A 57,045-nucleotide genomic window follows, 5' to 3' on the forward strand; every position below is an offset into this window, starting at 1 on the left:
ATGTCTCTCGCAGGTCAATCATGGACGAACAACTGAAGCAGGCCGCACTGGCTTATCACCTGAACCCGAAACCCGGCAAGATTTCGGTCACCCCGACCAAGCCGCTGTCGAACCAGCTCGATCTGTCGCTCGCGTATTCGCCGGGCGTCGCCGCTGCGTGCGAAGCGATCCACGCCGATCCGCTCGACGCGCAGAAGTACACGTCGCGCGGCAACCTCGTCGGCGTCATCACGAACGGTACCGCCGTGCTCGGCCTCGGCAACATCGGCCCGCTCGCCGCGAAGCCGGTGATGGAAGGCAAGGGCTGCCTCTTCAAGAAATTCGCGGGCATCGACGTGTTCGACATCGAACTGTCGGAGTCCGACCCCGACAAGCTCGTCGAGGCGATCGCGATGCTCGAGCCGACGCTCGGCGGCATCAACCTCGAGGACATCAAGGCGCCGGAATGCTTCTATATCGAGCAGAAGCTGCGCGAGCGCATGAAGATCCCCGTCTTCCACGATGACCAGCACGGCACCGCGATCATCGCGTCGGCCGCGATCCTGAACGGCCTGAAGGTCGTCGGCAAGAAGCTGTCCGAAGTGAAGCTCGTGTGCTCGGGCGCGGGCGCCGCGGCGATCGCGTGCCTGGACCTGCTGGTGAACCTCGGCCTGACGAAGTCGAACATCCTCGTCGCCGATTCGAAGGGCGTGATCTACGAAGGGCGCGGCAACCTCGATCCGTCGAAGCAGCGCTATGCGGCGACCACCGACGCACGCACGCTCGCCGACGCGATCGTCGATGCCGACGTGTTCCTCGGCTGCTCGAGCGCGGGCGTGCTGAAGCAGGACATGGTCAAGACGATGGGCGACCGCCCGCTGATCCTGGCGCTCGCGAACCCGGAACCGGAAATCCGCCCGGAAGACGCGAAGGCCGTGCGCCCGGACGCGATCGTCGCGACCGGCCGTTCGGACTACCCGAACCAGGTCAACAACGTGCTGTGCTTCCCGTTCATCTTCCGCGGCGCGCTCGACGTCGGCGCGACGACGATCACGGAAGAAATGAAGCTCGCGTGCGTGCGCGCGATCGCCGAGCTGGCCCAGGAAACCGACCAGAGCGAGGAAGTCGCGAAGGCGTATGAAGGCCACTCGCTCGAATTCGGGCCGGACTACCTGATTCCGAAGCCGTTCGACCCGCGCCTGATCATCAAGATCGCGCCGGCCGTCGCACAGGCCGCGATGGATTCGGGCGTCGCGACGCGTCCGATCCAGGACATGGATGCCTACCGCGAGCAGCTCGGCGCGACCGTCTACCGCACCGGCATGGTGATGCGCCCGGTGTTCGCGACCGCGAAGCAGAAGCAGGCCCGCATCGTGTTCGCCGAGGGCGAGGACGAGCGCGTGCTGCGCGCCGCGCAGTTCGTGCTGCAGGAGAAGATCGCGAAGCCGATCATCGTCGGCCGTCCGTCGGTTGTCGACATGCGCCTGCAAAAGATCGGTTCGAAGCTGAAGGCCGGCACCGATTTCGAGATCGTCGATCCGGAAGACGATGCGCGCTACCACCGCTACTGGCAGGCGTATCAGGAGATCGGCGCGCGCGACGGCGTGACGCCGGAAGTCGCGAAGGCCGCGATGCGCAAGTTCAACACGCTGATCGGCGCGATGCTCGTGCACCAGGGCGACGCGGACGGGATGATCTGCGGGATGATCGACACGTTCCACAGCCACCTGAAGTTCATCGAGCAGGTGCTGGGCCGCGCGAAGGGCGCCGAGCACTTCGCGGCGATGAACCTGCTGATGCTGCCGGGCCGCAACCTGTTCGTGTGCGATACGTACGTGAACGAGCTGCCGAGCGCCGAACAGCTCGCCGACATGACGATCCAGGCTGCGGCCGAGATCGAGCGCTTCGGCATTGTGCCGAAGGCTGCGCTGCTGTCGAACTCGAACTTCGGCAGCGCGCCGTCGGCATCGTCGCGCCGGATGGGCGAGGCTCGCAAGCTGATCGTCGAACGTGCGCCGAACCTGGAAGTCGACGGCGAAATGCACGGCGACGCGGCGCTGTCGGAAATGATCCGCAAGCAGGCCTTCCCCGGCACGACGCTGGCGGGTGAAGCGAACCTGCTGATCATGCCGAACGTCGAAGCGGCGAACATCGCGTACAACCTGCTGAAGATGGTCGGCGGCGAAGGCGTGACGGTCGGCCCGTTCCTGCTCGGCGCGGCGAAGCCGGTCCACATCCTGACGCCGGCCGCGACCGTGCGCCGGATCATCAACATGACGGCTGTTGCCGCCGCGAACGTGAACACGAAGTAAGTCCGCGCCCGCGTGTGCCGCGCTTCGCGCGCGGCGCAATGGAAAACGCCACGGAACCTGCGTTCCGCGGCGTTTTTTTTATCGTGACGCGAACCGGCAGCGGCGCGCCGGCGGGCCTCCGGACCGCGAAGGCCCGCCGTGTGCCGTTACGCGACCTGCTGGTGCGGCTGGCCGCCGGCCGGCGCCCGCCACTGCGCGAGCAGCGTGTTCCACTTCTGGCGTACCGCGCGCAGGTTGTTCTCCTTCACGTGGCCGTAGCCGCGAATGCCGTCCGGCAGCGCCGCAAGCTCGAGGGCGAGCGGGCGGTTGGCCGCGTTCAGCTTGCCGAGCACTTCGCCGATCAGCGCTTCGTACTCGCCGATCAGCGCACGCTCGGTGCGACGCTCCTCGGTGCGGCCGAACGGGTCGAGCCCCGTGCCGCGCAGGAACTTCGCCTTCGCGAGCAGCCGGAATGCCGACATCATCCACGGGCCGTATGCCTTTTTCACGAGATGGCCGTGCGCGTCCGTCTTCGCGAACAGCGGCGGCGCGAGGTGGAACTTCAGCTTCCAGTCGCCTTCGAACTGCGCGGACAGGCGCGCGAGGAACGCCGGATCGGACTGCAGCCGCGCGACCTCGTATTCGTCCTTGTAGGCCATCAGCTTGAACAGGTTGCGCGCGACCGCTTCGGTCAGCTGTTCCTGCACCGTGTCGCCGTCTGCCAGTGCGCGCTCGGCCGCGCGCACCTTGTCGACGAATGCCGCATAGCGTGCTGCGTACGCGGCGTTCTGGTACGCGGTGAGGAATTCCACGCGCTTCGCGATCAGCGCGTCGACCGCCTTCTTCGTGTGCAGCGAAATCACCGTGGCGCCTTGCGCGGGGCGCGCGTCGCCGGCCGCGGCCTGCTTCACGCTCGCCAGGTCGTGCGCGGCGCGGCGGCCCCAGTCGAATGCCGCACGGTTCTTCTCCACCGAGACCGCATTCAGTTCGATCGCGCGGACGAGCGACGCGAGCGTGAGCGGCAGCCAGCCTTTCTGCCACGCGTAGCCGAGCACGAACGGGTTCGTGTAGATCGCGTCACCGAGCAGCGCGACCGCGAAGCGGTTCGCGTCGATGAAATCGACGGCTTCGCCGGCAGCCGCACGGATGTCGTTCTCGGCGGACAGGCCGGGGAACGCCCAGTTCGGGTTCTTGATGAACTCGGCGGTCGGCGTCTGCGCGCTGTTGACGACCACGCGCGTCGCGTCGTGCCGCATCCGCGACGTGCACTCGTCGCCGGCCGTGACGATCGCGTCGCAGCCGATCACGAGGTCGGCTTCGCCCATCGCGATCCGCGTGGCGTGGATGTCGGTCGGCGCGTGCGAGATCTGCACGTGGCTCATCACGGCGCCGCCCTTCTGCGCGAGGCCGGTCACGTCGAGCACGGTCACACCCTTGTTTTCCAGGTGCGCGGCCATCCCCAGCAGCGCGCCGATCGTGACGACGCCCGTGCCGCCGACGCCCGTGACGAGCACGCCGTACGCGCGGTCGATGTCCGGCAGCGTCGGCTCAGGGATCGGCGGCAGTGCGTTGCCGTCGACCGATACGGCCTTCGGCTTCTTCAACTGGCCGCCCTCGACCGTGACGAAGCTCGGGCAGAAGCCCTTCACGCACGAGAAGTCCTTGTTGCAGCTCGACTGGTTGATCTGGCGCTTCGTGCCGAATTCGGTTTCCAGCGGCTCGACCGACAGGCAGTTCGACTGCACCGAGCAGTCGCCGCAGCCTTCGCACACTGCTTCGTTGATCACGACGCGCTTCGCCGGGTCCGGATACGTGCCGCGTTTGCGGCGGCGGCGTTTCTCGGTCGCGCAGGTCTGGTCGTAGATCAGGATCGTCGTGCCTTCGATCTCGCGCAGCGCGCGCTGCACGTCGTCGAGCTGGTCGCGATGGTGAATCGTCACGCCCGGCGCGAGCAGCGCCTTCTGGCTGTCGTACTTCTCCGGCTCGTCGGTGACGATCACGATCTTCTTCGCGCCTTCGGACGCGAGCTGGTGCGTGATCTGCGGCACCGTCAGCACGCCGTCGACCGGCTGCCCGCCCGTCATCGCGACCGCGTCGTTGTAGAGGATCTTGTAGGTGATGTTCGCCTTCGACGAGATCGCCGCGCGCACTGCCAGCAGGCCCGAGTGGAAATAGGTGCCGTCGCCGAGGTTCGCGAACACGTGCTTCTCGTCCGTGAACGGCGCCTGGCCGATCCACGGCACGCCTTCCCCGCCCATCTGGCTGAAGGTGCTCGTGCTGCGGTCCATCCACACCGTCATGTAGTGACAGCCGATCCCCGCGATCGCGCGCGAGCCTTCCGGCACGTTGGTCGACGTGTTGTGCGGGCAGCCCGAGCAGAACCACGGCTTGCGCTCGGTCTGCACGTGCGGCTTCGCGAGCGCCATTTCCTTCGCGTTGATCACGGCGAGCCGCGCGGCGATGCGCGCGCGCACGTCGGACGGCAGCTCGAACTTCTCGAGGCGCGTCGCGATGGCTTTCGCGATGATCGCGGGCGACAGCTCGTAGTGCGCGGGCAGCAGCCAGTTGCCCATCGGCACCGACCATTCGCCGCCGGCGCCGTCCTTCTCGTCGAACTTGCCGAACACGCGCGGACGTTGCCCGTCGGGCCAGTTGTACAGCTCTTCCTTGATCGCGTATTCGAGGATCTGGCGCTTTTCCTCGACGACGAGGATTTCGTCGAGGCCGCGCGCGAACGCCTGCGCGCCCTGCGCTTCGAGCGGCCACACGCAGCCGACCTTGTAGAGGCGGATGCCGATCCGCGCGCAGGTTTCGTCGTCGAGGCCGAGGTCGGTCAGCGCCTGGCGCACGTCGAGGTAAGCCTTGCCGCCGGTCATGATCCCGAAGCGCGCGTGCGGGGAGTCGATCTCGATGCGGTCGAGCTTGTTCGCGCGCACATAGGCGAGCGCCGCGTACCACTTGTAGTCGAGCAGCCGTGCTTCCTGCACGAGCGGCGGGTCGGGCCAGCGGATGTTCAGCCCGCCTTCCGGCAGGATGAAGTCGGTCGGCAGCACGATCTCGGTGCGATGCGGGTCGATGTCGACCGACGCCGACGATTCGACGACGTCCGTCACGCACTTGAGCGCGACCCACAGGCCGGAGTAGCGGCTCATCGCCCAGCCGTGCAGGCCGAAATCGAGATACTCCTGCACGTTGGACGGGAACAGCACCGGCAGCCCGCAGGCCTTGAAGATGTGTTCGGACTGGTGCGCGAGCGTCGACGATTTCGCTGCGTGGTCGTCACCGGCGAGCACCAGCACGCCGCCGTGTTGCGACGAGCCGGCCGAGTTCGCGTGCTTGAATACGTCGCCCGTGCGGTCGACGCCCGGGCCCTTGCCGTACCACATGCCGAACACGCCGTCGTGCTTGGCGCCGGGGTACAGGTTCACTTGCTGCGAGCCCCACACGGCGGTGGCGGCGAGATCTTCGTTGAGGCCGGGCTGGAAGACGATCTGGTGGGCTGCCAGGTGCTGCTTGGCTTTCCAGAGCGACAGATCGAGGCCGCCGAGCGGTGAACCGCGATAGCCGGAGATGAAGCCGGCGGTATTGAGGCCGGCGGCGCGATCGCGTTCCTGCTGGAGCATCGGCAGGCGCACGAGGGCCTGGATCCCGCTCATGTACGCGCGACCGCGTTCCAGTGTGTATTTGTCGTCAAGCGTGACGGACTTCAGCGCGGCTTCCAGCGATGCGCGTTGGCCTGCGTCTAGCGGGGCATTCATTAACTGTCTCCTCCACCCAGTTTGGGATCACCAAAACTCGACTGCCTCGGGCATCTTGTGGACGCGTCGGCAGTGGCCGGCATATTGGCCGGTTTCAAGCGATGGTAGCACTGGGGCAAACCCGCCGCCCATCGGACAAAATGCGGCGGCGCGCCGGTGAAAAAGGGCATGACCATGCGTTACATCATGTAAATGCATGTAAAGCAGCCCCCATTTGCGGGCAAATGCCGTTAATCTTGTCGGCCTGCCGGAGGTGCCCGGCCGCGTGGGTTCGTTTCGACGCAATCGGGGAGGCGCCGGCAGTTTTACAGGAGGTGCAATGAACACACGTCATATCCAGAGTTTCCTGATCGTGTCCGCCGCGTTTTTCTCGATGACCGGCCCGGTGCACGCGCGAGGCGCGAGCGCACTGGCGGCAGCCGGCGCGCAGATGCAACGGATCGTGCCGGCCCAGGACGCCGTCGCGCAGCCGTCGGCCGAGCGGGCCGTCGAGTCGAAGGCGAACGCGCGTTGATCCGGTCGCGCGGCCTTGCGGGCCGCGCCGGAATGCAAAAAGGGCGGGAATCGGAGGATTCCCGCCCTTTTTTTGCGCCGCTGGATCGTGCGGGCTGCCGGGTTACCCCGGGGCAGCCGTCCGCCGGATGCGTCAGGCCTTGTCCTGCACGACCCCGCGGCGGATCTGGTCGAGTTCGATCGATTCGAACAGCGCCTTGAAGTTGCCTTCGCCGAAGCCCTGGTTGCCCTTGCGCTGGATGATCTCGAAGAAGATCGGCCCGATCTGGTTCTCGGTGAAGATCTGCAGCAGCAGGTCGTCGCGCGCGCCGTCGATCAGGATCTTGCGCTTCTTCAGTTCTTCCAGTGATTCGCCATGATTCGGCACGCGGCGGTCGACCAGTTCGTAATACGTGTCGATCGTGTCGAGCAACTTCACATCCTTGCTGCGCAGGCCATCGACCGCCTGGTAGATGTCGGAGGCGCCGAGCGCGATGTGCTGGATGCCTTCGCCGTGGTACGCATCGAGGTATTCCTGGATCTGGCCGGCCGTATCCGAGCCTTCCTCGTTGATCGGGATGCGGATCTTGCCGCACGGCGACGTCATCGCCTTCGACTTCACGCCCGTCACCTTGCCTTCGATGTCGAAGTAGCGCACTTCGCGGAAATTGAACAGGCGCTCGTAGAACTCGGCCCATTCCTGCATGCGGCCGCGATGCACGTTGTGCGTCAGGTGGTCGATATAGGTGAGGCCGTGGCCGACCGGGTTCGGGTTCGCGCCGGCGATCGGCTCGAAGTCGACGTCATAGATGCTGATGTCGCCGATTGCGCCCGGTTGCGCACCGTTCTTGCCGCGCCAGCGGTCGACGAAGTAGATCAGCGAATCGCCGATGCCCTTGATCGCCGGGATGTTCAGTTCCATCGGGCCGGTCTTGTTGTCGAAGCCCCATGCGCCGAGGTCGAGCGCGCGCTGGTACGCCTTCGCGGCATCCTGCACGCGAAACGCGATCGCGCAGATCGACGGGCCGTGCAGGCGCGCGAAGCGTTGTGCGAACGAATCCGGTTCCGCGTTGATGATGAAGTTGATGTCGCCCTGGCGGTACACCGTCACGTCCTTGTGGCGGTGGCGCGCGATCGCGGTGAAACCCATCCGTTCGAACAGTTGTCCGAGCGCTTTCGGGTCTGGTGCCGTGTATTCGATGAATTCGAAGCCGTCGGTGCCGACGGGGTTGTCCCAGTTCGGGATCTGCATGGCGTGTCTCCTGTGGGGGCGATCGGCCGGGGCGACGTGCGCAGGTCCGGCCTGGTTCGATGTCGAACGTGGCACACGCGGCGGCGTGCGCGACGAATCGGTACGTGCGACAGAGTGTAGCGGGCAGCCGCGAGCGTAAACTTGCGAACTTAATTGCCTGAACCTACGATGGCGCAATTTCCAGTCTCTGAATACTCATTGGAGGGCAGAAGATGGCGCAAGCCGAATTGGATGCCATCGACCGGCGGATTCTCGCGATTCTTCAGGAGAACGGGCGCCTGTCTAACCAGGAGATCGCCGAGCGCGTGAACCTGTCGCCGAGCCCGTGCCTGCGGCGAATTCGGCGGCTCGAGGAGATCGGCGTGATCACCGGCTATGTCGCGCTGCTGAATCCGCAGAAACTCGGGCTCGACCTGCTCGCGTACGTGAGCGTGCGGCTCGAGAAGCGCGGCGGTCTGGCGCCGGCGCGGGCCGACGAGACGTCGGCACGTGCGGGTGCGACCCATGCGGAGCTGTTTCGCGCGGCCGTGCAGACCTGGCCGGAAGTGGTCGCGTGCCACGCGATGACGGGCGATATGGATTACCTGCTGCGCGTGCAGGTCGAGGACATGGCGCATTTTTCCCGCTTCGTGCAGGAGCACTTGCTACATCACCCGTCGGTGATCGACGTGAAGACGAGCTTTTCGCTCGATTGCTTCAAGGAGACGACGGCGTTGCCGATTCGTTCGGTGCGCTAGCGCGCGGCGGGGCAGGGAGGGGCCGGGCGCGCGGCTGGCGCGGCCCGGCAGGCCGACATTACGCCGTCAGGGCGGCGGGCATCAGCGATTCGATGAACTTCGTGGTGCGGCGCGCCTGGCGCTTCATTGCGTAGTCGAACACCGCGGCCTGTTCCTGCAGCATCTCCGCGATGATCGTCGAGTGGTCGGCCGGCGGCAGCGACAGGTACGCATCGGCTTCGCCGTACGCGTACTCGATCCGCATCCCGGACTTCTTCGCGATGTGCATCATCGTCGCGTTACGCGACAGGCAGTGCATGTACAGCATCGTCACGTGCGTGTTGCGGCTGCGGATCGCCGCGCGCTCGAACAGCTTCGAGCCGACACCGCGGCCGCGTGCGCTTTCGAGCACCGACACGCCGAATTCGGCCGTGCGCTTGTCGCCGTCGGCCGGCAGGTAGGCCAGGTGGCCGACGCCGATCAGTTCGAGGTCGTGGTCGAACACGCCGAACACGGTGTCGCGGCCGAAGTCGATCGTGCGGACATAGTTCTCGATCACGTGGTCGGGCACCATCTGGCCGAAGCGCAGCAGGCGGTCCTCTTCGTCGAGCGAGAGAAAGTGGGTGAGCATCTGCTCACGGTCTTTGGAAGCCAGTTCCCTTACGAGAACCGGCGCACTACCGGCGGTGCCGACGACATCGGCGGGGCCGTTCAATTGCGTGTTCATCGTGGGTTCCTCAATGTGTGACCGTACAGCGGGTTGTGCAACGCAACAGCATTTTACCCGACCGTCAGCCCCCGGATTGGGGAAAACCCGTATTTGACCTTGTTTGTACTGGAGGATGAATTCTAAATCTGCTTAGTTAATCTCGCATCTATTTGATTTTTAACAGATTTAAAATTCATCATATGAAATGCGCGGCGGGCGGTCGCAGTGTGCCCGTCTTGCAACGCTTGCTGCTGTGCGGCAATCAGGCGGCCGTCGATAGCCCGCGCTCGATCAGGTCGATCACCTGCTCGGCGAAGTCGCGGTAGCCGAGGCGGCCGCCGGGCTTCAGCCATGTGAACGTCCAGTTGATCATCCCGAACACCATCATCGTCACGGACGTCTGGTTTTCCTTCGAGATGCGGTCCGGGTACGCGCGCGCGAGCTGCCGCGTGAACGCGGCGACGATGTCGCGCTGGCGATCGAGCACGATTTCGCGCTGTGCGTCCTCGAGGTACTTCACGTCGTTGAGCAGCGCGACGTGGCGGCTGTGCGACGTTTCGTACTCGGCGAGGAACGCGCGCACCAGCTCCGCGAACGCGTCGCGCTCGCTGAGGCCGCGCCGTTGGCTCGCCCCTTCGACCTCGGCGATGATCAGCATCAGCCGCTTCGTGTAGCGGTCGAGCAGGTCGAACAGGATCGCTTCCTTGCTCTCGTAATAGTGATAGAGGCGTGCCTTCGACGTGCCGCTCGCGGTCGCGAGATCGGACATCGACGTGCTCGGGTAGCTCGTCTGCGCGAATTTCTCGGCGGCCAGATCGAGGATCTGCTCGCGCTGGGATTCGTGGTCGGGCGCTCGGGTACGGGCCATGGTCGAATGCGGAAGATTAGCGGTGCGTGGTGGCCGTGCGGGCCGCGCGCACCTGCGTGGAAGAGAGGGCGTCGGGCGCGTCGTCCTGCAGCTCGAGCCGGCCGGCCGCCGCGAGTTCGCGGCAGCGCCACCAGGCGATCGAGTCGCTGACGAACAGCCCGCCGCGGTCGGCGTCGGCCATGATGCTGCCGACGAGGCGCCCCGCGGGCCGCCAGTCGGCTTCCGCGCGCGCGACGATCAGCGCGTCGAGGTCCGCATAGTGGCCGCTCTTGATCGTGTTGCTGACCCAGTAGCGCAACTCGGCGTTCTGGTGCTTCGCCTCCTGCCATTCGAGCGCGAGGCGGCCGATGCGCAGCACCGAGATCGGCGCGGCCATCGGGTGCTTCCGCGCCAGTTCGGCGGGCGAGAACATGCCGGTCGCACACGCCTGGTCGGTGCGCGACAGCGCCGCGCGCTGCGCCGAGACGAGGTCGGCGGCCGACAGGCGCACTTCGTTCAGGCGTTGCGGGACGTTGCGCAGGTGATAGGCGACGCGGCGCAGCAGCAGTTTGTCGCCGACGCTCGGCGCATGCCACACGACCACCTGGCCCGTATCCGTCGCGAGCTGGTCGAGGCGCGCGAACTCGCCTTCGATCTCCGCGTTCCAGTCGGGAATCTGGTCGCCGAGCACGCGCTGCCAGAAGGCGGCGCGCGTGTCGGGCGTCTCGTCGGCGCCCTTGAGCGGCCCGACCCCGAGATCGTCGAGCAATCCGACGACGCGCTCGTCGCGTCCGGCTTGCGCGAGGGCCTCGCGCAGCGACGCGGCGGCGGTGCCGCCCTGAATCACATGAATGGTACTCATCGGCCTGTCGTCAACAAAAGAAAACCGCCGGCCGGGCGGACATTGCGATGTCCAGCCGGCCGGCGGCCCCTAGTGTAAGCGAGATGTGTGACGGCGAGAAACCGTCCGGCGCCGCGACGCGACGTCGCTCAACGCTCGTCGAAGCTCACGACGACCTTGTCGCTGATCGGGTGGCACTGGCACGTGAGCACGAAGCCGTCCTTCACTTCATGCGCTTCGAGCGTGTAGTTCTTTTCCATCCGCACTTCGCCCTCGAGCACCTTCGCGCGGCAGGTGCAGCACACACCACCCTTGCACGCATACGGCAGCGCGAGGCCCGCACGCAGGCCGATATCGAGCAGGCTCACGCCTTCGTACGGCAGCCGCAGCTTGCGCTTCTTGCCGTCGAGCACGATTTCCAGGTCGGCGGCCGGCGTCTGGTCGGTGATTTCGACGACCGGCGCGCCGGCCTGCGGCAGCGGCGTGCCGAAGCGCTCGACGTGCACCTTCGCCTGCGGCACGCCGGCTGCCTTCAGCGCGGCCTCGGCCGCATCCATCATCGGCGCGGGGCCACAGATGAACGCCTCGTCGATCGCGTCGGCCGGCGTCAGCGTGTCGAGGAATTCCGCGCATTTCGCCTGGTCGAGTACGCCGTTGAACAGCGCGACGTCCTGCTGGTCGTCCGACAGCACGTGATAGAGGACGAAGCGGTTCATGTAGCGGTTCTTCAGGTCCTCGAGCTCTTCCGCGAACATGATCGCGTCGACGCTGCGGTTGCCGTAGATCAGCGTGAATGTGCTGCGCGGCTCGAGTTCGAGCGTCGTCTTCACGATCGCGAGCACCGGCGTGATCCCGGAACCGCCGGAAAACGCGACGTACTGCTTGCCGTGATCGGCGTTCAGGTGGGTGAAGAAACGGCCGTCCGGTGTCATCACGTCGATCGTGTGGCCTGGCTTGAGCGAGTCGAACGCGAAGTTCGAGAAGCGGCCGCCGCGCACGCGCTTGATGCCGATGCGCAGTTCGCCGTCGCGGTCGTAGTCCGTCGTGCCGACGCAGATCGAATACGAGCGTCGCGTTTCCTCGCCGTCGATGTGGGTCTTCAACGTGACGAACTGGCCTTGCGTGAAGCGGTACGCATCGCGCAGCTCGGGCGGCACGTCGAAGGAGACGGTTACGGCGTCGGCGGTCTCGGGCCGCACGTCGCGGATACGCAGCGGATGAAATTGCGGGGTCGCCATATCGATTAATAAGGTTTGAAGTAGTCGAAGGGTTCGCGGCAGTCGACGCAGCGATACAGCGCCTTGCAGGCCGTGGAAGCGAATTGCGCGAGACGCTCGGTGCGGGCGGAGCCGCAGCGCGGGCACGCGGGCGCCGCGACCGGCCGCGGCACGAAGCGCACGACGCTTTCCCGCGGCGCGGCCGTGCCGCACTGGCCGACCGGTGGCGCGATGCCGTACGCGCGCAGCTTGTCGCGCGCTTCCTGCGTGATCCAGTCGGTCGTCCACGCGGGCGCGAGTACCGTCTCGATCCGGTGCGGCGGGAGGTCGGCGGCCTGCAGCGCGGCGGCGATGTCCTCCGCGATTTGCGACATGGCCGGGCAGCCCGAGTAGGTCGGCGTGATCACGACCTCGAGCTGGCCGTCGTCCGCGCGGCGGACGTCGCGCAGGATGCCGAGCTCGCGGATCGACACGACCGGAATCTCGGGATCGGGCACGGCTTCGAGCACGTCCCATGCACGGGCGAGCAGCGGATCGTCGCGGTGCACGGTGGGCGCGACATGAGCGGGGGCGGTCTGGACGGACATCGTCGGGCTCCGTGGCGTCGGGGTTACCAGGTCGCGCCGGGGTGCTGGCGTGCGAGGCTTTGCATTTCGGCGAGCAGGTAGCCCATGTGTTCCGAGTGCTCGCCCTGCTTGCCGGTCGTCACATGCTGCACGGGGGCCGGCAGCGTGAGTGTCGCTTCCGCGAGCGCGTCGTCCACGTCAGCGTGCCATGCCGCTTCGAGCGAGGCCGGTGCGGGGGCGATGCCCTCGGCTGCGACTGCGTCGTCGATCGCATCGGCGGCGAAGAATTCGCGCGTATACGGCGTCAGGTAGTCGAGCGCGTCCTGCGCGCGACGGTGCGATTCGTCGGTGCCGTCGCCGAGGCGGACGAGCCACTCGCGTGCGTGCTGCACGTGATAGCGGGTTTCCTTTACCGACTTCGCGGCGATCGCGGCGAGCTGCGTGTCGGTCGACGTTTCGAGCGCGGTCCACACGTGCAGCATCAGTACCGAGTACAGGAAGTTGCGCACGATCGTCACCGCGTAGTCCTTGTCGGCGTGCGCGGTGCCGGCGACCGGGCCGTAGTGCGGCAGCTCGGCGAGCGTGAAGTTCGCGAACTCGCGCTCGGTGCGGAAGTAAGCGTAGTCGTCCTCGGTCTTCGTTGCGCCGGTGAGCTGGCGCTCGAGTTCGGCCGCGTGCGTATACAGCATGCGTGCCTGGCCGATGAGGTCGAGGCTCATGTTGGTGAGTGCGATGTCTTCCTCGAGGATCGGGCCGTGGCCGCACCATTCGGCGTTGCGCTGACCGAGGATCAGCGTGTTGTCCGCGAGGCGCAGCACGTAGGAGAGGTGTTCGGGCGTGATCGTCATGGCGCGGGCGTTACATGTGGTTGACTTCGTCGGGCAGCGTGTAGAACGTCGGGTGACGGTAGATCTTGTCGCCCGCCGGCTCGAACAGCTCGGCCTTCTCGTTCGGATCCGACGCGGTAATCGCCGACGACGGCACCACCCAGATGCTCACGCCTTCCTGGCGGCGCGTGTAGACGTCGCGCGCCATGCGCAGCGCCATCGACGCGTCGGCGGCGTGCAGGCTGCCGCAATGCTTGTGGTCGAGCCCCTGCTTGCTGCGCACGAACACTTCCCAGATCGGCCATTCCTTGCTCATCACTTTCTCCTGAATCCTGAATTCGATGGTGTGCCGCCGCTCAGGCGGCGTGCTGTTCGGCGCGCGCGCGGCGCATTGCTTCGTGGGTGAGTGCGGCTTCGCGCACCCATGCGCCGTCCTCGTGCGCTTTCACGCGGGTCGCGAGGCGTTCCTTGTTGCACGGGCCGTCGCCGTTGACCACGCGCCAGAATTCGTCCCAGTCGATCGTGCCGTAGTCGTGATGGCCGCGCGCCTCGTTCCACTTCAGGTCGGGGTCGGGCAGGGTCACGCCGAGGACTTTCGCCTGGTCGACCGTCGCGTCGACGAACTTCTGCCGCAGGTCGTCGTTCGTGATCCGCTTGATGCCCCATTTCGCGGACTGATTGCTGTGGACCGAATCGGCGTCGCTCGGGCCGAACATCATCAGCACCGGCCACCACCAGCGGTTCACGGCCTGCTGGACCATCGCGCGTTGCGCGTCGGTGCCCTTCATCATCGACAGCAGCGCGTCGAAGCCCTGGCGCTGGTGGAACGATTCTTCCTTGCACACGCGGATCATCGCGCGCGCGTACGGGCCGTACGTGCAGCGGCACAGCGGGATCTGGTTCATGATCGCCGCACCGTCGACGAGCCAGCCGATCACGCCGACGTCGGCCCAGGTCGGCGTCGGGTAGTTGAAGATGCTCGAATATTTCGCCTTGCCGGCGTGCAGTGCGTCGATCAGCGAATCGCGCGATACGCCGAGCGTTTCGGCCGCGCTATAAAGATAGAGGCCGTGGCCGGCTTCGTCCTGGACCTTCGCGAGCAGGATCGCCTTGCGCTTCAGGCTCGGCGCGCGCGAGATCCAGTTGCCTTCGGGCAGCATGCCGACGACTTCCGAGTGCGCGTGCTGCGAGATCTGGCGAACCAGCGTCTTGCGATAGGCGTCGGGCATCCAGTCCTGCGGTTCGATCTTGCCGTCGGCGGCCATGACCGCATCGAACCGCGCCTGCTCGGGCGACTCGGCTGCGGCGTCGAGCGGCGCGACGTTGCCGGGGATGTCGAGGGATTGCGTGTACATGGCGAGATTCTCGTCCGGTTGAATGTGTGCGAAGTATAAACCAACCGACCGGTCGGTTAATAAATTTCTTGTGGATTTGCGGCACGATTCGGGTAAACGAGGGACGTCAGGGCGCGATCAGGTGGCATCGTGCTGGTCTGGCGCGTGGGGTTCGCGTCTTCTACGGCACAATGCCCGCTTTCCGACGAGGATTTTGCCGATGTCATTCCGAAGCAGTATCGCCGCGGTCGTGCTGGGTGCGGCCGTCTTTGTCTCGCCGCTCGTGGCGTCGGCCTCGGCCGCGCCGGCTGGATGGGTGGCCGCGTGGGCGACCGCGCTGCAGCCGATTCCCGACCTTGCCGCACCGCCGCCGCTTTATCGTGCGCCCGACGTGGCCGGACGGGCCGTGCGCCAGATCGTGTATCCGACGGTGTCGGGTCGTGCCGCACGGATCCGCGTCAGCAATGCGTACGGTCGTGCGCCCCTGGTCGTCGAGGCGGCGAGCTTCGCGCGCGCCGGGGACGGGGCGGCGCTTGCGGGCGCGGCAGTGCCGGTCCGGTTCGGCGGCATGGCGTCCGTGACGCTGGCACCGGGCCAGGAACTCGAAAGCGATCCGGTGGCGATCGACGTGGCGGTCGGGCGGCCGTATGCGATCAGCCTCCAGATGGGGCCGAACCAACGGATGACGGTCTGGCACCGCGTGTCGAACCAGTTCAATTACGTGTCTGCACCGGGGGGGCACGTGAGTGATCCGGGCGCCGCCGCGTTTCGCGCCCGTTTTACCCAATATGCATGGGTGACCGAGCTCGCGGTCGAGGCCGGCTCCGCGCGTGCCAGCGTAGCGGCGATCGGCGATTCGATCACTGACGGGCTGCGCTCGAGCGTGAACCGGAACCACCGCTGGCCGGACGCGCTGGCGCGTCGGCTGAGCGCCTCCGGCGTGGAGTCGATCGGCGTCGCGAATCTTGGTATCAGCGGGAACCGGCTGCTCAGCGATTCGGCGTGCTACGGCACGTCGCTGGCATCGCGATTCGAACGCGATGCGCTGTCGCGCGCGGGTGTGAAGGCGGCGATCGTGCTGATCGGGATCAACGACATCAACTTTGCGGCGATGCCGCCGCGCGCGGGGCTCGATTGCGACCACCCGCATACGCAGGTCACGGCTGCATCTTTGATCGACGGCTACCGCCGGCTGATCGAAGCGGCGCACCGTCAGGGGGTGAAGGTCTTCGGCGCGACGCTGACGCCGGCTGGGCTGCCGGCGGGGCGCGAGGCGATCCGGCTCGAGGTGAACCGGTGGATCCGGAGCGGTAGCGGGTTCGACGGCGTGGTCGACTTCGATGCCGTGCTGCGCGATCCGGCGCGCCCGAGCGTGCTGCAGCGTCGATACGATAGCGGGGACGGCATTCATCCGAGCGACGCCGGCTACACGGCGATGGCCGATGCGGTGTCGATCGAGCAACTGCAGGCAGTGGTGGGCGGCAAGTGACGCGCCTCTATATATAGAGGGAAGTGTTGCTGGCGACCGGGAGGTCAGCAGCATCACGCGGCCCGTCGAGCCCCGAGCCCCCGTGCGCGGCAGCGCACGGGGGCTTTTTCAAAATATTTTCACAAAGGGGCTTGCGTGGTTGGGGGCGGGTGCTTAGAATCACGCCTCTTTCGCGCTAACGGAAACGCGGCGCGGAAGAGGGAAGCAGGGTCGGTGGTGTGCGGCAGTCTGGCGCGTACAACTGGCCCGGAAGTTGAGCCCCGCAGTCGCAACGCTGATGTTAAAAAGTTGTTGACGAGCTGCGAAACACGGTTCATAATCTCGCTTCTCTGCTGCTGAAAACGCAGCGCTGCCGGGAAACACGAAGTTCCTTGCAGAATGCTCTTTAAAAATTAACAGCCGATAAGTGTGGGCGCTTGATGGAAGCGAGCTGATCCTCGGGTCAGATGGCAAAAGTATCAAGAGTCTCACACTAAAGTAAGTCAGGTTTATGAAGTGATTCATATTCCTGTCAGCTTTGAGTGAGCGACCGGTTCGAAAGAACCGAAAACAGTAACAGGTTTAAACTGAAGAGTTTGATCCTGGCTCAGATTGAACGCTGGCGGCATGCCTTACACATGCAAGTCGAACGGCAGCACGGGTGCTTGCACCTGGTGGCGAGTGGCGAACGGGTGAGTAATACATCGGAACATGTCCTGTAGTGGGGGATAGCCCGGCGAAAGCCGGATTAATACCGCATACGATCTACGGATGAAAGCGGGGGACCTTCGGGCCTCGCGCTATAGGGTTGGCCGATGGCTGATTAGCTAGTTGGTGGGGTAAAGGCCTACCAAGGCGACGATCAGTAGCTGGTCTGAGAGGACGACCAGCCACACTGGGACTGAGACACGGCCCAGACTCCTACGGGAGGCAGCAGTGGGGAATTTTGGACAATGGGCGAAAGCCTGATCCAGCAATGCCGCGTGTGTGAAGAAGGCCTTCGGGTTGTAAAGCACTTTTGTCCGGAAAGAAATCCTTGGCTCTAATACAGTCGGGGGATGACGGTACCGGAAGAATAAGCACCGGCTAACTACGTGCCAGCAGCCGCGGTAATACGTAGGGTGCAAGCGTTAATCGGAATTACTGGGCGTAAAGCGTGCGCAGGCGGTTTGCTAAGACCGATGTGAAATCCCCGGGCTCAACCTGGGAACTGCATTGGTGACTGGCAGGCTAGAGTATGGCAGAGGGGGGTAGAATTCCACGTGTAGCAGTGAAATGCGTAGAGATGTGGAGGAATACCGATGGCGAAGGCAGCCCCCTGGGCCAATACTGACGCTCATGCACGAAAGCGTGGGGAGCAAACAGGATTAGATACCCTGGTAGTCCACGCCCTAAACGATGTCAACTAGTTGTTGGGGATTCATTTCCTTAGTAACGTAGCTAACGCGTGAAGTTGACCGCCTGGGGAGTACGGTCGCAAGATTAAAACTCAAAGGAATTGACGGGGACCCGCACAAGCGGTGGATGATGTGGATTAATTCGATGCAACGCGAAAAACCTTACCTACCCTTGACATGGTCGGAATCCTGCTGAGAGGCGGGAGTGCTCGAAAGAGAACCGGCGCACAGGTGCTGCATGGCTGTCGTCAGCTCGTGTCGTGAGATGTTGGGTTAAGTCCCGCAACGAGCGCAACCCTTGTCCTTAGTTGCTACGCAAGAGCACTCTAAGGAGACTGCCGGTGACAAACCGGAGGAAGGTGGGGATGACGTCAAGTCCTCATGGCCCTTATGGGTAGGGCTTCACACGTCATACAATGGTCGGAACAGAGGGTTGCCAACCCGCGAGGGGGAGCTAATCCCAGAAAACCGATCGTAGTCCGGATTGCACTCTGCAACTCGAGTGCATGAAGCTGGAATCGCTAGTAATCGCGGATCAGCATGCCGCGGTGAATACGTTCCCGGGTCTTGTACACACCGCCCGTCACACCATGGGAGTGGGTTTTACCAGAAGTGGCTAGTCTAACCGCAAGGAGGACGGTCACCACGGTAGGATTCATGACTGGGGTGAAGTCGTAACAAGGTAGCCGTATCGGAAGGTGCGGCTGGATCACCTCCTTTCCAGAGCTATCTCGCGAAGTTGAGCGCTCACGCTTATCGGCTGTAAATTTAAAGACAGACTCAGGGGTCTGTAGCTCAGTCGGTTAGAGCACCGTCTTGATAAGGCGGGGGTCGTTGGTTCGAATCCAACCAGACCCACCATTGTCTGGCGGTAACACCTGAGGCAATCTGTACTCATGGGGGCATAGCTCAGCTGGGAGAGCACCTGCTTTGCAAGCAGGGGGTCGTCGGTTCGATCCCGTCTGCCTCCACCAATCTTCAATGGGAAGCGTTTGGATCACACGAAAGTGACGTGTGAGACGAGCATTTGCCATTGGCGATTGAGCCAGTCAGAGTGATATGAGTAAAACCATATCGGCTGTCGTTCTTTAACAATCTGGAAGAAGTAAGTAATTTGGATAGCGGAAGCGTCTTGAGATGGACGTGGAAGTTATCCGGGTTGTGATTGTATCGATGTATCTCAAGATGATTCGAACTCTATGTTTGACTCAATTGGAATACGGCACAACGCGAGAACTCAACCTGTAACGAGACAGACTCGTTATAGGGTCAAGCGAACAAGTGCATGTGGTGGATGCCTTGGCGATCACAGGCGATGAAGGACGCGGTAGCCTGCGAAAAGCTACGGGGAGCTGGCAAACGAGCTTTGATCCGTAGATGTCCGAATGGGGAAACCCGGCCCTTTTGGGTCATCCTAGACTGAATACATAGGTCTAGTGAAGCGAACGCGGTGAACTGAAACATCTAAGTAACCGCAGGAAAAGAAATCAACCGAGATTCCCAAAGTAGTGGCGAGCGAAATGGGATGAGCCTTGCACTCTTTATTTGTATTGTTAGCCGAACGCTCTGGAAAGTGCGGCCATAGCAGGTGATAGCCCTGTAGGCGAAAACAGTATGAAAGAACTAGGTGTGCGACAAGTAGGGCGGGACACGTGAAATCCTGTCTGAAGATGGGGGGACCATCCTCCAAGGCTAAATACTCGTGATCGACCGATAGTGAACCAGTACCGTGAGGGAAAGGCGAAAAGAACCCCGGGAGGGGAGTGAAATAGATCCTGAAACCGCATGCATACAAACAGTCGGAGCCTCGAAAGGGGTGACGGCGTACCTTTTGTATAATGGGTCAGCGACTTACGTTCAGTAGCAAGCTTAACCGTATAGGGCAGGCGTAGCGAAAGCGAGTCCGAATAGGGCGTTCAGTTGCTGGGCGTAGACCCGAAACCAAGTGATCTATCCATGGCCAGGATGAAGGTGCGGTAACACGTACTGGAGGTCCGAACCCACTAACGTTGAAAAGTTAGGGGATGAGCTGTGGATAGGGGTGAAAGGCTAAACAAACTTGGAAATAGCTGGTTCTCTCCGAAAACTATTTAGGTAGTGCCTCGTGTCTCACCTTCGGGGGTAGAGCACTGTCATGGTTGGGGGGTCTATTGCAGATTACCCCGCCATAGCAAACTCCGAATACCGAAGAGTGCAATCACGGGAGACAGACATCGGGTGCTAACGTCCGGTGTCAAGAGGGAAACAACCCAGACCGCCAGCTAAGGTCCCCAAATATAGCTAAGTGGGAAACGAAGTGGGAAGGCTAAAACAGTCAGGAGGTTGGCTTAGAAGCAGCCACCCTTTAAAGAAAGCGTAATAGCTCACTGATCGAGTCGTCCTGCGCGGAAGATGTAACGGGGCTAAGCTATATACCGAAGCTGCGGATGCGTGCTTAGCACGCATGGTAGGAGAGCGTTCCGTAAGCCTGCGAAGGTGCGTTGAAAAGCGTGCTGGAGGTATCGGAAGTGCGAATGCTGACATGAGTAGCGATAAAGGGGGTGAAAGGCCCCCTCGCCGTAAGCCCAAGGTTTCCTACGCAACGTTCATCGGCGTAGGGTGAGTCGGCCCCTAAGGCGAGGCAGAAATGCGTAGCTGATGGGAAGCAGGTCAATATTCCTGCACCATTGTTAGATGCGATGGGGGGACGGATCGCGGAAGGTTGTCCGGGTGTTGGAAGTCCCGGTCGCTGCATTGGAGAAGGCGCTTAGGCAAATCCGGGCGCGTAATTCAAGGGTGTGGCGCGAGCTCCTTAGGGAGCGAAGCAATTGGAAGTGGTTCCAAGAAAAGCCTCTAAGCTTCAGTCTAACGATGACCGTACCGCAAACCGACACAGGTGGGCGAGATGAGTATTCTAAGGCGCTTGAGAGAACTCGGGAGAAGGAACTCGGCAAATTGGTACCGTAACTTCGGGATAAGGTACGCCCTTGTAGCTTGATGCGCCTGCGCGCAAAGGGTGAAGGGGTTGCAATAAACTGGTGGCTGCGACTGTTTAATAAAAACACAGCACTCTGCAAACACGAAAGTGGACGTATAGGGTGTGACGCCTGCCCGGTGCCGGAAGATTAAATGATGGGGTGCAAGCTCTTGATTGAAGTCCCGGTAAACGGCGGCCGTAACTATAACGGTCCTAAGGTAGCGAAATTCCTTGTCGGGTAAGTTCCGACCTGCACGAATGGCGTAACGATGGCCACACTGTCTCCTCCCGAGACTCAGCGAAGTTGAAGTGTTTGTGATGATGCAATCTACCCGCGGCTAGACGGAAAGACCCCATGAACCTTTACTGTAGCTTTGCATTGGACTTTGAACCGATCTGTGTAGGATAGGTGGGAGGCTATGAAACCGGAACGCTAGTTTCGGTGGAGCCGTCCTTGAAATACCACCCTGGTTTGTTTGAGGTTCTAACCTTGGCCCGTGATCCGGGTCGGGGACAGTGCATGGTAGGCAGTTTGACTGGGGCGGTCTCCTCCCAAAGCGTAACGGAGGAGTACGAAGGTACGCTAGGTACGGTCGGAAATCGTGCTGATAGTGCAATGGCATAAGCGTGCTTAACTGCGAGACCGACAAGTCGAGCAGGTGCGAAAGCAGGTCATAGTGATCCGGTGGTTCTGTATGGAAGGGCCATCGCTCAACGGATAAAAGGTACTCTGGGGATAACAGGCTGATACCGCCCAAGAGTTCATATCGACGGCGGTGTTTGGCACCTCGATGTCGGCTCATCTCATCCTGGGGCTGTAGCCGGTCCCAAGGGTATGGCTGTTCGCCATTTAAAGAGGTACGTGAGCTGGGTTTAAAACGTCGTGAGACAGTTTGGTCCCTATCTGCCGTGGGCGTTGGATATTTGAAGGGGGCTGCTCCTAGTACGAGAGGACCGGAGTGGACGAACCTCTGGTGTACCGGTTGTCACGCCAGTGGCATCGCCGGGTAGCTATGTTCGGAAGAGATAACCGCTGAAAGCATCTAAGCGGGAAACTCGCCTTAAGATGAGATATCCCTGGGGACTAGATCCCCTTGAAGGGTCGTTCGAGACCAGGACGTTGATAGGTCAGGTGTGTAAGCGCAGTAATGCGTTCAGCTAACTGATACTAATTGCCCGTAAGGCTTGATCCTATAACAAGTCTGTTTCGACAGTCGTTAGCGCTTCAGCGCTTTACGAATGTCGAACGTCGAGTGTGAAGCACTCGACGTACTGCGGTTGAACTACCGCGTATGTGTGAGATACAACCTCACAACCCAACGAAATTACTGCTTCTTCCCAGATTGGTTCTGTTGGCCACGCCAGCAGAACAACCCTCTTTGCCTGATGACCATAGCGAGTCGGTCCCACCCCTTCCCATCCCGAACAGGACCGTGAAACGACTCTACGCCGATGATAGTGCGGATTCCCGTGTGAAAGTAGGTAATCGTCAGGCTCCCTAAGCCAGAAACCCCCGCCCGAAAGGCGGGGGTTTTTGCATTTGAGCGGCGGAAATGCACGGCGATCGGGATAGACGGCCTGGCTGGAGCTGAAACGACGAATGCGCTGATTTAGGCGCCTCCCGTTCTCGAGCAATCGTAAGCGCTTCCCCAGCACCGTCTGTCCATGAAGGTTCATAGGCGGCAATCTGGTTCCCACCAGAATGTAGTGGGAACCAGAAAAAATGGAAATCAAGGCGCAGGGCCGCCGACGAGGCTCCAAGAATTACACGAATGAGTTTCGCACGCAGGTCGTAGCGGAAACACGAGACCCGACACGTTCACTGGCGGAAGTTGCACGCGCGCATGGGTTGAACGCGCATCTCGTGTCGAAGTGGCGTCGGGATCAGGAGCAAGAGGCGACGTCCGCATCCGCGCCAGCTGAATTATTCCTGCCTGTTCAGATGGCATCACCGCCGATACCGGAACCGGTCAGATCATCCGGGATGGTCATCGAATGTCGTGGCGTACGCGTGTGTTTCGAAGGCAAGCCGGAGTCTGATGTCCTGCGGCTTGTCCTGACGAGCTTGCTGGATGTGAGTTCGTGATGCTGGGCCTCCCCGCTGGGACGCGGGCGTGGCTGGCTGCTGGTGTGACCGATATGCGTTCCGGCTTCAATAGCCTGACCGCGAAGGTGCAGACCGTGCTTGAGCGGGACCCGTTCAGCGGACACGTGTTTGTGTTCCGCGGCCGACGCGGCGATCTGGTCAAGGTGCTGTGGTGGAGCGGTGTCAGCGTCGGATAGATACTCCCCACTTTCGTCGAAGTAATTTTCCCCAGTTTTTTATCTGATGGCGCCGCGGTAGCGGCGCCGTCCTGTCGATCGCCGACCATATCGCCCTGGAGATCCGTCGTGGGGGTGTCGGTGGTCGAGCTGGAGGAAGTGATGACGATTCTGGAATTGCATCGGCAAGGGCTGAGTATTTCGGCCATCGCTACTCGACTGGGTATGGACCGCAAGACCGTTCGTAAATACATCAGGAATGGCGTTCAGGCGCCGCGTTACGGTCCGCGCGCACCGCGACCGTGCGTGGTCGATCCGTTCGTCCACTACGTCACCGAACGTGTGCGCGAGTTTCCCGACCTGAGCGTCGAGCGACTGCTGCGCGAGATTCGGGCCATGGGGTACACCGGTGGCCGCACGGCACTGGGCGACCTGGTTCGGGAGGTCCGGCCGCCCCGCCAACGTGGCTTCGAGGTGCGCTTCGAGACGCCTGCCGGGCATCAAGCGCAGGTGGATTTCGCCCACTTCAATGTCGAGTTCGGCGACGCGCCTGGCCAGCGACGCTCGATCTGGCTATTCTCGATCGTGCTTGGGCACAGCCGCTATCTCTGGGGACGTTTCGTCGAGCATCAGGACCTGCAGACCGTCCTGCGCTGCCACATGGATGCGTTCGAGCACCTCGGCGGCGCTCCGCGCGAGATTCTGTACGACCGGATGAAGGCGGCCGTGCTGGGCGAAGTCGAGAAGCACATCGTCTACAACGCGAAGCTGGTCGCGTTTGCGCAGCACTACGGCTTCGCGCCGCGCGCCTGCAAGGCATATCGCGCCAAGACCAAGGGCAAGGTCGAGCGGCCGTACCGCTATATCCGGCAGGACTTCTTCCTGGCGCGTCGTTTCCAGAATCTCGCCGACTTGAACCGACAGTTGCGCGAGTGGCTCGACACGGTGGCCAATGTGCGCGTGCACGGCACGACGCACCGCGTCGTCGCCCAGCACTTCGGTGAGGAGCGTCCCGCACTGCAGGCGTTGCCGGCCGGCACCTTCAACGGCGTGATCCGGCTCGAGCGTCGCGTGAGTCACGAAGGCCTCGTCTCGGTCGGCGGCAACTACTACAGCGTGCCCGATCGAACACGCAAGCGCACGCTCGACGTCCACAGTCTGGCCCACGAGATCCGCATCTACGAAGACGGTGAACTGCTGGCGGTTCATCCCGTGCTCGAAGGCCGGCGACGAACCTCGCTGTTGCCCGGCCATCGGCGCGCAAATCAGCGCAAGCAGCCAGCACGACACCCATCACCATCGGTAACGGTAGCCGTAGCTCGCCGGCCTCTGTCGTTCTATGACCAGGTCGCAAGACGCCTCGCAGATGCTGGGAGGACCGCATGAGCGGCATGCCTGCCTCGACACTGGAACGCATCCGGCGCTATCTCGTCGGCTTGCGCATGCCGCGCGCGCTCGAAACGCTGGACGCCACCCTGAATCGCTTCGAGCAAGGCGACAGCTCGATGCTGGAAGTGTTGGAAACGCTGCTGGGCGAGGAGTTCACGACGCGCGAGACCCGCCGCATCCGGATGGCGCTGCAGACCGCGCGGCTCGGCACGATCAAGACGCTGGCCGGTTACGACTTCAGCTTCCAGCCGAGCCTCGACCGAGATCGCATCATGACGCTTGCGCAACTTGAGTTCATCGAACGACGGCAGACCGTGCACTTCCTTGGGCCGCCCGGCACGGGCAAATCGCACCTGTCCATTGCGCTGGGCGTGGAAGCCGTGCGCGCCGGCAAGAGCGTCTACTTCGGCTCGCTGGCCGAGATCGTGAACTCGATGGCCAAGGCCGAGCGGGAGGGCAACCTGGCGCAGCGCGTGCGCTTCCTTGCACGCAACAGCCTGCTCATCGTCGACGAGATCGGTTACCTGCCGATCGGCTCCAACGGCGGCAATCTGTTCTTCCAGCTCGTCAACGCCTGCTACGAGCGCTGCGCGATCATCCTGACGTCCAATCGCAGCTTCGGCGAATGGGGCGAAGTGTTCGGCGACAGCGTGGTCGCCGCGGCGCTGCTCGACCGGCTGCTGCACCACGCGATCGTCGTGCAGATTGAAGGCACATCGTACCGCCTACGAGAACACGCCGATCTGCTGCCCGACCATCTGCGCAACCGACCATCTTCCCTGAATCACCCGTCCGCTGAACCGGTTCGTCGGCGCCCGGGCCGTCCGCGAAGGAGCTCATCCGATCACATCGCCGGCTGATCACCGTCCGAACAGGGTGGGGAATTTTACTTCGACACTTCTGGGGAAATTACGTCCGACGTTGACAAGCGGCGACGGCATGTGTCTGCTGATGAAACGGCTTGAACGCGGCCGCTTTGTCTGGCCGCGTGCGGATGGGGGCGTCGTCAGCTTGAGCCAGGCGCAGTTGTCCATGTTACTGGAAGGCATCGACTGGCGGCAGCCGGTGCGCACGGCGGCGCCGACCTCAGCGTTGTAAACCCGCCCACCGGCGCGTAGACTGCGGGCATGACGACGGCGAACGCGTACCCGGACGACATCGAAGTGCTCAAGGCTCTACTGCTCGAGCGCGATGCCCGCATCGGGCATTTGGAAGACGTGGTCGAACCGCACAAGGCGGCGACGGCAACCGACAAGGCGGAGATCGAGCATCTCAAGCTGCTGACCGCAAAGCTGCGCCGCATGCAGTTCGGCCGCCGCTCGGAGAAACTGGACCGCCAGATCGAACAGCTCGAGTTGCGTCTGGAAGAACTCGAGGCCGACGAAGGCGCAGCCCCCATCGAGATTCCCAGGACGCCTCGCACGGCACCGGAACAGGTACAACGCAAGCCGTTGCCGGATCACCTGCCGCGCGAGATCTAGATCCATTGGCCCGAATCACGTGAAACCTGCACGGCGTGCGGTGCGCCGATGAAGCAGCTTGGCGAGGACGTCGCCGAACAACTCGAGTATGTGCCGGCGAGCTTCCGGGTCATCCGCCATGTGCGGCCGAAGCTGGCATGTTCATGCTGCGATCACATCGCCCAGGCTGCTGCGCCAAGCCGTCCCATCGAGCGAGGCATAGCTGGCCCGGGACTGCTGGCTCACGTGCTGGTCGCGAAGTTCGCGGATCACCTGCCGCTCTACCGGCAGTCGGTGATCTATGCGCGGGAAGGTGTCGAGCTGGATCGCTCACTGCTGGCGAAGTGGGTTGGTCGCACTGCGGCGCTGCTGCAACCGCTCGTCGACGCACTGCGTCGCCACGTCATGGCAGCGACGAAGCTCCATGCCGACGATACGCCAGTGCCGGTGCTTGCGCCAGGGAACGGCAAGACCAAAACCGGACGCGTGTGGGTGTATGTGCGTGACGATCGGGCGTCCAGCGATGCCACTCCGCCGGCCGTCTGGTTTGCCTATACTCCGGACCGCAAAGGCATCCATCCGCAGCAGCATCTCGAATCGTTCAATGGCACGTTGCAGGCTGACGCCTACGGCGGCTACCAAGCGATTGACGAAACGGGACGCGTTGCCGAAGCAGCATGCTGGGCCCATGCACGGCGGCAGTTCTACGAATTGCATGCGGCTCGCCCAAATGCATTGAACACCGAGGCGCTGGAACGTATCGGCGCGCTCTACAAGGTCGAAGAGCAGATCCGTAGCAAACCGACCGATGAGCGGCGAGCGCACCGACAAGCACGCGCCAGGCCCTTGCTCGATCAACTCCATGCGTGGCTGAGCGCCACACTGGAGACGCTTTCGCGCAAATCCGACACGAGCCGGGCAATCCTCTATGCGCTGAACCGTTGGGAAGCGCACACGCGCTACTGTGACGACGGGCGTCTGGAAATCGATAACCTACCGGTCGAGCGCGCGTTGCGCGGTGTGGCCATCGGGCGTCGGAACTATCTGTTCGCCGGTGCGGACTCAGGTGGCGAGCGTGCTGCCGCGATCTACAGCTTGATCGGCACGGCCAAGCTCAACGGCTTCGATCCTGAGGCGTATCTGCGCGCCGTGCTCGCGCGCATTGCAGACCATCCGATCAACCAGGTCGAAAACCTGCTGCCCTGGAACATGACCACCCCGGCGTCGTAAGGCGATAATGCTGCTGACTTCCCGTTCCCCGGAGATCAGATGGCGAAATCATTCCAGCGCTTTACCTTGCACGTGCAGCTTCAACACATTGAGCCGCCCATCTGGCGCCGGATCGAGGTTGAAGGAACCGAGTCGCTGCGCAAGCTGCACCATATCCTGCAGGCGGCCTTCGGCTGGGAAGACTCCCACCTGCACGACTTCCTGATCGATGGCATGACCTACGCCATGTTCGAGGTCGATGACGTGCTGGACTTCGCTGATCCGGGCACGACCGCAGATGACCGCAAGGTTCGCCTGCAGAAGGTCCTGAAACCTGGCTCTCGCTTCCTCTACCGGTACGACTTCGGGGATGGGTGGGATCACGCCATCGTCGTTGAGAAAGTGGAAATCGTTGAAAGCGAACCGTGGGGCGCGGCACAAGTCATTGATGGTGCTCGCGCGTGCCCGCCGGAGGATGTGGGCGGCCCGCATGGCTACGAAGCGTTCCTGAACGCGCTATGCAACGATCCAAATAGCGAAGAAGCTGACCATTACCGAAACTGGGTCGGCCCCGGCTTCGACGCCGAACTGTTCGATCTGCGTGCTGCCAATGCCACGCTGCTACGTATGGCATCCAATCGTTGGGGAAACCGGTAACTCATGCCGTCAAGATGGTATCGGCTCCACGCTTACGAGCAATCTGCCGCGCTGCGCCACTGATCGAGCTGGCCACGCGCTGATAGCTGGTGCAGGTTGGAACCCACATTCAAGCATCCACCCACCGCTGTTCATGACGACGGCGATCAGGTCGAGTAGCGACTCCATCACGTGCCTGACTACCTCTCGGTTCAGATTTGAGCGTTGTGGTGGCCTGGGGTGGCATCGCCAACCGCCGATTGCCGATTATCGGGCGTCGTTCATCGGCGTATCGAGCTCATCCTCGCGCAAAAATCACCATTGCAACTCCGTGCTTATCGAGCATGTTTCGCGGCCTCCGTCACCACATGAGCCGTCAGCTCGACCCGGGCACCGGATCACGTCTATTGAACGTTCTGGCGTGTCCTTGTCGCGAGCGTTGAACCATTGTTGCCCATCGAGCGCGTGAAGTCGAACCGCACTCGTGATGCCATCGCGTAGTCATCCCGAGTTGTTTGTATCTCAATTCGCTGCATCTTCGCTCAAGTTGGCTCGCGCACAGAAACGGGGGCGTGTAGCCTGCCGGATGGAACGGTTCGGTGTGTGGCGTGCACCGGACGTCCGCGAGCCAATCAACTGGATACCCTCAGAATTCGTGCTGTTCCATTTGATGAGCGCCGGCTATGGACGTTCAGCTGCGCGAGGCTGGCGTCGTAAGGGCAAGCGGGATGTCGCGGGTATGCCGCGGTTTCGCTGCGATAGGCCGACCAGATACTGAGGTTGGTCGGCTTCAGTCGGTCATATGCGGCGAGCACTGAGGCTGCCGCCGGACGCCCTGGCGTGTGGCGGCAGCCGTGGCCTGCTGCCGGATCTTGGTGATCGTGCTCGAGCGACACCAGGTGGCGACGGATCGGCGGCATGCGCGGTCAAAGCCATGAAGGCCATCCGAAGAGCGAGCAGGCGCATAAGGATCCGAACCGGAGGCGGGCAGTTGACCCGCGAGGGTATCGCGTCTGTCGCTGAGGTCGGCAAAGGCCCGTGGCGCGCCCATGACCCCCGTCGTCAGCCTCGAGCAGATGGTCCGATGCAGTTACTGGAAAGCGCCCGAAAGCTCAGTCACCTGTATCGCCTGCTAGCCGAGCCAGACAACCCATGAATTCGGAAGCGACGCCACAAAAGAACAGCAAGGATGGATCAATAAAGCCGCCCGGCACGAAATTTGCGGAAATTTTCGTTTACCCGCTTGGCAGGGCGCGCGAGAGGTCGTATGATGGCGGTCTTTCGTTTTCAGCGTAGATGCAGATCGACGTTGAGGGCGGAGTCTGACGAAGATGTGGCATTGATCGGTAGCGCCCACGCTTGCCTTAGCCGGGCAGGGGCGGGAGGTCGATGGTCAAGCGGGCGTCAGGAAGAGAGTGAAAATAATCTTCCGGATGTGCTTGACAGAAGTGCGATGCACCCCCATAATCGTCAGTTCTCTACGGAGGGGTGCCCGAGTGGCTAAAGGGGGCAGACTGTAAATCTGTTGGCTTACGCCTACGTTGGTTCGAATCCAACCTCCTCCACCAAGATATCAGCGCAGTGAGCGGTAAGGAATCGTTTGTGGCCCGTGCGGGTGTAGCTCAATGGTAGAGCAGAAGCCTTCCAAGCTTACGACGAGGGTTCGATTCCCTTCACCCGCTCCAGACCGCGAAGTTGAAGCTTAAAGCGCCCATGTGGCTCAGTGGTAGAGCACTCCCTTGGTAAGGGAGAGGTCGGCAGTTCGATCCTGCCCATGGGCACCAGCAGTAAAAAGTCAGTGTCTTGTTTGCGCGCGGCGCAACCTGTGAAATTCCTTTTGGGAGTTGAAAATGGCCAAGGAAAAGTTTGAGCGGACCAAGCCGCACGTGAACGTTGGTACGATTGGTCACGTTGACCACGGCAAGACGACGCTGACGGCAGCGATCACGACGGTTCTGACGAAGAAGTTCGGCGGCGAAGCGAAGGCATACGACCAGATCGACGCGGCACCGGAAGAAAAGGCGCGCGGCATCACGATCAACACGGCACACGTCGAGTACGAAACGGCTAACCGCCACTACGCACACGTCGACTGCCCGGGCCACGCTGACTATGTGAAGAACATGATCACGGGCGCAGCGCAGATGGACGGCGCGATCCTGGTTTGCTCGGCAGCAGACGGCCCGATGCCGCAAACGCGTGAGCACATCCTGCTGGCGCGTCAGGTTGGCGTTCCGTACATCATCGTGTTCCTGAACAAGTGCGACATGGTGGACGACGCTGAACTGCTCGAGCTGGTCGAGATGGAAGTTCGCGAACTCCTGTCGAAGTACGACTTCCCGGGCGACGACACGCCGATCGTGAAGGGTTCGGCCAAGCTGGCGCTGGAAGGCGACACGGGCGAGCTGGGCGAAGTGGCGATCATGAACCTGGCCGACGCGCTGGACACGTACATCCCGACGCCGGAGCGTGCAGTTGACGGCGCGTTCCTGATGCCGGTGGAAGACGTGTTCTCGATCTCGGGCCGTGGTACGGTTGTGACGGGTCGTGTCGAGCGCGGCATCGTGAAGGTCGGCGAAGAAATCGAAATCGTCGGTATCAAGCCGACGGTGAAGACGACCTGCACGGGCGTTGAAATGTTCCGCAAGCTGCTGGACCAAGGTCAAGCAGGCGACAACGTTGGTATCCTGCTGCGCGGCACGAAGCGTGAAGACGTGGAGCGTGGCCAGGTTCTGGCGAAGCCGGGTTCGATCACGCCGCACACGCACTTCACGGCTGAAGTGTACGTGCTGAGCAAGGACGAAGGCGGCCGTCACACGCCGTTCTTCAACAACTACCGTCCGCAGTTCTACTTCCGTACGACGGACGTGACGGGCTCGATCGAGCTGCCGAAGGACAAGGAAATGGTGATGCCGGGCGACAACGTGTCGATCACGGTGAAGCTGATTGCTCCGATCGCGATGGAAGAAGGTCTGCGCTTCGCAATCCGCGAAGGCGGCCGTACGGTCGGCGCCGGCGTCGTCGCCAAGATCATCGAGTAAGCCAGTTATTCGTTGATCGACAGTTTTGGGGCTGGTAGCAGCCAGCCCCAACATGGTTTAGGGGTATAGCTCAACTGGCAGAGCGTCGGTCTCCAAAACCGAAGGTTGGGGGTTCGATTCCCTCTGCCCCTGCCAAAAAATAGCCACGTGTCCTACGTGGCATTTGTTTTAAGGTGTTATGGCGAATCCATCCGTCGAAACTGTAAATACCTCCGGCGATAAGCTGATGCTGGCCCTGGGCGTATTGCTGGTGTTGGCCGGATTCGTGGGCTTCTTCTGGCTGGCCAATCAGCAGTGGTATGTCCGCGGTGCCGCATTGGCGGTAGGTATCATCGCCGGCGTGGCCGTCGGGCTGATGTCCGCACCTGGCAAGAGCCTCATCGCATTTGCCAAGGATTCGTACAAGGAAGTCCGGAAGGTCGTATGGCCCACCCGCAAGGAAGCAACGCAAACCACACTCGTCGTGTTCGGTTTCGTGCTCGTGATGGCGATTTTCCTCTGGTTGAGTGATAAGTCGATCGAATGGGTGATTTTCTCGGCGATTCTGGGTTGGAAATGATATGAGCGATACTCCGGCATCCCCGAGCGGAAAACGTTGGTACGTCGTGCACGCCTACTCCGGTATGGAGAAGAGCGTGCAACGTGCGCTTCAGGAGCGCATCGAACGCGCTGGCATGCAGGACAAATTCGGTCAGATCCTGGTTCCGACCGAAGAAGTGGTTGAAGTCAAAGGCGGCCACAAGGCTGTGACCGAGCGTCGTTTCTTCCCCGGCTACGTGCTGGTGGAAATGGAAATGACGGACGAAACGTGGCACCTCGTGAAGAACACCGCGAAGGTCACCGGCTTCGTCGGCGGTGCGCGCAACCGCCCGACCCCGATTTCCCCGAAGGAAGTCGAGAAGATCATGTCGCAGATGCAGGAAGGCGTCGAAAAGCCGCGCCCGAAGACCCTGTTCGAAGTCGGCGAGATGGTGCGTGTCAAGGAAGGCCCGTTCACGGACTTCAATGGCACCGTCGAAGAAGTCAACTACGAAAAATCGCGCGTGCGTGTGTCGGTCACCATCTTTGGCCGATCCACCCCGGTCGAACTCGAGTTCGGTCAGGTCGAAAAAGTTTGATCCCGATTCGGTGGGCAGCCTCGGCTGCCCACCTTCGCGCTTACGGCCCGCGTCATGGCCGTTGAGGAGCGTCAGTAGCCAGTGGCGAAAGCGCGTTATTACTCACCGAACGCCTTCTCCGGCGTTCCAATGAGGTTCACAAATGGCAAAGAAGATTATCGGCTTTATCAAGCTGCAGATCCCTGCAGGTAAAGCCAACCCGTCGCCGCCGGTCGGTCCGGCACTGGGCCAGCGCGGCCTGAACATCATGGAGTTCTGCAAGGCGTTCAACGCGCAGACTCAAGGCATGGAGCCGGGTCTGCCGGTGCCGGTGGTCATTACGGCATTTGCTGACAAGAGCTTCACGTTCGTGATGAAGACGCCGCCGGCGACCGTCCTGATCAAGAAGGCGGCGAAGGTGGACAAGGGCTCGAGCAAGCCGCATACCGACAAGGTCGGTTCGATCACGCGCGCTCAAGCTGAAGAAATCGCGAAGACCAAGATGCCGGACCTTACGGCAGCTGATCTGGACGCAGCCGTTCGCACCATCGCTGGTAGCGCACGCTCGATGGGCATCACTGTGGAGGGCGTGTAAATGGCTAAGATCTCCAAGCGCCGTCAGGCATTTGCTGCCAAGGTTGATCGTCAGAAGCTGTACGCGATCGAAGACGCACTGAGCCTCGTGAAGGAATGCGCAAGCGCGAAGTTCGACGAGTCGATCGACGTCGCAGTCCAGCTCGGCATCGATGCGAAGAAGTCGGACCAGGTCGTTCGTGGTTCGGTCGTTCTGCCGGCAGGCACGGGCAAGTCGGTTCGCGTTGCCGTGTTCGCGCAAGGCGAGAAGGCTGAGCAAGCGCGTGCAGCAGGCGCCGAAATCGTCGGTATGGAAGACCTGGCAGAGCAGATCAAGGCTGGCCAGATGGACTTCGACATCGTGATCGCTTCGCCGGACACGATGCGTATCGTCGGTACGCTCGGTCAGATCCTCGGCCCGCGCGGCCTGATGCCGAACCCGAAGGTCGGTACGGTCACGCCGGACGTCGCAACTGCCGTCAAGAACGCGAAGGCTGGTCAGGTGCAATTCCGTGTCGACAAGGCCGGTATCATCCACGCGACCATCGGCCGTGCATCGTTCGAGCCGACCGCACTGCGTTCGAACCTGTCGGCGCTGATCGAAGCGCTGCAGAAGGCAAAGCCGGCAACGAGCAAGGGCGTCTACCTGCGCAAGATCGCACTGTCGAGCACGATGGGCGTCGGCGTGCGTGTCGACCAGGCTACGCTGGCAGCACAGTAAGCAAGTATTCGGGCCGCTTCGTTCGCGAAGTGGCCCTCATGGGCTTTGGGCGGTTGTTCGTGCAGCAGGGCGGGCAACCGGTTATCAAAGACCGTTGGTGGGGCGCAGCAGTCAGGTGATCCCTTAATTCAAGCCAACGCAGATGGCGAACCCGAAAAAGTTTTGCAGTGGTGAAGCCGCAGGCCGTGAAGCGATTCCCGGCGTGAGGTGGAAATACTCCTAACGAGGTCGGACGCCGTTGTTGAACGAGGTACGTGAGGTTTCGTGCCGAACGTATCGTTTCTGGAGGCTAACCGTGCCGCTTAATAGAGAAGACAAGCAAGCCGTCGTCGCTGAGGTTTCCGCGCAAGTCGCGAAGGCCCAGACCGTTGTGCTGGCTGAGTATCGTGGAATTGCGGTTGGCGATCTGACCAAGCTGCGCGCGCAAGCGCGTGAGCAACAGGTTTACCTGCGCGTGTTGAAGAACACGCTGGCGCGTCGCGCCGTTGAAGGTACGCCGTTTGCTCCGCTGGCAGAGCAGATGACTGGCCCGTTGATCTACGGCATCTCGGAAGATGCAATTGCTGCTGCTAAGGTCGTCAACGACTTCAGCAAGAGCAATGACAAGTTGGTCATCAAGGCTGGTTCGTTCGATGGCAAGGTGATGGACAAGGCTGGCGTGCAAGCGCTGGCAAGCATCCCGAGCCGCGAAGAACTGCTCTCGAAGCTGCTGTTCGTTATGCAATCGCCTGTTTCGGGCTTCGCGCGCGCTCTGGCCGCGCTGGCCGAGAAGAAGCAAGCGGAAGCTGCGTAATCGAACGTGCATCAGCGTCATTGATCGCTGGCTGTATCCGAATTCAATTTAGGAGTATTTCAAATGGCAATCGCAAAAGAAGACATCCTGGCAGCAGTCGAAGGGATGACCGTTCTGGAACTGAACGAACTGGTCAAGGCATTCGAAGAGAAGTTTGGCGTGTCGGCAGCTGCAGTGGCAGTCGCTGGCCCGGCAGGCGGCGGCGCTGCTGCTGCTGCAGAAGAGAAGACCGAATTCACGGTCGTTCTGGCTGAAGCAGGCAGCAACAAGGTTGCAGTCATCAAGGCAGTTCGCGAACTGACGGGCCTGGGCCTGAAGGAAGCGAAGGACGTCGTTGACGGCGCACCGAAGGCTGTCAAGGAAGGCGTCGACAAGGCTGCTGCTGAAGAAGCCAAGAAGAAGCTGGAAGAAGCAGGCGCGAAGGTCGAAGTCAAGTAAGTTTCGGCGCGCTGTGCGAAGGCTGGCGGTATTTTCACCGCCGGCCTTTTTGTGCTTTGTGGGGACGTTATTCTGGCACTCATTCGGGAGCCCGAATAATCGGCCCCAGAAGCCAAAGAAAACCGCCTGATCGTTGTCATTGATCACGAATGGCGGTTCTCTTTGTCTTCTGAAGCGACTGCAGAAGGCAAGTTTGGTCGGGTAGCGGGCAACACAGGCATCCGCTGCCGTCAGCCAGCGGTTGGTAGCGGCCAACCACCAAGCTTCTCGGCTCGTTCAAGCCGTCGGACGGCCATCGGGTCTCAGTCGGTGAACACTCGGGTTTGAAACGTCCAGGTATTCCGCCTCGATAGCACCCGCCGTGATTCGGAGATCGTATGCAATATTCCTTCACCGAGAAGAAGCGCATTCGCAAGAGTTTCGCGAAGCGCCCCATCGTTCACCAAGTTCCTTTCTTGCTGGCTACCCAGCTTGAATCATTCAGCACGTTTCTGCAAGCTGATGTGCCGGCCACGCAACGCAAGCCTGAAGGTTTGCAGGCCGCGTTCACATCGGTATTTCCCATTGTTTCGCACAACGGTTTCGCACGTCTCGAGTTCGTGAGCTATGCGTTGTCCGCGCCGGCATTCAACATCAAGGAATGCCAGCAGCGTGGCCTGACGTACTGCTCCGCGCTGCGCGCGAAGGTCCGCCTTGTCATCCTCGACAAGGAATCGCCGAACAAGCCGGTCGTCAAGGAAGTGAAAGAGCAGGAAGTGTACATGGGCGAAATTCCGCTCATGACGCCGACGGGCTCGTTCGTCATCAACGGCACCGAGCGTGTCATCGTCTCGCAGCTGCACCGTTCGCCGGGCGTGTTCTTCGAACACGACAAGGGCAAGACGCACAGCTCGGGCAAGCTGCTGTTCTCGGCGCGGATCATTCCGTACCGCGGCTCGTGGCTCGACTTCGAATTCGATCCGAAGGACATCCTGTACTTCCGCGTCGACCGTCGCCGCAAGATGCCGGTCACGATCCTGCTGAAGGCCATCGGCCTCACGCCGGAACAGATCCTCGCGAACTTCTTCGTGTTCGACAACTTCACGCTGATGGACGAAGGCGCGCAACTCGAGTTCGTGCCCGAGCGCCTGCGTGGTGAAGTCGCGCGTTTCGACATCACGGATCGTGACGGCAAGGTCATCGTCCAGAAGGACAAGCGGATCAACGCGAAGCACATTCGCGACCTCGAAGCCGCGAAGACCAAGTTCATCTCGGTGCCGGAAGACTATCTGCTCGGCCGCGTGCTGGCGAAGAACGTCGTCGACGGCGACACCGGCGAAGTAATCGCGAGCGCGAACGACGAAGTCACGGAAAGCGTGCTTGAGAAGCTGCGCGAAGCGGGCATCAAGGACATCCAGACGCTCTACACGAACGACCTGGACCAGGGCCCGTACATTTCGTCGACGCTCCGTGTCGACGAAACGACCGACAAGACGGCCGCGCGCATCGCGATCTACCGCATGATGCGTCCGGGCGAGCCGCCGACCGAAGAAGCGGTCGAGGCACTGTTCAACCGTCTGTTCTACAGCGAAGAAGCGTACGACCTGTCGAAGGTCGGCCGTATGAAGTTCAACCGCCGCGTCAGCCGTGACGAGATCACCGGCCCGATGACGCTGCAGGACGACGACATCCTCGCGACGATCAAGATCCTCGTCGAGCTGCGCAACGGCAAGGGCGAAGTGGACGACATCGACCACCTCGGCAACCGTCGCGTGCGTTGCGTCGGCGAACTGGCGGAAAACCAGTTCCGCGCAGGCCTCGTGCGTGTCGAGCGCGCGGTCAAGGAACGCCTCGGCCAGGCCGAGAGCGAAAACCTGATGCCGCACGACCTGATCAACTCGAAGCCGATTTCGTCGGCGATCCGCGAGTTCTTCGGTTCGTCGCAGCTGTCGCAGTTCATGGACCAGACCAACCCGCTGTCGGAAATCACGCACAAGCGCCGTGTTTCCGCACTGGGCCCGGGCGGTCTGACGCGCGAGCGCGCAGGCTTTGAAGTCCGCGACGTGCACCCGACCCACTATGGCCGCGTGTGCCCGATCGAAACGCCGGAAGGTCCGAACATCGGTCTGATCAACTCGCTCGCACTGTATGCGCACCTGAACGAGTACGGCTTCCTCGAGACGCCGTACCGCAAGGTCGTGGACAGCAAGGTGACCGATCAGATCGATTACCTGTCGGCGATCGAAGAAGGCCGCTACATGATCGCTCAGGCGAACGCCGCGATCGACGAGAACGGCCAGCTGATCGACGAACTCGTGTCGTCGCGTGAAGCCGGCGAAACGATGATGGTCACGCCGGACCGTATCCAGTACATGGACGTCGCGCCGTCGCAGATCGTCTCGGTGGCAGCTTCGCTGATTCCGTTCCTTGAGCACGATGACGCGAACCGTGCACTGATGGGTTCGAACATGCAGCGCCAGGCCGTGCCGTGTCTGCGTCCGGAAAAGCCGGTCGTCGGTACGGGCATCGAGCGCACCTGCGCGGTCGACTCGGGTACGACGGTTCAGGCGTTCCGCGGCGGCGTTGTCGACTATGTCGACGCAGGCCGTATCGTGATTCGTGTGAACGACGACGAAGCAGTCGCAGGTGAAGTCGGTGTCGACATCTACAACCTGATCAAGTACACGCGTTCGAACCAGAACACGAACATCAACCAGCGTCCGATCGTGAAGATGGGCGACAAGGTCTCGCGCGGCGACGTGCTGGCCGACGGCGCCTCGACGGATCTGGGCGAGCTCGCGCTCGGCCAGAACATGCTGATCGCGTTCATGCCGTGGAACGGCTACAACTTCGAAGACTCGATCCTGATCTCGGAGAAGGTCGTGGCCGACGATCGTTACACGTCGATCCACATCGAAGAGCTGAACGTCGTTGCACGCGACACGAAGCTCGGGCCGGAAGAAATCACGCGCGACATCTCGAACCTGGCGGAAGTCCAGCTCGGCCGTCTCGACGAATCGGGCATCGTGTACATCGGTGCTGAAGTCGAAGCAGGCGACGTGCTGGTCGGCAAGGTCACGCCGAAGGGCGAGACCCAGCTGACGCCGGAAGAGAAGCTGCTGCGTGCGATCTTCGGCGAGAAGGCTTCGGACGTGAAGGATACGTCGCTGCGCGTGCCGTCGGGCATGAGCGGTACCGTGATCGACGTTCAGGTGTTCACGCGCGAAGGCATCCAGCGCGACAAGCGTGCGCAACAGATCATCGACGACGAACTGAAGCGCTACCGTCTCGACCTGAACGACCAGCTCCGCATCGTGGAAGGCGACGCGTTCCAGCGTCTCGCACGCATGCTCGTGGGCAAGGTCGCGAACGGCGGTCCGAAGAAGCTCGCGAAGGGCACGAAGATCGACCAGGCTTACCTGGAAGACCTCGACCACTACCACTGGTTCGACATCCGCCTCGCGGACGACGAAGCAGCGGCGCAGCTCGAAGCGATCAAGAACTCGATCGAAGAAAAGCGTCACCAGTTCGACCTCGCGTTCGAAGAGAAGCGCAAGAAGCTCACGCAAGGCGACGAACTGCCGCCGGGCGTGCTGAAGATGGTCAAGGTGTACCTCGCGGTCAAGCGTCGCCTGCAGCCTGGCGACAAGATGGCAGGCCGTCACGGTAACAAGGGTGTCGTGTCGAAGATCGTCCCGATCGAAGACATGCCGTACATGGCCGATGGCCGTCCGGCAGACGTCGTGCTGAACCCGCTGGGCGTTCCGTCGCGGATGAACGTGGGTCAGGTTCTGGAAGTGCATCTCGGCTGGGCCGCGAAGGGCCTCGGCTGGCGTATCGGCGAAATGCTGCAGCGTCAGGCGAAGATCGAGGAACTGCGTGTGTTCCTGACGAAGATCTACAACGACTCGGGCCGCAAGGAAGACCTGGAAAGCTTCACCGACGAAGAGATCCTCGAACTCGCGAAGAACCTGCGCGAAGGCGTGCCGTTCGCCACGCCGGTGTTCGACGGTGCGACCGAGGAAGAAATGGGCAAGATGCTCGACCTCGCGTTCCCGGACGACATCGCTGAACAGCTCGGCATGAATCCGTCGAAGAACCAGGTCCGTCTGTACGACGGCCGCACGGGTGAAATGTTCGAACGTCGCGTGACGCTTGGCTACATGCACTACCTGAAGCTGCACCACTTGGTCGACGACAAGATGCACGCGCGTTCGACCGGCCCGTACTCGCTCGTCACGCAGCAGCCGCTGGGTGGTAAGGCGCAGTTCGGTGGCCAGCGTTTCGGTGAAATGGAAGTGTGGGCACTCGAAGCGTACGGCGCGTCCTATGTGCTGCAGGAAATGCTGACGGTGAAGTCGGACGACGTGACCGGCCGGACGAAGGTGTACGAAAACCTCGTCAAGGGCGATCACGTGATCGATGCAGGCATGCCGGAATCCTTCAACGTGCTCGTGAAGGAAATCCGCTCGCTCGGTATCGATATCGATCTCGACCGCAATTAATCGGACTACGGAGAGAAAGCAATGAAAGCTCTGCTCGATCTATTCAAGCAAGTCCAACAGGAAGAAGTTTTCGACGCGATCAAGATCGGTCTGGCGTCGCCTGACAAGATCCGTTCGTGGTCGTTCGGCGAAGTGAAGAAGCCGGAGACCATCAACTACCGTACGTTCAAGCCGGAACGCGATGGTCTCTTCTGCGCGAAGATCTTCGGGCCGATCAAGGACTACGAGTGCCTGTGCGGCAAGTACAAGCGTCTGAAGCACCGCGGCGTGATCTGCGAGAAGTGCGGCGTCGAAGTGACGCTGGCGAAGGTGCGTCGTGAGCGGATGGGCCACATCGAGCTGGCCTCGCCGGTCGCGCACATCTGGTTCCTGAAGTCGCTGCCGTCGCGTCTGGGCATGGTGCTCGACATGACGCTGCGCGACATCGAACGCGTGCTGTATTTCGAAGCCTACGTGGTGATCGAACCGGGCATGACGCCGCTGAAGGCGCGGCAGATCATGACCGAAGAGGATTACTACAACAAGGTCGAGGAATACGGCGACGAATTCCGTGCCGAGATGGGCGCGGAAGGCGTGCGTGAACTGCTGCGCGCGATCAACATCGACGAGCAGGTCGAGACGCTGCGCACCGAGCTGAAGAACACCGGCTCGGAAGCGAAGATCAAGAAGTACGCGAAGCGCCTGAAGGTCCTCGAGGCATTCCAGCGCTCGGGCATCAAGCCCGAGTGGATGATCCTCGAAGTGCTGCCGGTGCTGCCGCCGGAACTGCGTCCGCTCGTGCCGCTGGACGGCGGCCGTTTCGCGACGTCGGACCTGAACGACCTGTATCGCCGCGTGATCAACCGTAACAACCGGTTGAAGCGTCTGCTCGAGCTGAAGGCGCCTGAAATCATCGTCCGCAACGAAAAGCGGATGCTGCAGGAAGCCGTCGACTCGCTGCTCGACAACGGTCGTCGCGGCAAGGCGATGACGGGCGCGAACAAGCGTCCGCTGAAGTCGCTCGCCGACATGATCAAGGGCAAGGGCGGTCGTTTCCGTCAGAACTTGCTGGGCAAGCGCGTCGACTACTCGGGCCGTTCGGTCATCGTGGTCGGCCCGACGCTGAAGCTGCACCAGTGCGGTCTGCCGAAGCTGATGGCGCTCGAGCTGTTCAAGCCGTTCATCTTCAACAAGCTGGAAGTGATGGGCGTCGCGACGACCATCAAGGCTGCGAAGAAGGAAGTCGAGAACCAGACGCCGGTGGTGTGGGACATCCTCGAAGAGGTGATCCGCGAGCACCCGGTGATGCTGAACCGTGCGCCGACGCTGCACCGTCTCGGTATCCAGGCGTTCGAGCCGGTGCTGATCGAAGGCAAGGCAATTCAGCTGCACCCGCTCGTCTGCGCGGCGTTCAACGCCGACTTCGACGGTGACCAGATGGCCGTTCACGTGCCGCTGTCGCTGGAAGCGCAGATGGAAGCGCGTACGCTGATGCTGGCGTCGAACAACGTGCTGTTCCCGGCCAACGGCGATCCGTCGATCGTGCCGTCCCAGGATATCGTGCTGGGTCTGTACTACGCGACCCGCGAAGCGGTCAACGCCAAGGGCGAAGGCCTGTCGTTCACGGGCGTGTCGGAAGTGATCCGTGCGTACGAGAACAAGGAAGTCGAGCTCGCGTCGCGCGTCAACGTGCGGATCACCGAAATGGTCCACAACGAGGACAAGTCGGAAGGCGCACCGCCGTTCGTGCCGAAGATCACGCTGTACGCGACGACCGTCGGTCGCGCGATCCTGTCGGAGATCCTGCCGCACGGCCTGCCGTTCTCGGTGCTGAACAAGCCGCTGAAGAAGAAGGAAATCTCGCGCCTGATCAACACGGCGTTCCGCAAGTGCGGTCTGCGCGCGACGGTGGTGTTTGCCGACCAGCTGATGCAGTCGGGTTTCCGTCTCGCGACGCGTGCCGGCATCTCCATCTGCGTCGACGACATGCTCGTGCCGCCGCAGAAGGAAACGATCGTCGGCGACGCCGCGAAGAAGGTGAAGGAGTACGACCGTCAGTACATGTCGGGTCTCGTCACCGCGCAGGAACGCTACAACAACGTGGTCGACATCTGGTCGGCAACGTCGGAAGCGGTCGGCAAGGCGATGATGGAGCAGCTGTCGACGGAGCCGGTGACGGACCGCGACGGCAACGAGACGCGCCAGGAATCGTTCAACTCGATCTACATGATGGCCGACTCGGGCGCCCGGGGTTCGGCGGTTCAGATTCGTCAGCTGGCCGGTATGCGTGGCCTGATGGCGAAGCCGGACGGCTCGATTATCGAGACGCCGATTACCGCGAACTTCCGCGAAGGTCTGAACGTGTTGCAGTACTTCATCTCGACCCACGGTGCACGTAAGGGTCTGGCTGATACGGCACTGAAGACCGCGAACTCGGGTTACCTGACGCGTCGTCTCGTCGACGTCACGCAGGATCTGGTCGTGGTGGAAGACGATTGCGGCACGTCGAACGGCGTGGCGATGAAGGCACTCGTCGAAGGCGGTGAAGTCGTCGAAGCGCTTCGTGACCGAATCCTCGGCCGCGTTGCGGTGGCGGACGTCGTGAATCCGGAAACGCAGGAAACGGTGTACGAATCGGGCACGCTGCTCGACGAAACGGCGGTCGAGGAAATCGAGCGCCTCGGCATCGACGAAGTGCGCGTGCGCACGCCGCTGACCTGCGAAACGCGTTACGGCCTGTGCGCAGCCTGCTACGGCCGTGACCTCGGCCGCGGCTCGCTCGTGAACGTCGGCGAAGCAGTCGGCGTGATCGCGGCGCAGTCGATCGGTGAACCGGGCACGCAGCTGACGATGCGTACGTTCCACATCGGTGGTGCGGCATCGCGTGCGGCAGTGGCTTCGTCGGTCGAAGCGAAGAGCAACGGTATCGTGCGCTTCACGGCGACGATGCGCTACGTGACGAACGCGAAGGGCGAGCAGATCGTCATTTCCCGTTCGGGCGAAGCGATGATCACCGACGATTTCGGTCGCGAGCGCGAGCGTCACAAAGTGCCGTACGGCGCGACGCTGCTGCAGCTCGACGGCGCGACGATCAAGGCAGGCACGCAGCTCGCCACGTGGGATCCGCTGACGCGTCCGATCATCACCGAGTACGGTGGTACGGTGAAGTTCGAGAACGTCGAGGAAGGCGTGACCGTCGCGAAGCAGATCGACGACGTGACCGGCCTGTCGACGCTGGTCGTGATCGACGTGAAGCGTCGTGGCTCGCAAGCTTCGAAGAGCGTGCGTCCGCAGGTCAAGCTGCTCGACGCGAACGGCGAGGAAGTGAAGATTCCGGGCACGGAGCACGCAGTGCAGATCGGCTTCCAGGTCGGCGCACTGATCACCGTGAAGGATGGCCAGCAGGTGCAGGTCGGTGAAGTGCTCGCACGTATCCCGACGGAAGCGCAGAAGACGCGTGACATTACCGGCGGTCTGCCGCGGGTGGCGGAACTGTTCGAAGCGCGTTCGCCGAAGGATGCCGGCATTCTCGCGGAAGTCACCGGTACGACGTCGTTCGGCAAGGACACGAAGGGCAAGCAGCGTCTCGTCATCACGGACCTCGAGGGCAACCAGCACGAGTTCCTGATCGCGAAGGAAAAGCAGGTTCTGGTTCACGATGCTCAGGTCGTCAACAAGGGCGAAATGATCGTGGACGGTCCGGCCGATCCGCACGACATCCTGCGTCTGCAGGGTATCGAGGCGCTGTCGCGCTACATCGTTGACGAAGTGCAGGACGTGTATCGTCTGCAGGGCGTGAAGATCAACGACAAGCACATCGAGGTGATCGTTCGCCAGATGCTGCGTCGTGTGCAGATCACCGACAACGGTGATACGCGCTTCATCCCGGGTGAACAGGTCGAGCGTTCCGACATGCTGGACGAGAACGATCGCATGATCGCCGAGGACAAGCGTCCGGCTACGTACGAAAACGTGCTGCTGGGTATCACGAAGGCATCGCTGTCGACCGACTCGTTCATCTCCGCGGCATCGTTCCAGGAAACGACCCGCGTGCTGACCGAAGCGGCGATCATGGGCAAGCGCGACGATCTGCGTGGCCTGAAGGAAAACGTGATCGTCGGCCGTCTGATTCCGGCCGGTACGGGTCTCGCGTTCCACAAGGCACGCAAGGCGAAGGAATCGTCGGATCGCGAGCGTTTCGACCAGATCGCAGCGGAAGAGGCATTCGACTTCGGCACGCCGAGCGCGCCTGCCGCGGAAGAGCCGCAACAGCACCCGGCAGCCGAGTAAGCGCGGGCGGCGCGAGCCGCCCCGCCTCGCTGTCATCGAAACCGCCCGGTTTTGCCGGGCGGTTTTTTTTATCCGTCGTTCGCGCGCATGACGCGCCAGCGCATCGCCGGCCCCGGCTGCTTGCGAGCGGTGTGCCACGTCGCTTTACATCGTGATCGCTTGCGGTCCCGTCGCGGCAGGCCCGGCATGCACGCGAACGAACCCTGTCCGATTGGCCAACATTGCACGATTCGCCACGCGTCATGCGAGCGGGTTGTTAAACTTGCGGTCATCGTCCTGCCGTCCTCGTTCTCATCATTCATGTCCCGCGCCCTCGAAATCCTCGACGAAGTCTTTGGTTATTCCGCTTTTCGCGGCCAGCAGGGCGAGATCGTCGAACACGTCGCCGGCGGCGGCGATTGTCTCGTGCTGATGCCGACCGGCGGCGGCAAGTCGCTGTGCTACCAGATCCCGGCGCTGCTGCGGCGCGAAGCCGGGCAGGGCGCCGGCATCGTCGTGTCGCCGCTGATCGCGCTGATGCAGGACCAGGTCGCCGCGCTGCGCGAAGTCGGCGTGCGCGCGGCCTACCTGAATTCGACGCTGTCGGGCGCCGAGGCTGCGGCGACCGAGCGCGCGCTGCGCGAAGGCGAGATCGACCTGCTGTACGTCGCGCCCGAACGGCTGATGACGGGGCGTTTCCTCGAGTTGCTCGAGCGCGCGAAGATCGGCCTGTTCGCGATCGACGAAGCGCACTGCGTGTCGCAATGGGGGCACGATTTCCGCCCGGAATACATCCAGCTGTCGGTGCTGCACGAGCGGTTTCCGTCGGTGCCGCGCATTGCGCTGACCGCCACGGCCGACGCGATCACGCGCGACGAGATCATCCATCGCCTCGCACTCGACGACGCGCGCGTGTTCATATCGAGCTTCGATCGCCCGAACATCCGCTACCGGATCGTCGAAAAGGACAACGCGCGTTCGCAACTGCTCGACTTCATCCGCGCCGAACACACGAATGCCGACGGCACGACCGATGCGGGCGTCGTCTATTGCCTGTCGCGCCGCAAGGTGGAAGAGACGGCCGAGTGGCTGAAGGCGCAGGGCGTACGCGCGCTGCCGTATCACGCGGGGATGGAGTTCGAGGTGCGGCAAAAGCACCAGGAAATGTTCCAGCGCGAGGAAGGCATCGTGATGTGCGCGACGATCGCGTTCGGCATGGGCATCGACAAGCCGGACGTGCGCTTCGTTGCGCACCTGGATCTGCCGAAGAGCGTCGAAGGCTACTACCAGGAAACGGGCCGCGCGGGCCGCGACGGGATGCCCGCGAATGCGTGGATGGCGTACGGCCTCGGCGACGTCGTCCAGCAGCGCAAGATGATCGACGAATCCGATGCGGACGATGCGCACAAGCGCGTGCAGACGTCGAAGCTCGACGCGCTGCTCGGGCTGTGCGAGACGATCTCGTGCCGCCGCGTGCGGCTGCTGAACTACTTCGGCGAGGCGAGCCAGCCGTGCGGCAACTGCGACACGTGCCTCGAGCCGCCCGATTCGTGGGACGCGACGCGCGAGGCGCAGATGGCGCTTTCGTGCGTGTTCCGCGCGCAGCGTGCGAGCGGCTTCAATTTCGGTTCGAGCCACCTGATCGAGATCCTGCGCGGCGGGCGTACCGAGAAAGTGTTGCAGCGCGGCCACGATCAGCTCACGACGTTCGGGATCGGCGCGTCGCTGTCGGAAGCCGAGTGGCGCGCGATTTTCCGGCAGCTCGTCGCGTACGGCTACCTGGCGGTCGACCATGGCGGCTTCGGCGCGCTCATGCTGACCGAGGCCGCGAAGCCCGTGCTGAAGAACGAGGAGAAGGTCACGCTGCGCCGCTACGTGAAGCCGCAGCGCACGCGCCAGTCGTCGAGCCGCAGCGGCACGCGCGTCGATCCGACGGCCGGCATGGGCACGCGTGAGCGCGCACGGTGGGATGCGTTGCGCGCGTGGCGTGCGGAGACGGCTAAAACGGACGGCGTGCCGGCCTACGTGATCTTCCACGACGCGACGCTCGCCGAGATCGCACGCAACGCGCCGGAGACGATCGACGACCTGCGCCATATCCCCGGCATGGGCGTGCGCAAGCTGGAGCGCTTCGGCGACGAGATCATCGACGTCGTCGAGTCGGCCTGACACAGGCGTTCCGACCCTTCCGGTAAACCACGCGTCCGGCCAGCGAATCACGCAACCCGTTGACTTAGTTGGTATTTCCGGAATATGATGCTGGGTTCCGGTATTCGGTGGGCCGAGTCGCGTTCCAAGGTTCGCACCCGTTTCGCCGGTTCGGAAGTCAACTGTGCGCCGATTCTCGCTTTGCCCGAAATCGATGCGCAGATTTTGTTCAATTTCAGGAATAAACAATGCCAACCATCAACCAACTGGTTCGCAAAGGCCGTCAGTCGGAAACGACGAAGAGCAAGAGCCCGGCCCTGCAGGACTGCCCCCAGCGTCGCGGCGTGTGCACCCGTGTGTACACGACGACGCCGAAGAAGCCGAACTCGGCACTCCGTAAGGTCGCCAAGGTTCGTCTGACGAACGGCTTCGAAGTGATTTCGTACATCGGCGGTGAAGGCCACAACCTGCAGGAACACTCGGTTGTGCTGATCCGCGGCGGCCGTGTGAAGGACTTGCCGGGTGTGCGTTACCACATGGTTCGCGGCTCGCTGGATACCCAGGGCGTCAAGGACCGTAAGCAAGCGCGCTCGAAGTACGGCGCGAAGCGTGCAAAGGCTGCCAAGTAAGCAGTTTTTGATCAGGGATCGCCGCAGGGCGGTCAAGGCGGGAGTGCCGGATTGCCGGTGCTGTCGAGTAAGTGGTCACCCGGCCAAGCTGGTTAGTCGTGAAGATGTGATCGGGTTTGTTGGTGGCCGCGGAGCTGGAACCAGCTCCAACTGAACAAGTAAAGGAAGAATCATGCCGCGTCGTCGCGAAGTCCCCAAGCGGGAAGTGTTGCCGGATCCGAAGTTCGGCAACGTTGATGTAGCCAAGTTCATGAACATGCTGATGCTGTCCGGCAAGAAGTCGGTCGCAGAGCGCATCGTTTATGGCGCATTCGAACAGATCCAGACCAAGGGTGGCAAGGACCCGCTGGAAGTGTTCACGGTTGCGCTCAACAACGTCAAGCCGGTGGTCGAAGTGAAGAGCCGTCGCGTTGGTGGTGCCAACTATCAAGTTCCGGTCGAAGTGCGCCCGTCGCGTCGTATGGCATTGGCGATGCGCTGGTTGCGTGAGGCTGCGAAGAAGCGTAGCGAGAAGTCGATGGCCCTGCGCCTGGCAGGTGAGCTCTCCGAAGCGGCCGAAGGCCGTGGCGGCGCGATGAAGAAGCGCGACGAAGTTCACCGCATGGCAGAAGCCAACCGCGCGTTCTCGCATTTCCGTTTCTAAGCGCCTGGCTGGGCTTTTAGCGGAAATAAATTCCGGGCGGGTGCGCTTTTCAGGCGCCTCGCCCGTTTGTGTTGAAGCATGATGCAGCAGGGCTGCATCGTGTCATCCCAGTAGAGGATCAAAGTGGCTCGCAAGACTCCTATCGAGCGCTACCGCAATATCGGTATTAGCGCTCACATCGACGCCGGCAAAACGACGACGACCGAGCGCATTCTGTTTTACACCGGTGTGAACCACAAGATCGGTGAAGTCCACGACGGCGCAGCCACGATGGACTGGATGGAGCAGGAACAGGAGCGTGGCATCACGATCACGTCCGCTGCTACCACCGCCTTCTGGAAGGGCATGGGCGGCAACTATCCGGAACACCGCATCAACATCATCGACACCCCGGGCCACGTCGACTTCACGATTGAAGTCGAGCGCTCGATGCGCGTGCTCGACGGCGCGTGCATGGTGTACTGCGCAGTGGGCGGCGTGCAGCCGCAGTCGGAAACGGTGTGGCGCCAGGCAAACAAGTACAAGGTGCCGCGTCTCGCGTTCGTCAACAAGATGGACCGTACCGGCGCGAACTTCTTCAAGGTCTACGACCAGCTCCGTCTGCGCCTGAAGGCGAACCCGGTTCCGGTCGTGGTGCCGATCGGCTCGGAAGAAAACTTCAAGGGCGTCGTCGATCTGATCAAGATGAAGGCGATCATTTGGGACGAAGCGTCGCAAGGCACGAAGTTCGACTACGTCGACATCCCGGCCGAGCTCGCGGAGACCTGCCAGGAGTGGCGCGAGAAGATGGTCGAGGCGGCTGCTGAAGCCAACGAAGACCTGATGAACAAGTACCTGGAAGAAGGCGATCTGCCGGAAGCCGACATCGTCAAGGCGCTGCGTGACCGTACGATCGCGTGCGAAATCCAGCCGATGCTGTGCGGTACCGCGTTCAAGAACAAGGGCGTGCAGCGTATGCTCGACGCCGTGATCGATTTCCTGCCGTCGCCGGTCGACATCCCGCCGGTCAAGGGCGAACTCGAAAACGGCGAATCGGCAGAGCGCCGTGCAGCGGACGACGAGAAGTTCTCGGCACTCGCATTCAAGATCATGACCGACCCGTTCGTCGGCCAGCTGATCTTCTTCCGCGTGTACTCGGGCGTCGTGAATTCGGGCGACACGCTGCTGAACTCGACGAAGGACAAGAAGGAACGTCTGGGTCGTATTCTGCAGATGCACGCGAACCAGCGCGAAGAAATCAAGGAAGTTCGCGCAGGCGACATCGCTGCTGCGGTCGGCCTGAAGGAAGCGACCACGGGCGACACGCTGTGCGATCCGGCGAACCCGATCATTCTCGAGCGCATGGTGTTCCCGGAGCCGGTGATCTCGCAGGCTGTCGAGCCGAAGACCAAGGCTGACCAGGAAAAGATGGGCCTCGCGCTCAACCGCCTGGCGCAGGAAGATCCGTCGTTCCGCGTGCAGACCGACGAAGAGTCGGGCCAGACCATCATTTCGGGCATGGGCGAGCTCCACCTCGAAATTCTGGTCGATCGGATGAAGCGTGAATTCGGCGTGGAAGCAACCGTCGGCAAGCCGCAGGTTGCATACCGCGAAACGATCCGTTCGACGGCGAAGGACGTCGACGGCAAGTTCGTCAAGCAGTCGGGTGGTCGCGGCCAGTACGGTCACGCGGTCATCACGCTCGAGCCGAACGAACAGGGCAAGGGCTACGAGTTCTTCGACGAGATCAAGGGTGGTGTGATTCCGCGTGAATACATCCCGGCGGTCGACAAGGGTATCCAGGACACGCTGAAGTCGGGCGTGCTCGCAGGCTTCCCGGTCGTCGACGTGAAGGTTCACCTGACGTTCGGTTCGTACCACGACGTCGACTCGAACGAAAACGCGTTCCGCATGGCCGGTTCGATGGCGTTCAAGGAAGCGATGCGCAAGGCGAACCCGGTCGTGCTCGAGCCGATGATGGCTGTCGAAGTCGAGACGCCGGAAGACTACATGGGCAACGTGATGGGCGACCTGTCGGGCCGTCGCGGTATCGTCCAGGGCATGGAAGACATGGTTGGCGGCGGCAAGATCGTGCGCGCCGAAGTGCCGCTGTCGGAAATGTTCGGTTATTCGACGTCGCTGCGTTCGCTGACGCAAGGTCGTGCAACGTACACGATGGAGTTCAAGCACTACGCTGAAGCTCCGCGCAACGTTGCCGACGCGATCATCAGCGCGAAGTCGAAGTAAATCTGAAGCTACCAACTGATTATTTTTTGAAAGAAGAGAATCATGGCAAAAGAAAAGTTTGAGCGGACCAAGCCGCACGTGAACGTTGGTACGATTGGTCACGTTGACCACGGCAAGACGACGCTGACGGCAGCGATCACGACGGTTCTGACGAAGAAGTTCGGCGGCGAAGCGAAGGCATACGACCAGATCGACGCGGCACCGGAAGAAAAGGCGCGCGGCATCACGATCAACACGGCACACGTCGAGTACGAAACGGCTAACCGCCACTACGCACACGTCGACTGCCCGGGCCACGCTGACTATGTGAAGAACATGATCACGGGCGCAGCGCAGATGGACGGCGCGATCCTGGTTTGCTCGGCAGCAGACGGCCCGATGCCGCAAACGCGTGAGCACATCCTGCTGGCGCGTCAGGTTGGCGTTCCGTACATCATCGTGTTCCTGAACAAGTGCGACATGGTGGACGACGCTGAACTGCTCGAGCTGGTCGAGATGGAAGTTCGCGAACTCCTGTCGAAGTACGACTTCCCGGGCGACGACACGCCGATCGTGAAGGGTTCGGCCAAGCTGGCGCTGGAAGGCGACACGGGCGAGCTGGGCGAAGTGGCGATCATGAACCTGGCCGACGCGCTGGACACGTACATCCCGACGCCGGAGCGTGCAGTTGACGGCGCGTTCCTGATGCCGGTGGAAGACGTGTTCTCGATCTCGGGCCGTGGTACGGTTGTGACGGGTCGTGTCGAGCGCGGCATCGTGAAGGTCGGCGAAGAAATCGAAATCGTCGGTATCAAGCCGACGGTGAAGACGACCTGCACGGGCGTTGAAATGTTCCGCAAGCTGCTGGACCAAGGTCAAGCAGGCGACAACGTTGGTATCCTGCTGCGCGGCACGAAGCGTGAAGACGTGGAGCGTGGCCAGGTTCTGGCGAAGCCGGGTTCGATCACGCCGCACACGCACTTCACGGCTGAAGTGTACGTGCTGAGCAAGGACGAAGGCGGCCGTCACACGCCGTTCTTCAACAACTACCGTCCGCAGTTCTACTTCCGTACGACGGACGTGACGGGCTCGATCGAGCTGCCGAAGGACAAGGAAATGGTGATGCCGGGCGACAACGTGTCGATCACGGTGAAGCTGATTGCTCCGATCGCGATGGAAGAAGGTCTGCGCTTCGCAATCCGCGAAGGCGGCCGTACGGTCGGCGCCGGCGTCGTCGCCAAGATCATCGAGTAATTTCGACGATCCGCGGATCCCGGCGGGATCCGCGATTCCGCGGTATGCGGTCTGTACCGTCGAAACCGGGTGTCCAGCTTGCGCTGGCACCCGGTTTTGTTTTTCCGTGGCGAGAAAGCGAGGGGTGAGAAACTCGCACCATCGCTCCAGAATTTCGTGTAGAATCGCGGACTTAGCAGTGGAAGTACTTTCCGGAACCTGATGTCTCGCTCCCCGCAGGCGTCATGTTTCACGTTCTTTTAGTGTCCGGCGATGCAACATCGCCTCGCTCTTTCCAAGGAATCGTCATGCAGCAACAGAAAATCCGCATTCGCCTGAAGGCATTCGACTATCGTCTGATCGATCAATCGGCTGCCGAGATCGTCGATACCGCGAAGCGGACTGGCGCAATCGTCCGTGGCCCGGTGCCGCTGCCGACGCGCATTCAGCGTTTTGACATCCTGCGTTCGCCGCACGTCAACAAGACGTCGCGCGATCAGCTCGAAATCCGCACCCACCAGCGCCTGATGGACATCGTCGATCCGACCGACAAGACGGTTGACGCGCTGATGAAGCTCGATCTGCCGGCTGGCGTCGACGTGGAAATCAAGCTGCAGTAAGGCTTCCAGCGCCGATCGGCTTGCCTGGCGGCGCTAAGTCTTTGATTGCTTGCAGAAAACGCGGGGTCGAGCTATAATGCTTGGCTTTTCGCGTATTCGCGTAAAAAAGTTGGGCCTTGCGTGCCCGGCATTTTGTAAATCAGCCCCGACCAATCGCAGTCGGGAATGGAGAAAATGATGAGCCTTGGACTCGTAGGTCGCAAGGTTGGCATGACCCGTATCTTCACGGCGGAAGGGGATTCGATTCCCGTCACCGTGCTGGACGTGTCGGACAACCGCGTGACGCAGATCAAGACTGTTGAAACCGACGGCTACACGGCCGTGCAGGTTGCATTCGGCTCCCGTCGTGCCTCGCGCGTGACGAAGCCGCTGGCAGGTCATCTCGCCAAAGCCGGTGTCGAAGCCGGTGAAATCCTCAAGGAATTCCGCATTGACGCGGCCAAGGCAGCTGAGCTGTCGAATGGCGCCGTGGTCGGTGCTGATCTTTTCGAAGTAGGCCAGAAGGTCGACGTGCAAGGCGTGTCGATCGGTAAGGGCTACGCCGGTACGATCAAGCGTTACAACTTCTCCTCCGGCCGTGCCACGCACGGTAACTCGCGCTCGCACAACGTGCCGGGCTCGATCGGTATGGCGCAGGATCCGGGTCGCGTTTTCCCGGGTAAACGCATGACGGGTCACATGGGTGACGTGACGGTGACGGTGCAGAACCTCGAAATCGCTCGTATCGACGCAGAGCGCAAGCTGCTGCTCGTGAAGGGTGCGATTCCGGGCGCGAAGGGCGGCAAGGTTTTTGTCACGCCGGCCGTCAAGACCAAGGGGGCGAAATAATGGAACTCAAGCTCCTGAACGAAAATGGTCAGGAAGGTGCAGTGGTCAACGCATCGGACGTCGTGTTCGGTCGTGACTACAACGAAGCGCTGATCCACCAGGTCGTCGTCGCTTACCAGGCGAATGCTCGCCAGGGTAACCGCGCACAGAAGGACCGTGAGCAAGTCAAGCACACGACCAAGAAGCCGTGGCGCCAGAAGGGTACGGGCCGCGCTCGTGCCGGTATGTCGTCGAGCCCGCTGTGGCGTGGCGGCGGTCGTATCTTCCCGAATTCGCCGGAAGAAAACTTCTCGCACAAGGTCAACAAGAAGATGCATCGCGCAGGTCTCTGCTCGATCTTCTCGCAGCTGGCCCGTGAAGGCCGTCTGTCGGTCGTCGAGGATATCGTCCTCGAAGCGCCGAAGACCAAGCTGCTGGCCGACAAATTCAAGACCATGGGTCTCGACTCCGTGCTGATCATCACCGACACGGTTGACGAAAACCTGTACCTGGCATCGCGCAACCTGCCGCACGTGGCAATTGTCGAGCCGCGCTACGCTGACCCGCTCTCGCTGATCTACTTCAAGAAAGTGCTGGTCACGAAGGCTGCGGTCGCCCAGATCGAGGAGTTGCTGTCATGAGCGAGATTCGCAAGAACGATCATCGTTTGATGCAGGTCCTGCTCGCACCGGTGATCTCGGAAAAGGCGACGCTGGTTGCCGACAAGAACGAGCAAGTCGTGTTCGAAGTCGCACCGGATGCCACGAAGCAGGAAGTGAAGGCGGCTGTCGAGCTGCTGTTCAAGGTCGAAGTTGATTCCGTCAACGTGCTGGTTCAGAAGGGCAAGCAAAAGCGCTTTGGCCGTTCGATGGGCCGCCGCAAGGACGTGAAGAAGGCGTACGTTTGCCTGAAGCCCGGCCAGGAAATCAACTTTGAAGCGGAGGCCAAGTAATCATGGCAATCGTGAAAGTTAAGCCGACATCGCCGGGTCGCCGCGCGATGGTCAAGGTGGTCAACAAGAACCTGCACCAGGGCAAGCCGTTCGCGGCGCTGCTCGACTCGCAGAGCTCGACCGCCGGCCGTAACAACAACGGCCGTATCACCACGCGTCATAAGGGTGGTGGTCACAAGCAGCACTACCGTATCGTCGATTTCCGTCGCACGAAGGATGGCATTCCGGCAAAGGTCGAGCGTCTCGAGTACGACCCGAACCGTAGCGCGAACATCGCGCTGGTGCTCTACGCAGACGGCGAACGTCGCTACATCATCGCCCCGAAGGGCCTGACCGTCGGCCAACAGCTGATGTCGGGTTCGGAAGCGCCGATCCGTGCAGGCAACACGCTGCCGATCCGCAACATTCCGGTCGGTACGACGATCCACTGCATCGAGATGCTGCCGGGCAAGGGCGCGCAAATGGCGCGTTCGGCTGGTACGTCGGCCATGCTGCTCGCACGTGAAGGCGTCTACGCGCAGGTTCGTCTGCGTTCGGGCGAAATCCGCCGCGTGCACATCGAGTGCCGTGCAACGATCGGTGAAGTCGGCAACGAAGAGCATAGCCTGCGCCAGATCGGCAAGGCTGGCGCGAACCGCTGGCGCGGTATCCGCCCGACGGTGCGTGGCGTTGCGATGAACCCGGTTGATCACCCGCACGGTGGTGGTGAGGGCAAGACGGCTGCAGGTCGCGATCCGGTTAGCCCGTGGGGTACTCCGGCTAAGGGTTATCGCACCCGTAGCAACAAGCGCACGACGACGATGATCGTCCAGCGCCGTCACAAGCGTTAAGGAGTAGGCAATGGCACGTTCTGTTAAAAAAGGTCCGTTCTGCGACGCCCATTTGCTGAAGAAAGTTGAGGCGGCTGCAGCTTCGCGCGACAAAAAGCCGATCAAGACCTGGTCGCGTCGCTCGACGATTCTGCCGGATTTCATCGGCCTGACGATCGCTGTTCACAACGGCCGTCAACACGTTCCGGTGTACATCTCGGAAAACATGGTCGGCCACAAGCTTGGCGAGTTCGCACTGACCCGTACGTTCAAGGGTCACGCAGCCGACAAGAAGGCCAAGAAATAAGGGGCAATCAAGATGGAAGTGAAAGCAATTCATCGCGGTGCCCGCATCTCGGCGCAAAAAACGCGCCTTGTGGCTGACCAGATCCGCGGTTTGCCGGTCGACAAGGCGCTGAACGTTCTGACGTTCTCGCCGAAGAAGGCGGCTGGCATCGTGAAGAAGGTTGTGCTGTCGGCAATCGCGAATGCGGAGCACAACGAAGGCGCCGATATCGACGAGCTCAAGATCAAGAGCATCTACGTCGACAAGGCTGCATCGCTCAAGCGTTTCACCGCGCGCGCCAAGGGCCGCGGTAACCGCATCGAGAAGCAATCCTGTCACATCACTGTGACGGTCGGGAATTAAGGAGCCATACGATGGGACAGAAAATTCATCCGACTGGCTTCCGCCTGGCTGTCAGCCGCAATTGGGCTTCGCGTTGGTACGCGAACAACAACAATTTCGCGGCGATGCTGCAGGAAGACATCGGTGTTCGTGAATACCTGAAGAAGAAGCTGAAGAACGCTTCGGTCGGTCGGGTCGTCATCGAGCGTCCGGCGAAGAACGCGCGCATTACGATTTACAGCTCGCGTCCGGGTGTGGTCATCGGCAAGAAGGGCGAGGATATCGAGCAGCTGAAGACGGAACTGCAACGCCGCATGGGCGTTCCGGTTCACGTCAACATCGAAGAAATCCGCAAGCCGGAAACCGATGCTCAGCTGATCGCTGACTCGATCACGCAACAGCTCGAGCGCCGGATCATGTTCCGTCGCGCGATGAAGCGTGCGATGCAGAACGCGATGCGTCTGGGTGCCCAGGGCATCAAGATCATGAGCGCGGGCCGTCTGAACGGTATCGAAATCGCTCGTACGGAGTGGTATCGCGAAGGTCGCGTGCCGCTTCACACGCTGCGTGCCGATATCGACTACGCGACTTCGGAAGCGAAGACGACTTACGGGATCATCGGCGTCAAGGTGTGGGTCTACAAGGGCGATACGCTCGGCCGCAACGACGCACCGGTGGTGGAAGAAGTAGCCGAAGACAAGCGTCCGCGTCGCAATGCGCGTCCGGGCGACCGTCGTCCGCGCCGTGACGGCGAAGGCGGCGCTCCGGGTGCTCGTCGTGGCGCACCGCGCCGCGGCGCCGGCAAGCCCGAAGACGGCAAGACTGGAGAATAACGATGCTGCAACCGAAACGCAGAAAGTATCGTAAAGAGCAGAAGGGTCGTAACACTGGCAAGGCGACGCGCGGCAACGCAGTGTCGTTCGGTGAATTCGGCCTGAAGGCGATCGGTCGCGGTCGTTTGACCGCACGCCAGATTGAAGCGGCGCGTCGTGCCATGACGCGTCACATCAAGCGTGGCGGCCGCATCTGGATCCGGATCTTCCCGGACAAGCCGATTTCGCAGAAGCCGGCCGAAGTGCGTATGGGTAACGGTAAGGGTAACCCGGAGTACTACGTCGCCGAGATCCAGCCGGGCAAGATGCTCTATGAAATGGACGGCGTAACCGAAGAACTGGCACGCGAAGCGTTCCGTCTGGCTGCAGCCAAGCTGCCGCTGAAGACGGCGTTCATCGTGCGCCAGCTCGGCGCCTAAGGAGAAAATATGAAGGCTTCCGAACTTCTCCAGAAAGACCAGGCCGCGCTCAACAAGGAGCTGGCGGACCTGCTGAAGGCGCAATTCGGCCTGCGCATGCAACTCGCGACCCAGCAGCTCACGAACACGAGCCAGCTGAAGAAGGTTCGTCGCGACATCGCACGTGTGCGGACCGTCATGACTCAGAAGGCGAACCAGAAATGAACGATAGCGTGAAAACCTCGCTGAAGCGGACGCTGGTCGGTCGGGTCGTCAGCAACAAGATGGACAAGACCGTCACCGTGCTGATCGAGCACCGCGTCAAGCACCCGATCTACGGCAAGTATGTCGTGCGTTCGAAGAAGTACCACGCGCACGATGAAGCGAACACCTACAACGAAGGCGATCTCGTCGAAATCCAGGAAACGCGTCCTGTTTCGAAGACGAAGGCCTGGACGGTTTCGCGCCTCGTCGAAGCAGCTCGCGTCATCTAAGCGGGCAGAGCAGTAGGCAGTAACAAGCACTTCTCCGCGAAGTGCTTGAAATCGCAAAGTATTTGCTTGCGTGACCAGGATTATTTGTTATAATCCTGGTCTTCCCTCTTTATGGGAGCCCCGTCGCGGGCGAAGTTGGTGGGGGAAGCGGACTGGCGCCTGCCTGTCCGAAAGATTCACCGAATTGCGATGGCGGGTTTCGTTTGCCGTCGCTGCTGTTCCAACCCAAGCAGCCGATTGGCTGACGGGACCAAGACTGACCGAATGCATCATGGTGGTGCATCCGGATTAAGTTGGGAAAGACAAACCATGATCCAGACCGAATCTCGGCTCGAAGTAGCCGACAACACGGGTGCACGTGAAGTCCTGTGCATCAAGGTGCTCGGCGGCTCGAAGCGTCGTTATGCCGGCATTGGCGACATCATCAAGGTGAGCGTCAAAGAGGCAACGCCGCGCGGGCGCGTGAAGAAAGGCGAAATTTACAACGCCGTGGTGGTCCGCACCGCCAAGGGCGTGCGCCGTCAAGACGGCTCGCTGATCAAGTTCGACGGCAACGCCGCTGTGCTTTTGAATAACAAGCTCGAGCCGATCGGCACCCGTATCTTCGGGCCGGTCACGCGTGAGCTGCGTAGCGAACGATTCATGAAGATCGTTTCGCTGGCGCCGGAAGTGCTGTAAGGAGTCGCGATGAACAAGATTCGCAAAGGTGACGAAGTCATCGTCGTCACTGGTAAGGACAAGGGCAAGCGCGGCGTCGTGCTGGCTGTCGGTGCAGAGCATGTGACGGTTGAAGGTATCAACCTCGTCAAGAAGCATGTGAAGCCGAACCCGATGAAGGGTACGACGGGTGGCGTGGAAGCGAAGACGATGCCCCTGCATATTTCGAACGTCGCACTGGTCGACGCGAATGGCAAGGCGTCGCGTGTTGGCATCAAGGTCGAGGAAGGCAAGAAGGTTCGCTTCCTGAAGACGACCGGTGCCGTACTGAGCGCCTGACGCAGCGGAGTAAAAAATGGCTCGTTTTCAAGAGTTTTACAAAGAAAAGGTTGTGCCCGGCCTGATCGAGAAGTTCGGTTACAAGTCGGTCATGGAAGTGCCGCGCATCACCAAGATCACGCTGAACATGGGTCTTGGCGAAGCGATCGCTGACAAGAAGATCATCGAGAACGCCGTTGGCGACCTCACGAAGATCGCTGGTCAGAAGCCGGTCGTGACGAAGGCACGCAAGGCAATCGCAGGCTTCAAGATCCGCCAGGGTTACCCGATCGGCGCGATGGTGACGCTGCGTGGCCGTGCCATGTACGAATTCCTCGACCGTTTCGTGACGGTTGCCCTGCCCCGCGTGCGTGACTTCCGCGGCGTGTCGGGTCGTGCTTTCGATGGCCGTGGCAACTACAACATCGGTGTGAAAGAGCAGATCATTTTCCCCGAAATCGACTACGACAAGATCGACGCACTGCGTGGGCTGAACATCAGCATCACGACGACTGCGAAGACCGACGACGAAGCAAAGGCTCTGCTCGCCAGCTTCAAGTTCCCGTTCAGAAACTGAGGTTACCGTGGCTAAACTGGCACTGATCGAACGTGAAAAGAAGCGCGCCCGCCTGGTCGCGAAGTTCGCAGCAAAGCGCGATGCGCTGAAGGC

General features: G+C 61.7%; 49 protein-coding genes, 6 tRNA genes, 3 rRNA genes and 1 pseudogene (1 of these 59 only partly in view). 49 read left to right on the forward strand and 10 right to left on the reverse strand.

What is annotated here, in order from left to right; translation table 11 throughout:
• The first annotated feature begins 20 nt into the window (after positions 1 to 20).
• The gene (locus ACPTTC_RS01320) at positions 21 to 2,291 is read left to right on the forward strand and encodes an NADP-dependent malic enzyme (RefSeq protein ID WP_423391348.1); all 2,271 of its coding nucleotides are present in this window, start codon (positions 21 to 23) and stop codon (positions 2,289 to 2,291) included.
• Between the two features lie 146 nt (positions 2,292 to 2,437).
• Here the strand turns inward: ACPTTC_RS01320 and ACPTTC_RS01325 are convergent, their stop codons facing one another.
• A complete protein-coding gene (locus ACPTTC_RS01325; protein WP_423391349.1) occupies positions 2,438 to 6,028 on the reverse strand; it encodes an indolepyruvate ferredoxin oxidoreductase family protein in 3,591 nt (1,196 codons plus the stop codon).
• Positions 6,029 to 6,347: 319 nt separating this feature from the next.
• Between ACPTTC_RS01325 and ACPTTC_RS01330 the strand changes: the two genes are divergently transcribed.
• Entirely contained in the window at positions 6,348 to 6,542 is a 195-nt protein-coding gene (locus tag ACPTTC_RS01330) for a hypothetical protein (protein ID WP_423391350.1), read from the forward strand.
• A gap of 132 nt (positions 6,543 to 6,674) precedes the next feature.
• Here ACPTTC_RS01330 and hppD read toward each other — a convergent pair whose 3' ends face one another.
• Positions 6,675 to 7,772, reverse strand: coding sequence for a 4-hydroxyphenylpyruvate dioxygenase (hppD, locus tag ACPTTC_RS01335; RefSeq protein ID WP_175969952.1), 1,098 nt, complete (start codon positions 7,770 to 7,772; stop codon positions 6,675 to 6,677).
• 212 nt (positions 7,773 to 7,984) lie between these two features.
• Here hppD and ACPTTC_RS01340 point away from each other — a divergent pair, with 212 nt between their 5' ends.
• Positions 7,985 to 8,509 (forward strand): Lrp/AsnC family transcriptional regulator, encoded by a 525-nt coding sequence (locus tag ACPTTC_RS01340; protein ID WP_175958319.1) that lies wholly within the window; start codon positions 7,985 to 7,987, stop codon positions 8,507 to 8,509.
• Between the two features lie 58 nt (positions 8,510 to 8,567).
• Here the strand turns inward: ACPTTC_RS01340 and ACPTTC_RS01345 are convergent, their stop codons facing one another.
• From ACPTTC_RS01345 to paaA, 8 genes are all read right to left on the reverse strand, one after another.
• The gene (locus ACPTTC_RS01345) at positions 8,568 to 9,215 is read right to left on the reverse strand and encodes a GNAT family N-acetyltransferase (RefSeq protein ID WP_175958320.1); all 648 of its coding nucleotides are present in this window, start codon (positions 9,213 to 9,215) and stop codon (positions 8,568 to 8,570) included.
• A 244-nt stretch (positions 9,216 to 9,459) separates the two neighbouring features.
• Entirely contained in the window at positions 9,460 to 10,065 is a 606-nt protein-coding gene (locus tag ACPTTC_RS01350; RefSeq protein WP_006482923.1) for a TetR/AcrR family transcriptional regulator, read from the reverse strand.
• A gap of 16 nt (positions 10,066 to 10,081) precedes the next feature.
• Positions 10,082 to 10,906, reverse strand: coding sequence for a DUF1835 domain-containing protein (locus ACPTTC_RS01355; RefSeq protein WP_423391351.1), 825 nt, complete (start codon positions 10,904 to 10,906; stop codon positions 10,082 to 10,084).
• A 128-nt stretch (positions 10,907 to 11,034) separates the two neighbouring features.
• Positions 11,035 to 12,123, reverse strand: a complete 1,089-nt coding sequence (paaE, locus tag ACPTTC_RS01360) for a 1,2-phenylacetyl-CoA epoxidase subunit PaaE (protein WP_226199506.1) — start codon at positions 12,121 to 12,123, stop codon at positions 11,035 to 11,037.
• A 5-nt stretch (positions 12,124 to 12,128) separates the two neighbouring features.
• Positions 12,129 to 12,689: a 1,2-phenylacetyl-CoA epoxidase subunit PaaD gene (gene paaD / locus ACPTTC_RS01365; protein WP_175969956.1), complete on the reverse strand. Its 561-nt coding sequence runs from the start codon at positions 12,687 to 12,689 to the stop codon at positions 12,129 to 12,131.
• A 23-nt stretch (positions 12,690 to 12,712) separates the two neighbouring features.
• Positions 12,713 to 13,516, reverse strand: coding sequence for a 1,2-phenylacetyl-CoA epoxidase subunit PaaC (gene paaC / locus ACPTTC_RS01370; RefSeq protein WP_423391352.1), 804 nt, complete (start codon positions 13,514 to 13,516; stop codon positions 12,713 to 12,715).
• Positions 13,517 to 13,526: 10 nt separating this feature from the next.
• On the reverse strand, positions 13,527 to 13,811 hold the full coding sequence (paaB, locus tag ACPTTC_RS01375; RefSeq protein ID WP_181315664.1) for a 1,2-phenylacetyl-CoA epoxidase subunit PaaB: 285 nt from the start codon (positions 13,809 to 13,811) through the stop codon (positions 13,527 to 13,529).
• A gap of 40 nt (positions 13,812 to 13,851) precedes the next feature.
• Entirely contained in the window at positions 13,852 to 14,850 is a 999-nt protein-coding gene (gene paaA / locus ACPTTC_RS01380) for a 1,2-phenylacetyl-CoA epoxidase subunit PaaA (protein WP_423391353.1), read from the reverse strand.
• Positions 14,851 to 15,049: 199 nt separating this feature from the next.
• On the opposite strand from paaA, the gene ACPTTC_RS01385 reads away from it, so the two are divergent.
• The 46 genes and pseudogenes from ACPTTC_RS01385 to rpsN form a co-directional block, all read left to right on the forward strand.
• A complete protein-coding gene (locus tag ACPTTC_RS01385; protein ID WP_423391354.1) occupies positions 15,050 to 16,318 on the forward strand; it encodes an SGNH/GDSL hydrolase family protein in 1,269 nt (422 codons plus the stop codon).
• Between the two features lie 563 nt (positions 16,319 to 16,881).
• A 16S ribosomal RNA gene (locus ACPTTC_RS01390) occupies positions 16,882 to 18,414 on the forward strand.
• Positions 18,415 to 18,478: 64 nt separating this feature from the next.
• A tRNA-Ile gene (locus ACPTTC_RS01395) sits at positions 18,479 to 18,555 on the forward strand.
• A gap of 37 nt (positions 18,556 to 18,592) precedes the next feature.
• Positions 18,593 to 18,668: transfer RNA gene (locus ACPTTC_RS01400), tRNA-Ala, on the forward strand.
• A 293-nt stretch (positions 18,669 to 18,961) separates the two neighbouring features.
• Positions 18,962 to 21,843 (forward strand): 23S ribosomal RNA (locus tag ACPTTC_RS01405).
• 189 nt (positions 21,844 to 22,032) lie between these two features.
• Positions 22,033 to 22,145, forward strand: a 5S ribosomal RNA gene (rrf, locus tag ACPTTC_RS01410).
• The 16S, 23S and 5S rRNA genes sit together here with 2 tRNA genes alongside, the layout of an rRNA operon.
• Positions 22,146 to 22,373: 228 nt before the next feature.
• The gene (tnpA, locus tag ACPTTC_RS01415; protein WP_423391355.1) at positions 22,374 to 22,736 is read left to right on the forward strand and encodes an IS66-like element accessory protein TnpA; all 363 of its coding nucleotides are present in this window, start codon (positions 22,374 to 22,376) and stop codon (positions 22,734 to 22,736) included.
• A complete protein-coding gene (gene tnpB, locus ACPTTC_RS01420) occupies positions 22,736 to 22,933 on the forward strand; it encodes an IS66 family insertion sequence element accessory protein TnpB (protein ID WP_423393303.1) in 198 nt (65 codons plus the stop codon). Before tnpA ends, tnpB (ACPTTC_RS01420) begins: the two co-directional genes overlap by 1 nt.
• A 108-nt stretch (positions 22,934 to 23,041) precedes the next feature.
• Positions 23,042 to 24,298, forward strand: coding sequence for an IS21-like element ISBcen28 family transposase (istA, locus tag ACPTTC_RS01425; RefSeq protein ID WP_423391356.1), 1,257 nt, complete (start codon positions 23,042 to 23,044; stop codon positions 24,296 to 24,298).
• On the forward strand, positions 24,295 to 25,161 hold the full coding sequence (gene istB, locus ACPTTC_RS01430) for an IS21-like element ISBcen28 family helper ATPase IstB (RefSeq protein ID WP_124681121.1): 867 nt from the start codon (positions 24,295 to 24,297) through the stop codon (positions 25,159 to 25,161). The genes istA and istB overlap by 4 nt, the downstream gene beginning before the upstream one ends.
• Before the next feature lie 16 nt (positions 25,162 to 25,177).
• Complete coding sequence (gene tnpB, locus ACPTTC_RS01435) at positions 25,178 to 25,399, forward strand: IS66 family insertion sequence element accessory protein TnpB (RefSeq protein ID WP_423391357.1); 222 nt, start codon at positions 25,178 to 25,180, stop codon at positions 25,397 to 25,399.
• 29 nt (positions 25,400 to 25,428) lie between these two features.
• Positions 25,429 to 26,991 (forward strand): annotated as a pseudogene (tnpC, locus tag ACPTTC_RS01440) (IS66 family transposase).
• Positions 26,992 to 27,030: 39 nt separating this feature from the next.
• Entirely contained in the window at positions 27,031 to 27,627 is a 597-nt protein-coding gene (locus tag ACPTTC_RS01445; protein ID WP_423391358.1) for a plasmid pRiA4b ORF-3 family protein, read from the forward strand.
• Between the two features lie 1,461 nt (positions 27,628 to 29,088).
• Positions 29,089 to 29,174: transfer RNA gene (locus ACPTTC_RS01450), tRNA-Tyr, on the forward strand.
• 43 nt (positions 29,175 to 29,217) lie between these two features.
• Positions 29,218 to 29,291, forward strand: a tRNA-Gly gene (locus ACPTTC_RS01455).
• Positions 29,292 to 29,315: 24 nt separating this feature from the next.
• Positions 29,316 to 29,390: transfer RNA gene (locus ACPTTC_RS01460), tRNA-Thr, on the forward strand.
• Between the two features lie 66 nt (positions 29,391 to 29,456).
• The gene (gene tuf, locus ACPTTC_RS01465) at positions 29,457 to 30,647 is read left to right on the forward strand and encodes an elongation factor Tu (RefSeq protein WP_011882996.1); all 1,191 of its coding nucleotides are present in this window, start codon (positions 29,457 to 29,459) and stop codon (positions 30,645 to 30,647) included.
• A gap of 59 nt (positions 30,648 to 30,706) precedes the next feature.
• Positions 30,707 to 30,782 (forward strand) — tRNA-Trp (locus ACPTTC_RS01470).
• 43 nt (positions 30,783 to 30,825) lie between these two features.
• Positions 30,826 to 31,206, forward strand: a complete 381-nt coding sequence (secE, locus tag ACPTTC_RS01475; RefSeq protein WP_006482892.1) for a preprotein translocase subunit SecE — start codon at positions 30,826 to 30,828, stop codon at positions 31,204 to 31,206.
• 1 nt (position 31,207) lies between these two features.
• A complete protein-coding gene (gene nusG / locus ACPTTC_RS01480; RefSeq protein WP_006400672.1) occupies positions 31,208 to 31,765 on the forward strand; it encodes a transcription termination/antitermination protein NusG in 558 nt (185 codons plus the stop codon).
• A 142-nt stretch (positions 31,766 to 31,907) separates the two neighbouring features.
• On the forward strand, positions 31,908 to 32,339 hold the full coding sequence (gene rplK, locus ACPTTC_RS01485) for a 50S ribosomal protein L11 (protein WP_006477201.1): 432 nt from the start codon (positions 31,908 to 31,910) through the stop codon (positions 32,337 to 32,339).
• Positions 32,340 to 33,038, forward strand: a complete 699-nt coding sequence (gene rplA, locus ACPTTC_RS01490) for a 50S ribosomal protein L1 (RefSeq protein WP_006482906.1) — start codon at positions 32,340 to 32,342, stop codon at positions 33,036 to 33,038.
• A gap of 295 nt (positions 33,039 to 33,333) precedes the next feature.
• Positions 33,334 to 33,831 (forward strand): 50S ribosomal protein L10, encoded by a 498-nt coding sequence (gene rplJ / locus ACPTTC_RS01495; protein ID WP_027788582.1) that lies wholly within the window; start codon positions 33,334 to 33,336, stop codon positions 33,829 to 33,831.
• Between the two features lie 63 nt (positions 33,832 to 33,894).
• Entirely contained in the window at positions 33,895 to 34,269 is a 375-nt protein-coding gene (gene rplL, locus ACPTTC_RS01500; RefSeq protein ID WP_021161757.1) for a 50S ribosomal protein L7/L12, read from the forward strand.
• A 377-nt stretch (positions 34,270 to 34,646) separates the two neighbouring features.
• On the forward strand, positions 34,647 to 38,753 hold the full coding sequence (rpoB, locus tag ACPTTC_RS01505) for a DNA-directed RNA polymerase subunit beta (RefSeq protein ID WP_089439036.1): 4,107 nt from the start codon (positions 34,647 to 34,649) through the stop codon (positions 38,751 to 38,753).
• Between the two features lie 21 nt (positions 38,754 to 38,774).
• Complete coding sequence (gene rpoC, locus ACPTTC_RS01510; RefSeq protein ID WP_175972091.1) at positions 38,775 to 43,022, forward strand: DNA-directed RNA polymerase subunit beta'; 4,248 nt, start codon at positions 38,775 to 38,777, stop codon at positions 43,020 to 43,022.
• 300 nt (positions 43,023 to 43,322) lie between these two features.
• Positions 43,323 to 45,170 carry a DNA helicase RecQ gene (gene recQ, locus ACPTTC_RS01515; RefSeq protein WP_175958418.1) on the forward strand — a complete coding sequence of 616 codons (1,848 nt, stop codon included), beginning with the start codon at positions 43,323 to 43,325 and terminating at the stop codon, positions 45,168 to 45,170.
• A 227-nt stretch (positions 45,171 to 45,397) separates the two neighbouring features.
• Entirely contained in the window at positions 45,398 to 45,778 is a 381-nt protein-coding gene (gene rpsL / locus ACPTTC_RS01520) for a 30S ribosomal protein S12 (RefSeq protein ID WP_006400662.1), read from the forward strand.
• Between the two features lie 172 nt (positions 45,779 to 45,950).
• Entirely contained in the window at positions 45,951 to 46,421 is a 471-nt protein-coding gene (rpsG, locus tag ACPTTC_RS01525; RefSeq protein WP_006477195.1) for a 30S ribosomal protein S7, read from the forward strand.
• 123 nt (positions 46,422 to 46,544) lie between these two features.
• Positions 46,545 to 48,647, forward strand: a complete 2,103-nt coding sequence (gene fusA / locus ACPTTC_RS01530) for an elongation factor G (RefSeq protein WP_175958417.1) — start codon at positions 46,545 to 46,547, stop codon at positions 48,645 to 48,647.
• Positions 48,648 to 48,689: 42 nt separating this feature from the next.
• Positions 48,690 to 49,880, forward strand: coding sequence for an elongation factor Tu (tuf, locus tag ACPTTC_RS01535; RefSeq protein ID WP_011882996.1), 1,191 nt, complete (start codon positions 48,690 to 48,692; stop codon positions 49,878 to 49,880).
• A gap of 287 nt (positions 49,881 to 50,167) precedes the next feature.
• Positions 50,168 to 50,479 carry a 30S ribosomal protein S10 gene (rpsJ, locus tag ACPTTC_RS01540; RefSeq protein WP_004199280.1) on the forward strand — a complete coding sequence of 104 codons (312 nt, stop codon included), beginning with the start codon at positions 50,168 to 50,170 and terminating at the stop codon, positions 50,477 to 50,479.
• A gap of 177 nt (positions 50,480 to 50,656) precedes the next feature.
• Positions 50,657 to 51,307 (forward strand): 50S ribosomal protein L3, encoded by a 651-nt coding sequence (rplC, locus tag ACPTTC_RS01545; RefSeq protein WP_006482922.1) that lies wholly within the window; start codon positions 50,657 to 50,659, stop codon positions 51,305 to 51,307.
• A complete protein-coding gene (rplD, locus tag ACPTTC_RS01550) occupies positions 51,307 to 51,927 on the forward strand; it encodes a 50S ribosomal protein L4 (protein ID WP_040143046.1) in 621 nt (206 codons plus the stop codon). The genes rplC and rplD overlap by 1 nt, the downstream gene beginning before the upstream one ends.
• Positions 51,924 to 52,238 (forward strand): 50S ribosomal protein L23, encoded by a 315-nt coding sequence (gene rplW / locus ACPTTC_RS01555; RefSeq protein WP_004199275.1) that lies wholly within the window; start codon positions 51,924 to 51,926, stop codon positions 52,236 to 52,238. Before rplD ends, rplW begins: the two co-directional genes overlap by 4 nt.
• Positions 52,239 to 52,240: 2 nt before the next feature.
• Positions 52,241 to 53,068 (forward strand): 50S ribosomal protein L2, encoded by an 828-nt coding sequence (rplB, locus tag ACPTTC_RS01560; RefSeq protein WP_006482900.1) that lies wholly within the window; start codon positions 52,241 to 52,243, stop codon positions 53,066 to 53,068.
• Positions 53,069 to 53,078: 10 nt separating this feature from the next.
• Positions 53,079 to 53,354, forward strand: coding sequence for a 30S ribosomal protein S19 (gene rpsS, locus ACPTTC_RS01565; protein ID WP_004199273.1), 276 nt, complete (start codon positions 53,079 to 53,081; stop codon positions 53,352 to 53,354).
• A gap of 12 nt (positions 53,355 to 53,366) precedes the next feature.
• Complete coding sequence (rplV, locus tag ACPTTC_RS01570) at positions 53,367 to 53,696, forward strand: 50S ribosomal protein L22 (RefSeq protein WP_004199272.1); 330 nt, start codon at positions 53,367 to 53,369, stop codon at positions 53,694 to 53,696.
• An 11-nt stretch (positions 53,697 to 53,707) separates the two neighbouring features.
• Positions 53,708 to 54,508 carry a 30S ribosomal protein S3 gene (gene rpsC / locus ACPTTC_RS01575; protein ID WP_006482899.1) on the forward strand — a complete coding sequence of 267 codons (801 nt, stop codon included), beginning with the start codon at positions 53,708 to 53,710 and terminating at the stop codon, positions 54,506 to 54,508.
• A 2-nt stretch (positions 54,509 to 54,510) separates the two neighbouring features.
• Positions 54,511 to 54,927: a 50S ribosomal protein L16 gene (gene rplP / locus ACPTTC_RS01580; RefSeq protein ID WP_006482873.1), complete on the forward strand. Its 417-nt coding sequence runs from the start codon at positions 54,511 to 54,513 to the stop codon at positions 54,925 to 54,927.
• Positions 54,928 to 54,936: 9 nt separating this feature from the next.
• Entirely contained in the window at positions 54,937 to 55,131 is a 195-nt protein-coding gene (gene rpmC / locus ACPTTC_RS01585) for a 50S ribosomal protein L29 (RefSeq protein ID WP_006400652.1), read from the forward strand.
• Entirely contained in the window at positions 55,128 to 55,400 is a 273-nt protein-coding gene (rpsQ, locus tag ACPTTC_RS01590; RefSeq protein WP_006477189.1) for a 30S ribosomal protein S17, read from the forward strand. The genes rpmC and rpsQ overlap by 4 nt, the downstream gene beginning before the upstream one ends.
• 309 nt (positions 55,401 to 55,709) lie before the next feature.
• Complete coding sequence (gene rplN / locus ACPTTC_RS01595) at positions 55,710 to 56,078, forward strand: 50S ribosomal protein L14 (RefSeq protein ID WP_006482918.1); 369 nt, start codon at positions 55,710 to 55,712, stop codon at positions 56,076 to 56,078.
• Between the two features lie 9 nt (positions 56,079 to 56,087).
• A complete protein-coding gene (rplX, locus tag ACPTTC_RS01600; RefSeq protein ID WP_006477187.1) occupies positions 56,088 to 56,396 on the forward strand; it encodes a 50S ribosomal protein L24 in 309 nt (102 codons plus the stop codon).
• 16 nt (positions 56,397 to 56,412) lie between these two features.
• Positions 56,413 to 56,952 carry a 50S ribosomal protein L5 gene (rplE, locus tag ACPTTC_RS01605; protein ID WP_006482882.1) on the forward strand — a complete coding sequence of 180 codons (540 nt, stop codon included), beginning with the start codon at positions 56,413 to 56,415 and terminating at the stop codon, positions 56,950 to 56,952.
• A 7-nt stretch (positions 56,953 to 56,959) separates the two neighbouring features.
• Positions 56,960 to 57,045, forward strand: the 5' end (the start) of a protein-coding gene (rpsN, locus tag ACPTTC_RS01610; RefSeq protein WP_011350676.1) for a 30S ribosomal protein S14. The gene runs 220 nt beyond the window's last position; the window shows 86 of its 306 coding nt (coding positions 1–86); it begins with the start codon at positions 56,960 to 56,962; the stop codon falls past the right edge of the window.

This window comes from Burkholderia mycopellens (assembly GCF_964265025.1).
Taxonomy (GTDB): Bacteria; Pseudomonadota; Gammaproteobacteria; order Burkholderiales; family Burkholderiaceae; genus Burkholderia.

Excerpts from the sequence above, each read along its gene's own strand:
- istB (WP_124681121.1), top strand. The coding sequence starts at position 24,295 with ATGAGCGGCATGCCTGCCTCGACACTGGAACGCATCCGGCGCTATCTC.
- ACPTTC_RS01325 (WP_423391349.1), bottom strand. The coding sequence starts at position 6,028 with ATGAATGCCCCGCTAGACGCAGGCCAACGCGCATCGCTGGAAGCCGCG.
- paaA (WP_423391353.1), bottom strand. The coding sequence starts at position 14,850 with ATGTACACGCAATCCCTCGACATCCCCGGCAACGTCGCGCCGCTCGAC.
- ACPTTC_RS01345 (WP_175958320.1), bottom strand. The coding sequence starts at position 9,215 with ATGAACACGCAATTGAACGGCCCCGCCGATGTCGTCGGCACCGCCGGT.
- rplP (WP_006482873.1), top strand. The coding sequence starts at position 54,511 with ATGCTGCAACCGAAACGCAGAAAGTATCGTAAAGAGCAGAAGGGTCGT.
- ACPTTC_RS01355 (WP_423391351.1), bottom strand. The coding sequence starts at position 10,906 with ATGAGTACCATTCATGTGATTCAGGGCGGCACCGCCGCCGCGTCGCTG.
- hppD (WP_175969952.1), bottom strand. The coding sequence starts at position 7,772 with ATGCAGATCCCGAACTGGGACAACCCCGTCGGCACCGACGGCTTCGAA.
- paaD (WP_175969956.1), bottom strand. The coding sequence starts at position 12,689 with ATGTCCGTCCAGACCGCCCCCGCTCATGTCGCGCCCACCGTGCACCGC.
- paaC (WP_423391352.1), bottom strand. The coding sequence starts at position 13,516 with ATGACGATCACGCCCGAACACCTCTCCTACGTGCTGCGCCTCGCGGAC.
- rpsL (WP_006400662.1), top strand. The coding sequence starts at position 45,398 with ATGCCAACCATCAACCAACTGGTTCGCAAAGGCCGTCAGTCGGAAACG.
- ACPTTC_RS01445 (WP_423391358.1), top strand. The coding sequence starts at position 27,031 with ATGGCGAAATCATTCCAGCGCTTTACCTTGCACGTGCAGCTTCAACAC.
- rpsC (WP_006482899.1), top strand. The coding sequence starts at position 53,708 with ATGGGACAGAAAATTCATCCGACTGGCTTCCGCCTGGCTGTCAGCCGC.
- tnpA (WP_423391355.1), top strand. The coding sequence starts at position 22,374 with ATGGAAATCAAGGCGCAGGGCCGCCGACGAGGCTCCAAGAATTACACG.
- secE (WP_006482892.1), top strand. The coding sequence starts at position 30,826 with ATGGCGAATCCATCCGTCGAAACTGTAAATACCTCCGGCGATAAGCTG.
- rplN (WP_006482918.1), top strand. The coding sequence starts at position 55,710 with ATGATCCAGACCGAATCTCGGCTCGAAGTAGCCGACAACACGGGTGCA.
- rplW (WP_004199275.1), top strand. The coding sequence starts at position 51,924 with ATGAGCGAGATTCGCAAGAACGATCATCGTTTGATGCAGGTCCTGCTC.
- recQ (WP_175958418.1), top strand. The coding sequence starts at position 43,323 with ATGTCCCGCGCCCTCGAAATCCTCGACGAAGTCTTTGGTTATTCCGCT.
- paaB (WP_181315664.1), bottom strand. The coding sequence starts at position 13,811 with ATGAGCAAGGAATGGCCGATCTGGGAAGTGTTCGTGCGCAGCAAGCAG.
- tuf (WP_011882996.1), top strand. The coding sequence starts at position 48,690 with ATGGCAAAAGAAAAGTTTGAGCGGACCAAGCCGCACGTGAACGTTGGT.
- rpsQ (WP_006477189.1), top strand. The coding sequence starts at position 55,128 with ATGAACGATAGCGTGAAAACCTCGCTGAAGCGGACGCTGGTCGGTCGG.
- tnpB (WP_423393303.1), top strand. The coding sequence starts at position 22,736 with ATGCTGGGCCTCCCCGCTGGGACGCGGGCGTGGCTGGCTGCTGGTGTG.
- ACPTTC_RS01330 (WP_423391350.1), top strand. The coding sequence starts at position 6,348 with ATGAACACACGTCATATCCAGAGTTTCCTGATCGTGTCCGCCGCGTTT.
- ACPTTC_RS01340 (WP_175958319.1), top strand. The coding sequence starts at position 7,985 with ATGGCGCAAGCCGAATTGGATGCCATCGACCGGCGGATTCTCGCGATT.
- rplB (WP_006482900.1), top strand. The coding sequence starts at position 52,241 with ATGGCAATCGTGAAAGTTAAGCCGACATCGCCGGGTCGCCGCGCGATG.
- rpoB (WP_089439036.1), top strand. The coding sequence starts at position 34,647 with ATGCAATATTCCTTCACCGAGAAGAAGCGCATTCGCAAGAGTTTCGCG.
- ACPTTC_RS01320 (WP_423391348.1), top strand. The coding sequence starts at position 21 with ATGGACGAACAACTGAAGCAGGCCGCACTGGCTTATCACCTGAACCCG.
- ACPTTC_RS01350 (WP_006482923.1), bottom strand. The coding sequence starts at position 10,065 with ATGGCCCGTACCCGAGCGCCCGACCACGAATCCCAGCGCGAGCAGATC.
- ACPTTC_RS01385 (WP_423391354.1), top strand. The coding sequence starts at position 15,050 with ATGTCATTCCGAAGCAGTATCGCCGCGGTCGTGCTGGGTGCGGCCGTC.
- tuf (WP_011882996.1), top strand. The coding sequence starts at position 29,457 with ATGGCCAAGGAAAAGTTTGAGCGGACCAAGCCGCACGTGAACGTTGGT.
- rplX (WP_006477187.1), top strand. The coding sequence starts at position 56,088 with ATGAACAAGATTCGCAAAGGTGACGAAGTCATCGTCGTCACTGGTAAG.
- rplV (WP_004199272.1), top strand. The coding sequence starts at position 53,367 with ATGGAAGTGAAAGCAATTCATCGCGGTGCCCGCATCTCGGCGCAAAAA.
- rplK (WP_006477201.1), top strand. The coding sequence starts at position 31,908 with ATGGCAAAGAAGATTATCGGCTTTATCAAGCTGCAGATCCCTGCAGGT.
- rplL (WP_021161757.1), top strand. The coding sequence starts at position 33,895 with ATGGCAATCGCAAAAGAAGACATCCTGGCAGCAGTCGAAGGGATGACC.
- paaE (WP_226199506.1), bottom strand. The coding sequence starts at position 12,123 with ATGGCGACCCCGCAATTTCATCCGCTGCGTATCCGCGACGTGCGGCCC.
- rplA (WP_006482906.1), top strand. The coding sequence starts at position 32,340 with ATGGCTAAGATCTCCAAGCGCCGTCAGGCATTTGCTGCCAAGGTTGAT.
- nusG (WP_006400672.1), top strand. The coding sequence starts at position 31,208 with ATGAGCGATACTCCGGCATCCCCGAGCGGAAAACGTTGGTACGTCGTG.
- rpsS (WP_004199273.1), top strand. The coding sequence starts at position 53,079 with ATGGCACGTTCTGTTAAAAAAGGTCCGTTCTGCGACGCCCATTTGCTG.
- rpoC (WP_175972091.1), top strand. The coding sequence starts at position 38,775 with ATGAAAGCTCTGCTCGATCTATTCAAGCAAGTCCAACAGGAAGAAGTT.
- rpmC (WP_006400652.1), top strand. The coding sequence starts at position 54,937 with ATGAAGGCTTCCGAACTTCTCCAGAAAGACCAGGCCGCGCTCAACAAG.
- rplE (WP_006482882.1), top strand. The coding sequence starts at position 56,413 with ATGGCTCGTTTTCAAGAGTTTTACAAAGAAAAGGTTGTGCCCGGCCTG.
- rplC (WP_006482922.1), top strand. The coding sequence starts at position 50,657 with ATGAGCCTTGGACTCGTAGGTCGCAAGGTTGGCATGACCCGTATCTTC.
- rpsJ (WP_004199280.1), top strand. The coding sequence starts at position 50,168 with ATGCAGCAACAGAAAATCCGCATTCGCCTGAAGGCATTCGACTATCGT.
- rpsG (WP_006477195.1), top strand. The coding sequence starts at position 45,951 with ATGCCGCGTCGTCGCGAAGTCCCCAAGCGGGAAGTGTTGCCGGATCCG.
- rplD (WP_040143046.1), top strand. The coding sequence starts at position 51,307 with ATGGAACTCAAGCTCCTGAACGAAAATGGTCAGGAAGGTGCAGTGGTC.